At 45.6% G+C, this 57671-nt stretch carries 46 protein-coding genes, 2 tRNA genes and 1 pseudogene (1 of these 49 running past the window's edge); 14 read left to right on the top strand and 35 right to left on the bottom strand.

What is annotated here, in order from left to right; translation table 11 throughout:
* From BN162_RS12675 to BN162_RS12600, 16 genes are all read right to left on the bottom strand, one after another.
* Window positions 1-330 carry the start of a metallophosphoesterase family protein gene (locus BN162_RS12675; RefSeq protein WP_020225492.1) on the bottom strand. 1536 nt of this gene lie to the left of the window's left edge, so 330 of the gene's 1866 nt are visible here — the first part of the coding sequence; its start codon is at window positions 328-330; the stop codon falls past the left edge of the window.
* A gap of 2 nt (window positions 331-332) precedes the next feature.
* Window positions 333-1757, bottom strand: a complete 1425-nt coding sequence (locus BN162_RS12670) for a glycosyltransferase family 2 protein (protein WP_020225491.1) — start codon at window positions 1755-1757, stop codon at window positions 333-335.
* Window positions 1757-3001 (bottom strand): hypothetical protein, encoded by a 1245-nt coding sequence (locus BN162_RS12665; RefSeq protein ID WP_020225490.1) that lies wholly within the window; start codon window positions 2999-3001, stop codon window positions 1757-1759. The genes BN162_RS12670 and BN162_RS12665 overlap by 1 nt, the downstream gene beginning before the upstream one ends.
* A 10-nt stretch (window positions 3002-3011) precedes the next feature.
* Entirely contained in the window at window positions 3012-5192 is a 2181-nt protein-coding gene (locus tag BN162_RS12660; RefSeq protein ID WP_020225489.1) for a hypothetical protein, read from the bottom strand.
* Window positions 5193-5213: 21 nt separating this feature from the next.
* Entirely contained in the window at window positions 5214-6761 is a 1548-nt protein-coding gene (locus BN162_RS12655) for a CotH kinase family protein (RefSeq protein ID WP_020225488.1), read from the bottom strand.
* A gap of 12 nt (window positions 6762-6773) precedes the next feature.
* Entirely contained in the window at window positions 6774-7451 is a 678-nt protein-coding gene (locus BN162_RS12650; RefSeq protein WP_020225487.1) for a DUF4956 domain-containing protein, read from the bottom strand.
* Between the two features lie 15 nt (window positions 7452-7466).
* A complete protein-coding gene (locus tag BN162_RS12645) occupies window positions 7467-8177 on the bottom strand; it encodes a polyphosphate polymerase domain-containing protein (RefSeq protein WP_020225486.1) in 711 nt (236 codons plus the stop codon).
* Window positions 8174-9058: a hypothetical protein gene (locus BN162_RS18050; RefSeq protein ID WP_020225485.1), complete on the bottom strand. Its 885-nt coding sequence runs from the start codon at window positions 9056-9058 to the stop codon at window positions 8174-8176. The genes BN162_RS12645 and BN162_RS18050 overlap by 4 nt, the downstream gene beginning before the upstream one ends.
* A gap of 947 nt (window positions 9059-10005) precedes the next feature.
* Entirely contained in the window at window positions 10006-10794 is a 789-nt protein-coding gene (locus BN162_RS12635; RefSeq protein ID WP_020225483.1) for a response regulator, read from the bottom strand.
* The gene (locus BN162_RS12630) at window positions 10791-12080 is read right to left on the bottom strand and encodes a sensor histidine kinase (protein WP_020225482.1); all 1290 of its coding nucleotides are present in this window, start codon (window positions 12078-12080) and stop codon (window positions 10791-10793) included. Before BN162_RS12630 ends, BN162_RS12635 begins: the two co-directional genes overlap by 4 nt.
* 262 nt (window positions 12081-12342) lie before the next feature.
* Window positions 12343-15216 carry a leucine-rich repeat protein gene (locus BN162_RS18045; protein ID WP_020225481.1) on the bottom strand — a complete coding sequence of 958 codons (2874 nt, stop codon included), beginning with the start codon at window positions 15214-15216 and terminating at the stop codon, window positions 12343-12345.
* 381 nt (window positions 15217-15597) lie between these two features.
* A complete protein-coding gene (locus BN162_RS12620) occupies window positions 15598-16293 on the bottom strand; it encodes a metallophosphoesterase family protein (protein WP_020225480.1) in 696 nt (231 codons plus the stop codon).
* A gap of 138 nt (window positions 16294-16431) precedes the next feature.
* On the bottom strand, window positions 16432-18306 hold the full coding sequence (locus BN162_RS12615; protein ID WP_020225479.1) for an ABC transporter ATP-binding protein: 1875 nt from the start codon (window positions 18304-18306) through the stop codon (window positions 16432-16434).
* Window positions 18293-20509: an ABC transporter ATP-binding protein gene (locus BN162_RS12610; RefSeq protein WP_020225478.1), complete on the bottom strand. Its 2217-nt coding sequence runs from the start codon at window positions 20507-20509 to the stop codon at window positions 18293-18295. Before BN162_RS12610 ends, BN162_RS12615 begins: the two co-directional genes overlap by 14 nt.
* Before the next feature lie 14 nt (window positions 20510-20523).
* A complete protein-coding gene (locus tag BN162_RS12605) occupies window positions 20524-20982 on the bottom strand; it encodes a MarR family winged helix-turn-helix transcriptional regulator (protein ID WP_020225477.1) in 459 nt (152 codons plus the stop codon).
* Between the two features lie 320 nt (window positions 20983-21302).
* Entirely contained in the window at window positions 21303-23255 is a 1953-nt protein-coding gene (locus BN162_RS12600) for an FAD-dependent oxidoreductase (RefSeq protein WP_020225476.1), read from the bottom strand.
* A gap of 286 nt (window positions 23256-23541) precedes the next feature.
* Between BN162_RS12600 and BN162_RS12595 the strand changes: the two genes are divergently transcribed.
* Together BN162_RS12595 and BN162_RS12590 are read left to right on the top strand one after the other, a co-directional pair.
* Window positions 23542-23626, top strand: a tRNA-Leu gene (locus BN162_RS12595).
* Between the two features lie 300 nt (window positions 23627-23926).
* Window positions 23927-24901 (top strand): alpha/beta hydrolase, encoded by a 975-nt coding sequence (locus BN162_RS12590; RefSeq protein WP_020225475.1) that lies wholly within the window; start codon window positions 23927-23929, stop codon window positions 24899-24901.
* A gap of 151 nt (window positions 24902-25052) precedes the next feature.
* On the opposite strand, the gene BN162_RS12585 is transcribed toward BN162_RS12590, so the two are convergent.
* Window positions 25053-25289: a helix-turn-helix domain-containing protein gene (locus BN162_RS12585; RefSeq protein ID WP_020225474.1), complete on the bottom strand. Its 237-nt coding sequence runs from the start codon at window positions 25287-25289 to the stop codon at window positions 25053-25055.
* Between the two features lie 128 nt (window positions 25290-25417).
* On the opposite strand from BN162_RS12585, the gene BN162_RS12580 reads away from it, so the two are divergent.
* From BN162_RS12580 to BN162_RS12565, 4 genes are all read left to right on the top strand, one after another.
* Complete coding sequence (locus BN162_RS12580) at window positions 25418-25666, top strand: helix-turn-helix domain-containing protein (protein WP_020225473.1); 249 nt, start codon at window positions 25418-25420, stop codon at window positions 25664-25666.
* A gap of 255 nt (window positions 25667-25921) precedes the next feature.
* Window positions 25922-27148, top strand: a complete 1227-nt coding sequence (locus tag BN162_RS12575) for a helix-turn-helix domain-containing protein (RefSeq protein WP_020225472.1) — start codon at window positions 25922-25924, stop codon at window positions 27146-27148.
* A 465-nt stretch (window positions 27149-27613) separates the two neighbouring features.
* A complete protein-coding gene (locus BN162_RS12570) occupies window positions 27614-27916 on the top strand; it encodes a DUF6809 family protein (protein WP_020225471.1) in 303 nt (100 codons plus the stop codon).
* A gap of 72 nt (window positions 27917-27988) precedes the next feature.
* The gene (locus BN162_RS12565; protein WP_020225470.1) at window positions 27989-28276 is read left to right on the top strand and encodes a hypothetical protein; all 288 of its coding nucleotides are present in this window, start codon (window positions 27989-27991) and stop codon (window positions 28274-28276) included.
* A 439-nt stretch (window positions 28277-28715) separates the two neighbouring features.
* On the opposite strand, the gene BN162_RS12560 is transcribed toward BN162_RS12565, so the two are convergent.
* Together BN162_RS12560 and BN162_RS12555 are read right to left on the bottom strand one after the other, a co-directional pair.
* Window positions 28716-30137: a 6-phospho-beta-glucosidase gene (locus BN162_RS12560; protein WP_020225469.1), complete on the bottom strand. Its 1422-nt coding sequence runs from the start codon at window positions 30135-30137 to the stop codon at window positions 28716-28718.
* 329 nt (window positions 30138-30466) lie between these two features.
* The gene (locus BN162_RS12555; protein ID WP_020225468.1) at window positions 30467-31228 is read right to left on the bottom strand and encodes a hypothetical protein; all 762 of its coding nucleotides are present in this window, start codon (window positions 31226-31228) and stop codon (window positions 30467-30469) included.
* 773 nt (window positions 31229-32001) lie between these two features.
* On the opposite strand from BN162_RS12555, the gene BN162_RS12550 reads away from it, so the two are divergent.
* Window positions 32002-32739 carry a hypothetical protein gene (locus tag BN162_RS12550; RefSeq protein ID WP_020225467.1) on the top strand — a complete coding sequence of 246 codons (738 nt, stop codon included), beginning with the start codon at window positions 32002-32004 and terminating at the stop codon, window positions 32737-32739.
* Between the two features lie 5 nt (window positions 32740-32744).
* Here the strand turns inward: BN162_RS12550 and BN162_RS12545 are convergent, their stop codons facing one another.
* The 12 genes and pseudogenes from BN162_RS12545 to BN162_RS12490 form a co-directional block, all read right to left on the bottom strand.
* Complete coding sequence (locus BN162_RS12545; RefSeq protein ID WP_020225466.1) at window positions 32745-33203, bottom strand: hypothetical protein; 459 nt, start codon at window positions 33201-33203, stop codon at window positions 32745-32747.
* A gap of 829 nt (window positions 33204-34032) precedes the next feature.
* Window positions 34033-34722: pseudogene (locus BN162_RS19085) on the bottom strand (IS66 family transposase).
* A 76-nt stretch (window positions 34723-34798) separates the two neighbouring features.
* Window positions 34799-35593: a BglG family transcription antiterminator gene (locus BN162_RS12535; RefSeq protein WP_020225463.1), complete on the bottom strand. Its 795-nt coding sequence runs from the start codon at window positions 35591-35593 to the stop codon at window positions 34799-34801.
* A gap of 234 nt (window positions 35594-35827) precedes the next feature.
* Window positions 35828-36274 carry a zinc-ribbon domain-containing protein gene (locus BN162_RS12530; RefSeq protein WP_020225462.1) on the bottom strand — a complete coding sequence of 149 codons (447 nt, stop codon included), beginning with the start codon at window positions 36272-36274 and terminating at the stop codon, window positions 35828-35830.
* A gap of 26 nt (window positions 36275-36300) precedes the next feature.
* Entirely contained in the window at window positions 36301-37626 is a 1326-nt protein-coding gene (locus BN162_RS12525; protein WP_020225461.1) for a replication-associated recombination protein A, read from the bottom strand.
* A 79-nt stretch (window positions 37627-37705) separates the two neighbouring features.
* Window positions 37706-38734 (bottom strand): GGDEF domain-containing protein, encoded by a 1029-nt coding sequence (locus BN162_RS12520; protein ID WP_020225460.1) that lies wholly within the window; start codon window positions 38732-38734, stop codon window positions 37706-37708.
* Window positions 38735-39013: 279 nt separating this feature from the next.
* Window positions 39014-39655: a CBS and ACT domain-containing protein gene (locus BN162_RS12515; protein ID WP_020225459.1), complete on the bottom strand. Its 642-nt coding sequence runs from the start codon at window positions 39653-39655 to the stop codon at window positions 39014-39016.
* Window positions 39656-39659: 4 nt separating this feature from the next.
* Window positions 39660-40364 (bottom strand): ABC transporter ATP-binding protein, encoded by a 705-nt coding sequence (locus tag BN162_RS12510; RefSeq protein WP_020225458.1) that lies wholly within the window; start codon window positions 40362-40364, stop codon window positions 39660-39662.
* Between the two features lies 1 nt (window position 40365).
* Window positions 40366-41139, bottom strand: a complete 774-nt coding sequence (locus BN162_RS12505) for an ABC transporter ATP-binding protein (protein WP_020225457.1) — start codon at window positions 41137-41139, stop codon at window positions 40366-40368.
* Window positions 41136-42098: a branched-chain amino acid ABC transporter permease gene (locus tag BN162_RS12500; protein ID WP_020225456.1), complete on the bottom strand. Its 963-nt coding sequence runs from the start codon at window positions 42096-42098 to the stop codon at window positions 41136-41138. Before BN162_RS12500 ends, BN162_RS12505 begins: the two co-directional genes overlap by 4 nt.
* Before the next feature lie 4 nt (window positions 42099-42102).
* Window positions 42103-42981 (bottom strand): branched-chain amino acid ABC transporter permease, encoded by an 879-nt coding sequence (locus tag BN162_RS12495; protein ID WP_020225455.1) that lies wholly within the window; start codon window positions 42979-42981, stop codon window positions 42103-42105.
* 78 nt (window positions 42982-43059) lie between these two features.
* Window positions 43060-44283 (bottom strand): ABC transporter substrate-binding protein, encoded by a 1224-nt coding sequence (locus BN162_RS12490; RefSeq protein ID WP_020225454.1) that lies wholly within the window; start codon window positions 44281-44283, stop codon window positions 43060-43062.
* A gap of 204 nt (window positions 44284-44487) precedes the next feature.
* On the opposite strand from BN162_RS12490, the gene BN162_RS12485 reads away from it, so the two are divergent.
* On the top strand, window positions 44488-45222 hold the full coding sequence (locus tag BN162_RS12485) for a hypothetical protein (protein WP_020225453.1): 735 nt from the start codon (window positions 44488-44490) through the stop codon (window positions 45220-45222).
* Between the two features lie 326 nt (window positions 45223-45548).
* A complete protein-coding gene (locus BN162_RS12480; RefSeq protein WP_020225452.1) occupies window positions 45549-46370 on the top strand; it encodes an HAD-IIB family hydrolase in 822 nt (273 codons plus the stop codon).
* Between the two features lie 193 nt (window positions 46371-46563).
* On the opposite strand, the gene BN162_RS12475 is transcribed toward BN162_RS12480, so the two are convergent.
* On the bottom strand, window positions 46564-47757 hold the full coding sequence (locus BN162_RS12475; protein ID WP_020225451.1) for an N-acetylglucosamine-6-phosphate deacetylase: 1194 nt from the start codon (window positions 47755-47757) through the stop codon (window positions 46564-46566).
* A 644-nt stretch (window positions 47758-48401) separates the two neighbouring features.
* Here BN162_RS12475 and BN162_RS12470 point away from each other — a divergent pair.
* A tRNA-Leu gene (locus BN162_RS12470) sits at window positions 48402-48485 on the top strand.
* 342 nt (window positions 48486-48827) lie between these two features.
* Here BN162_RS12470 and BN162_RS12465 read toward each other — a convergent pair.
* The 3 genes from BN162_RS12465 to BN162_RS19075 are packed head-to-tail and all read right to left on the bottom strand — an operon-like array spanning window position 48828 to window position 50049.
* Complete coding sequence (locus BN162_RS12465; protein ID WP_020225450.1) at window positions 48828-49616, bottom strand: nitroreductase family protein; 789 nt, start codon at window positions 49614-49616, stop codon at window positions 48828-48830.
* The gene (locus BN162_RS19080) at window positions 49609-49899 is read right to left on the bottom strand and encodes a MarR family winged helix-turn-helix transcriptional regulator (protein ID WP_261797858.1); all 291 of its coding nucleotides are present in this window, start codon (window positions 49897-49899) and stop codon (window positions 49609-49611) included. The genes BN162_RS12465 and BN162_RS19080 overlap by 8 nt, the downstream gene beginning before the upstream one ends.
* 12 nt (window positions 49900-49911) lie before the next feature.
* A complete protein-coding gene (locus BN162_RS19075) occupies window positions 49912-50049 on the bottom strand; it encodes a helix-turn-helix domain-containing protein (RefSeq protein ID WP_020225448.1) in 138 nt (45 codons plus the stop codon).
* A gap of 292 nt (window positions 50050-50341) precedes the next feature.
* Here BN162_RS19075 and BN162_RS12455 point away from each other — a divergent pair, with 292 nt between their 5' ends.
* From BN162_RS12455 to BN162_RS12440, 4 genes are all read left to right on the top strand, one after another.
* Window positions 50342-52909, top strand: a complete 2568-nt coding sequence (locus tag BN162_RS12455; protein ID WP_020225447.1) for an EAL domain-containing protein — start codon at window positions 50342-50344, stop codon at window positions 52907-52909.
* A complete protein-coding gene (locus BN162_RS12450; protein ID WP_020225446.1) occupies window positions 52896-54482 on the top strand; it encodes a sensor domain-containing diguanylate cyclase in 1587 nt (528 codons plus the stop codon). Before BN162_RS12455 ends, BN162_RS12450 begins: the two co-directional genes overlap by 14 nt.
* 584 nt (window positions 54483-55066) lie before the next feature.
* Complete coding sequence (locus BN162_RS12445) at window positions 55067-56437, top strand: MATE family efflux transporter (protein WP_020225445.1); 1371 nt, start codon at window positions 55067-55069, stop codon at window positions 56435-56437.
* Window positions 56438-56699: 262 nt separating this feature from the next.
* Window positions 56700-57560: a DegV family protein gene (locus BN162_RS12440; RefSeq protein WP_020225444.1), complete on the top strand. Its 861-nt coding sequence runs from the start codon at window positions 56700-56702 to the stop codon at window positions 57558-57560.
* Window positions 57561-57671 lie beyond the last annotated feature (111 nt).

The raw sequence follows: 57671 nt of genomic DNA, 5'->3' as shown, positions 1-57671 counted from the left end.
GACCATTTTTTCCAATCTGCCGTATTCGGATCCGAACGTCCCTGTCCCTGATTTCCAATCTGAATCATCATAATCCGGCAGAGTCCACTGCCGCAGATCAGTCCCTGCCGGCGTTTCACCGGCATCCCAATACCGCCAGACTGTCCGGCCGCTTTCCACCAAGGTGACCGTCCTTTCCTCAGCCATGGTTTTCAGCGTTCCGTTTCGTTCTTTACTCGTATAGCTTTGCCTGTTGGCTACCGCAAAGAACAGAACAAACGCAATCAAAATCAGGCTGAGCAGCGTGCCCAGAATTAACTTACGGCGTTCCTGTTGATCTGTGTTCTTCATCCTCATGCCTCTCTTTCCCGAGTTTCCTTGCGATTATGGGTATAGCGCTGCAGATCACCCCAAACATTTTTCTTTCGGCGATAACCGATTAAAGCATTCATTCGTACAAGCATTAAAATAAACCGCAGTCCGACCAGCTCAAAACCACTTAACAGAATTGTGCGGAGAACATCAAGCCAAGTTAAACGAATATGCCGGGTATGAATCTGCGTGAAAAACGCGATGACGGTCAGAAGACAGCCAAATCCGGCATACACCGCAAAGAATAAAAACATAAACGGAACATTGATCAGATTGAAGAAATACGACAATACAATCGTAAACAGACCAAATACTTCAATATACGGCGACATCAGTTCATACAGCCAGAAGTACAGGAATGAAATGGTTCCCATCAATCCGTATTCTTTCTTCCCGATCGCATAGCGGTAATGCGTAAGACTTTCAAACAAACCGATATGCCAGCGGCGGCGCTGCTTCATCAGATCGAGCAGATTTCCCGGTCCCTGCGACCAACAGATGGCATCCGGCGCATAACGAATGCTGTAATCCAGATGGTTGGCGCGGCAGAAAACATGCAGCTTCACCACCAGCTCCATATCTTCCCCCATTGTTGAAGGATCATAGCCGCCGGCCAGAATCACCATCTTTTTCTGAAACAGGCCAAACGCGCCGGAAATAATCAAATTCCCATTGAAATGATCCATGAAAATCCGGGAGGCCAGAAAGGAACGGTCATATTCCAAAACCTGCATCGCGACAATCATTTGCTTCGGCAGCGAATACTTTGTGACCTCGCCGTCGACCATTTCAATGCCGTTGGAAATGCGGACCTGACCGCCGCAGGCCACAACCTTATCATTTTCCAGCACCGGTTTGGCAATTTCAAACAGGGAATCTTTCTGCAGCATAGAATCGGCGTCCATGCAGATGAAATAAGGAAAACGGGAAGCGTTAATCCCCATATTCAGCGTATCGCCCTTGCCGCCGTTCTCTTTCAGGATCAAGGTCAGCTGAATCTTGTTGGATTTTGTTTCATAGATCGCTTTTTCCGCTTTGCAGCGCAGCTGACGGCGAATCGGCCGTTCAATCTTCTGCATTTGAAAATAGTCAATCATGCGCTGCGCCGTTTCATCCTCAGAGCCATCGTCGATCACGATAATTTCAAATAAAGGATAGTCCTGTCTTAACAAGGTACAAACCGTATCCACAATCGTTGTTTCCTCATTATGCGCAGGCACTAAAATACTGATGGGAATAAAGAATTTGCGCTTCAAATTATTTTTCAGCTCATCATCACGGCGTTTCTGATACAAATCCACGGAGCCCACAATCACGGACAGAAACAGAAATGTACTGTAACCAAATAAATAGGCGACGAAAAAAACATCGACGCAGAACAGAAAAAGTTTAACAGCCTCTACCATCACTCAGCCCCCCATTTCTGCAGCGGCGGCAGTTCTTCCGCGGATGAATCTGAGAAAATGAACGAATCCGCAATCTCATCCTGCGCTTTCATTCCCAGCCGGTCAGGCTTATTCCCAACGGCGACTTCCAATTCTTCCGCATTGTCCCGCGCCCGTAAAATTCCGGAACTCACAGCCTTATAGCGAAGCATCTGGCGTCCATAAGAATCCTTCAGCTGATGAATAATTTCCAAAATAACCTGAGGTTCGGCCAGCTGAAGCAAGGAATCTGAAGCATTGTCCCGCACATACCAGTTATCACTTTGGACTCCGATCAGCAGAACTTTCAGCGTATCTTTCCCCGGGTAGCTCTCCAGAGAAGCGGCGGCGATAGCCGCATATTCCCAATCCTGTTTTTCCCAATCGCTGACGGTCTGGCGAAGAATTACCCCGGCCGGGGCGTAAGGGTACTTGCGAAAATACCGCATCACGGCAAACTTGACTTCCCGATCCGTTTCCGGCTGGGTCAGAAGCGGCATAAGCACTTCCCGGAAGTTGCCGGAAATCATGCGGATAAAATCAATGAAGGCCACTTGATAATGCGGTGTAAACTCCATCCAGTTCTCCCATAAAGCATGGGCAAGCTGTTGTCGATCTCCATGAAATTCCAACAGTCCGTCGCTCACCAGCTTGCGGCTGTGTTCAATTTCATGTCGGGCCATTAAACGATAAGCTTTGACGATATGATCAACACTGCCATGGGCATACAAAGCCATCAAGGCGTTCTCCCGGCAATAGATCGAAGACAAGGCGGTCAGCTGAATCATCGCCGTGGACAGCGGATCATTCGCACCCTCGCCGCATAATCCAAAACGCATGACAAGATAAGCAAAATACGAACGTTCCATTACGCTTTTTTTCATATAAACATCAATCAGTTTTATAAATGCCGGCTTCAGCGTCGGCAGCCATTCCTGCAGCTGTTTTGTGGTCAGCGGATTCTGATTGAGCGCTTCAAGGGTGCCTTCCAGCACGACCAGCTGGTGCGTATGCGTCAGCTTTTTCTTAATTTCATCATCCGCCTTGGCGGAAGAACGTTCAGGAAATAACAGAAAAGTCTTTAATCGGCGCGTCTGATCCTGGATCTGCTTCTCCGTCCGTTTCTGCATCCATTTGTTTTTTCCCAGATAAAACAGATTGTAGCCCAGCATGCACAGACACAGCGTCATATAGACATAAATCAAATAATCGATTCGAATGATCATCCGTACCGCCTCACTTTCCCGCCCAGATATCCTGCAGGGCGTAATACCCCTGCTTCAGACGCGGATGTGAAGTAGGATAACGGCCCCAGCCCTGCAGCGGCATCGCGGTCATGGGAATCGGCGTTGTGCCGTCAGCGGCCAATCCGACTCCGGCATAAATCTCATCAATTTTTAAACCTTCAATTCCATAATGTTCATAATAATCATCATGTATCATCATCTCTGAAGGATTCAGAAAGTTCAGCAGCGACCACGGCAGTCGGATTTCAATGTGATCCCCGTCAATCATAAAGTCGGCCAAGGAATCGAAATCCGGACTGTCCGGATTGGCATTGCCATAGCGAAGATGTCCGGTATCATACGTCTGAGCGATATCCGTTTTGGTATTGGCCAGCTCCTCATGCGGATCATCCGGAATCTGAAGCATGAGCCGAATATCGACAAATTCGGAAGTGTCCTTTGCCGGTTCATTCAAATAGGCGTCTTCAAAATAAACCCGATGCGAATACATCGCCCGCAGTGCTTCATAGCGTTTCTGCACGATCAGCCTGCTATTCTCGGTTCCGTCTAAAATCAACACGAAATCCGCCGACCGCTCAAACGACCGGGCAATCCCGTCACAGCGGGTACTGCCTGTTTTCGGCGTCGTATCGATTGGAATCCAGAGCTTGTCAACCTCAGGATTATAATTTTCTTTATTGATATAGAGATAGAAAAACTTTTCATCATACCGATAGCTGAGCGACAGCTGTCCAAACGGGGTTGCCGTCTGCTGCACTTGATCCGCTTCCGTCCATTCATTAACATCCCCATCGACATAGCAAACACTTTTTTCCTTGCCCGGATCAAAAGTCAGCAGACCGAAGAATTGTTCATTGGTCTGATAATCACTCCAGTAGGGAGTTTTATTCAGGTCGGTGTAGGCCATCGTGTTCCATGTCCGTTTAAACCATTCGTCCTGCCATGTAAAAACAATCGATCCCGCACACTCGGCCGCCATGATATCTTCATAACAGGTCTTTAGCGCGTCGGCCTGATCTGCTTCTGACATCCCGCCCTGAGCCCGGTTCGTATTGCGGTCGCTCTGCGCCCGGCCGCGGGACGTCGGCACTCCGAATTCCGCAATCACCACGGGCATCGTATGATATTGATTCAAGGTGGTCAGATAAGCTCTGTAAGAATTGAAGACCCCTTCGCTGTTTGTAAACTGCCGCTTGTTTTCAACTTCGATTCCCATGACATCCATAAAACCATAATAATCCGGGTAATAGGGATAAACATGGTATGATGCAAATTGTCCGGACAGAAATCGTTCTGTCGTCTGGATATGCTCAACATTCACCTGCTCAAATTTGCGGAAATAATATTCCACCAGCGAATCCCATTCCAGCGGATCGGTGGTCGGCCAGTTGGCAAAGGAGATCAGCCGCTGTGATTTATACGTCTGAGTTTCATATTCTATAATTTTATCCCCAACCTGCGCCAGCATCGCCTCAAACGGCGAAGCCTCTTCCGTGGTGGTCATGTACTTTCCATGATATTGTTTTTTGTGATCCTGCATATGATCAGTATAGGCTACGGTGGTATCTTCCCACTCCACACCCAGGATATAACCTAAAACCCAAGGCGATATATCGTGATTGTACGAACCGCTGCCCAAACCTTCGCCTAAGGAAAAGCGTTTATTCCCATGAATGATGTCTACCAGCGTCCGGCTGTCCTGAATCATCGTATTCATAAAGTCGGGGTCATAAGCATCCCGATGGGAAAACAGCGTATAATCATTCACCCATAGGCCATGAATCAAATATAGAGGTTGTTCACGATCTTTGTTGTATTCCCAAAACGCATTGTAGAAGTCATCCTGAAGCAAGGTATAAACACGGATGCAGTTTGCCCCCATGGCCTGAATTTGATCAAACCACTGCAGATAGGTTTCCTTATCAATCGCATAATCCGTCGCGAAATGGCCTGGAATACCGCTGCCGAGATTCACGCCGCGAATCTCAAACGGCTCCATCCCCTGCCCCTGATCCACCAGGATCGTTTTGCCGTCTACGGCCGTAAACGTTTCCACCGATGTTTTCTGCAGACTTTCCCACTGAAAGTTCATGCCGATGCGGGAAGCCAAAAACAGCCAGCCGGCAGCGAACATCACGACAGCCGTACAGACGATAATAAATTTTTTCATGAGTTCCCTCCTCCTTCCGGCTTAATGATTGTACTTTTTAACAGCGGATTCATGACAATATTGCTTCAGCACGTCAATATTTTCGTCAAGCCAGGCCAGACGCTCCAGATAAGCATCATGGAACTGCCGCACTGCTTCTTCATAGGAACGGGGATTTTTTTCTTCCGGTGACAGCTTGTTGCGTTTATCCAGATTTTCCGGATCAAAGCTGTATCCCCAGACGGCAAAATTCCGATCGACAGCCGGCCCCAGATAATCGACAACCGACTGAATGTAGTCGCTGACCTGCGTATCGCTCAAAATTCCCTGACGCAGCTCACGATACCGATGAATCACCTGATTGATGAATCCTTCATCCTTAATCAGCATGGTAAACCAGGGAGCCTGCACTGAAACAAATTGCCGGATTCGATAGTCATCATCAGAGCTGTCGGAAACATTGCCCAGACTGTTATTGAAATCCCAGACAACAGGCTTGAATTTTCCATTGACGTCTTTGTAAAAGAACGTCGACAGATTGCCGGTATCATGCTGCACAAAGACCTCCATCAAAATAAAGTAATCGACAAACTCATCGACATCGATGAAATTCGTAAATCCATAGCGCTGCGTATCATAATCAAAAGAATACAGGGCCTTTTCAAACCGGCTGAGATCCCGTTCTATATAATCCTTCAGCGGTGCTGTCAGCGATTCCTTGCGCGGATAGCGAATATCAAAGAGAGCGTCTTTCCGCAGTATCTGCGTGTATTTTGTAAAATTGTTCATCTGCGTCAGCGGGTCCGGCTGCGTGTCATTGTCCAGTTCGACAAGATAGCCGGTAACATTCCGGGTTTTATTCGGTTCTTCAATTTCTATCCGGCCCTTGCCGCAGCTGACCGTTTCCATCATCACATACACACCGCGATATTCTTGATTGACAATTACTTCGCAAAACCGCACGTCAGGAGCATAGTCCATCAGCTCGCCCGCCAAATTCATCGCTACATAATTCCGCATCAGGGTTTTATCAAGAAAAGGACCGTGCAGCGCCCAGTCATGATTGGCTTCCATCCCCATGATGGAAACCTTTTTATTCTCGCCATTATGATGAATCGTTTTAATCGCAAAGGATTGCTTGTCAAACCAGCGTGAAGTATTACCCCGCACACGGATCCGAATCTGGGTCTTTAAGGACGGCGTATCCTGCGGTGAATTCAGCTTGTCATCCTGATTGATGATTTTCATGTTGCCGATCAGAAATTCTTCTCCGGCGGAAGTCAGCGTCATCTGACGATGGGACTGATCATCTGTATAATAAGGAACACCTGGTATTTCTTCATCCGTTTCAATGACAACCAGCGGCAGATGGGCACTCAGCTTTTCAATATCCACGGCGTTCTCGTCATATTGATATTTTGAAGTTTCCGTTTCCTGAACACAGTCCAGTGCTGTTTCCGGATCGTAAGCCAGACTTGCTTCCCGGTGCTGATGAACCCGCGTCTGGATTTTTCCAAAAGTCAGCTGAGCTGCCGTACTGACTACAACCGCGGCTGCCAGAGTCAGCCACGCTGCTGTCCGTTTACGCATGATCTGCCTCCATTAGCTGCTGATATCATCGTCCTGAGCGACGATATTCACATACTGGACATGTTCAATCTGATATAATTCTTCATCAATCCCCGACATCTTCTGTAAATTTTTTTCATAAGTTTTCCGCGGGATTTCGTAGATCAGCTCAATCGTATCGCGGGTCGTATTTTTCACCCGCAAATCCAGCCGGCCTTCAAAATAATGCGTAATCACCGACATGATCCGTTCTTCTGTACTGCGGGCGCCGCGCACGATCAGCAGCATCCGGTTTTCATTTTTAATCCGGCCCAGAAGCAAAAGCACCAGAAAGACTCCGGCGGCGCCCAGACCGGCCGTCATGTAATCTCCAACACCGCACGAGAGACCGGTAACAATGGCCCAGAAGATGTAAACTGTATCCCGCGAATCTTTAATCGCTGTCCGAAAACGCACGATGGACAACGCGCCGACCATACCTAACGATAAGGCGACGTTATTGCCGATAGCGGTCATAACGATGGTTGTCAGCAGTGTTAAAACAACCAGACTGACATTAAACTTCCGGCTGTAAACCGTACCGGCATGCGCCAGATAATACGAAAGATAAATGACGAAGCCCAATACCATGGCAATGAAAATCTGAGCCAGAATCTGACCCGCGTTCAGCGCTTCAATTTGCTGCATTAAATTCGATAAATAAGAACTCATCCAAAATTCCCCCTTTTAATAAAATTCGGTATATCGCAGCCCGATTCGGCGCGCCATACAATATTTGCTGACTGACAATTCACTTTGGTTGCAGCTGCGGATAATATCCCGGACATACGTAAGCAGAAAATGATTATATTTTACTTCAAGAATCGTTTTCCACGGATCCAGCGCCGGCGCCAGCGCCAACTGCGGATCAAAAATATCATAGCGGAATTCATTCGCCTGAATATCACTGTCCAACGTAATTCGGATGCTGTTTTCCGGCAGCACATAGGCTTTGCGCCGATATTCAACCACCGTCTTCGGACGGTAATGCTCACGATTCAGAATCGCATAGCATTCAGCCGCAAAATCTTCACGATAATGCAAGAGCGGCTTATAATTTCCCTGAATCAACTGTTCTGCATCCTCGCGGCTCACCGGCAAGGAGCGCTTCAGCTGGTTGGCTCCCTGTTTTTGCTTCATTTCCAAAAAGGCCGTTTCATCCTCAGGATGATAGATCCGCAGACGCAGCTTCCGCCGTTGTTCAACGCCGTCTATCTTGGCGTAGAAATCCCGATCATTCAACGTATCAAAATACAAGGACCGCACCCGATACCCCCCTTGCAGAAGATCAGTATTATGCTGATCCTGATGAAGAAGAGCGTCCAGCTGACCCTCGAAACGCGTCCGCTGGCTCAAAGATATCAAAAATTTTCGCTCCTGTCTGAGCACTTCATTCATTCGCTGTCCTCCTTCATCATTTCCATCAGCGGCATCGACCAATGATAATCATGAACAATCCGCATTTCCGGAAAGGCTTGATCCACTTTTTCCCAAGCCGCTTCTGCAGCTGCAAGGCCTTTATTTCGGTATGTCTTATCTTCGGTCAGGCCATGTTTTCCGACTTCCTGAAATTCCAGAATACAGTGCAGAGCTTTATCATACTTCGCGGCCAGTTGAGCTTCAGTTTCGATTTTTTCAGCTTCCGCTCCGCAGTCATAATCCATAACGGCAACCTCATCGCAGCCATCCCGAATTAAAGTTTCCAGCTGCTGCGTCAAGCCCTGATCGTCATAATGACGGGGAATACACGCAATGAAGATCAAATCATGCTCCTGCGCAAAACGATAGGCCGCGATCATTCCGGAAACATAAAGCTTCATATTTTCTTCCGGATCTTTTTTCCAGCGTGAACGAGTATACGGCTCGACGTCAACCATCACGCCATCAAAGCGTTCTGCCGGCATTCTCTTTTTGTTATATTGAACCAGTTCTTCCAAATATTGAATCAACGATTGGCCCTCGGACTCATAACCCCAGTCCGTTTCCCCGACCAACGCATAGACTTTCACATTTTGCCCGTGCAGCTGCTTTACGAATTGGGCTGTCTTTTTATGTTCTATCGGAAGACCCAGTTCCTGATACCAGTCCGTGATTTGAAATTGATCAATGATCTCGCCGGCAATTTCAGGCTGCTCAATCCGTTCTTCCTTCCATTCAAACATGCCTTTGCGATGTAAAGGTGATTCAATATTCTTGGGTTTCGGTTTCAATAACTGAACCGCCGCCATGCTTATTCCCAGAATGGCAAACACCGCCAATCCCCATTTTCGCTTCCTCATAGCCTCCCCCTTCCTTCTGTCTTGAAAAGCTTACTTTTTGCGTTAATTAAAAATTTCAGTTTTATCTTAAGAGCGGCGGAATTCATCCGTCTTTTTTGTTCTGATTCGGCAAGAAATATGATCCATCCAGGCTGTCACAAAAAGTAAGCTTTAATTGACAGTTTGTTCAAGCAAGGACATGCCCCCTGTTCTGACTTGCTTCTCAAATCATTTTAGACAGAGACTCAATCTATCCTCTGCGATTGCATCAGAAATCAACCTTTATTAGTTTAATCCTTATTCCGTCCGTTCGCGATTGATTTTTTTGAAAGAATATCTCAGAAACAGTAATTTTTAAAGATCAGCCTCATCCTTCAAGCGCAATTTGGCACATCGTTGTTTTCATCTAACATACAGCTAACCTTGTTAGGCAAAGATTTTTTTATATAGCCAAAGCTCACGTTGATTATAACTTGATTAAAATATAACGAAGTCCCGGATCTTTTTCAAGAAATTGGCGTTAAAATGCAAATTCAGGCTTTCTAATTCATGAAACGAAGCTGATTGAACTGAAAATTTCAGCTCCTTCCGATTCATAAAGAGAATGGAACCCACGGGTGTCCTAGATTCTTGAGCATCACTTTCAGTGAGTGATTGTGACGCTTGATGATTCTGATCCATCCGATTCTTTTATAACCGCCGATGTGTTTTTACGGGACAAAAAAACAAACACACAGTCCCTGTTTCATCAAACCTGAAATGTTCGGAAAGGCAGATTGAGGTCAGTACAGCCTTTAGATTAAGTCGTTCCATCCCCATGTTTTGTTTGTCTGGGAACTCTTTTCGTCTGCCCGTGATTAAAATCGGCATTGATCTCACCACCTTTGTTTTTTATCTTAGCACAATGCCCGTTACAAACCCGTTACAAAAGACAGCTTCCAATGAAAAAGAACTCCCCTTGGAAGTTCTCAATCATTTTTGTATAAAACAGGCCCCAAGCTGAACTCAGCCCATTCATAACAGCATAAATAATCATGACGGTAGCTGTTAACAAACTGGGGATCACCCTCTAGAAAATGATAGCTGTCGCAGTCCAGCTTATTTGGAATAATCGCAAGGCTGTTCCAGGAGCGAAGCAGAATGTCTTCAATTCCAGCCGCCTGCAGCGCTTCCCGCAAGCCTTTCACCACAATCCGGAAATACCCTTTCTTGCGTGAGTCAATGGAAGCATCTCCCCACAATACCGCACAGGCTTCCGCCGCTGTCACGCTGATCCCGCGCCGGTCGATCAAATAAGCAAGCAGTTCTTTTGATTTGGATCGTTTGAATAAAACCAGATTTTCATCCACAAAGATATCAAAACCGCCGAATGTCTGCACCCTTATCTTACGGCGCGGTAAGACATCGCCGTAAATAAACGTCAGTTCCCGGCGCAGATCCTCCGCCATAACAGGTTTCATCAAATATCCGGTAGCATGCATCTGAATAGCGCCCAAAGCATATTGTTCATGACTGGTTACAAATATGATATGGGCTTCCGGACAGATATCTTTTATCATTTTTGCCAAAACAAGTCCGTTCATGCTGCCCAGCTCAATATCCAGAAAGGCTGCGTCAACCGAGGTGCTGCGGATATAGGCTAAAGCTTTGCTGGGAGCAGTAAAACAATGCAGCGTTCCCTGAGGTACAGCTTCTTTCAGGGCTTCTTCCAGAGCTTTTAATACGAAAGGTTCATCATCCACCGCAATCAAATTCATTCACTCTGCACCTCCTTGGGAATGACAACCGTGACAATAGTCCCCATGCCTTCCTTACTTTGCAAGGTTAATGTTCCTTGGCAGAGAATTGCCAAACGACTCCGTACATTTTCAATACCGATGTGCGACTGCGAATCCCCAGTAATGCTGTCGTTTGATATTCCAGGGCCGTCATCGGCAACACGAACAATGAAAGCTTGATCTGTTTCCTCTGTGCGGATGATAATCTGTCCGCCTTCCTCTCGTTTTAAAACACCGTGACGCACTGCATTTTCCACAATGGGCTGCAGCGTTAGGGAGGGGATGGAAAAATCTCGAGCGGTAATCTCATAAATGATGCGTAGACGATCCTGAAACCGCTGCTGTTCAAGCGCCAGATAATTTTCCGCATGATAAAGCTCTTGTTCAAAAGGAATCGGCGCCTTACTTTTTAACGCATCCATATTCCCTCTCAGGAAACAGGCAAAATCATGAATGGCTTCTTTCGCTTGTTTGGGATCTGCATCGCAGAGTTGACTAATCGTAGTTAGGGCATTGTACAGAAAATGCGGCTGAATTTGAGAAAGCATGATTTCAATTCGGGATTCCATTAATTCTTTTTCCTGCTGCTTCATCAGCAGATCCTGCCCAGACTGAATGTTGACAAAAATAAGCAGCAGCGCCAACGTAACGCCGACGTTGAGAACCGCAATTCCCCGAAAAAACATCTGCAGAACGCCGGCTACCAACGGTATAAAAATATACAGCAGGAAGAAAAATAATTCCCGGCGGGTTAGTTTTTTTCGGCACAAAATGACCAGATAAGTAAAAGAAAGATAACAGAATAACGGCACCCCTTGGGAAATCGCAAACAACGCGCCTCGTTGATATCCATTTTCGGTGATGCGGAAAAAAGCGCCTGTCCATGGACTGAGTACCGCAAAAAATATCTGGACTGCGCACAACAATGCAGCAACAGTTAAAAAACTTCTTCTTGCTTTGGCTGTCAGCTTTAAATATTCAACAAGATATTGGGCAAAAAAATACAGTAAAAAGGCAGAACTGACATAAAACAACAGAGAAAGCAAAGAAAGAATTATGCTCAGATTCTGTGTTGCAACATCTCGAATACACCAATCACCCAAATCTCCTATGATCATCGTGCCGTTGGCAATACTGATCCCTAAAAAGTAACGATTTAGCTTGTATTGATAACGCTGGTCATTCATTAGGTATATAATCGGAATCAAAGATAAGAATAAACAGAAAAGATCCAGCGCAATGTTGGCAATGATCAGATTATCCATAACCCATTCCCCCGATTCTCATAACCAAGCCGACAATATTATAACAAAACAGCTTAAAAATTGAATAGTAAGTCATGAAGATAAACACAGAGCTTCTGACCGCTCAGCAAAATTCTGTTTAAAATTGAAGCTTAATTTATACGTCGGAAATAGCTTTTTTGAGCTTGGGGTCGATCCTTCCCAATAAACGAAAAATCAGCGCAGCCGTTGTAGGGTTACGCTGATTAGAATTAAAATGGAAATCTTTGAAGCTGCGTTCAGATCAGCCTTGCGATTTGTCAATCTGACGCTTCAGGAACACGGCTCCGCCGATCAGAACCACAGCCGCAAACACCAGAATTCCAATCGCAAACGGGACGATGCTTCCGGTTTTTTTCGTTTCCGGTGCCGGATCTGCGGCTTTTTCCTTCACCTGTGCTTTCAGACTGTACTGATCGCCTTCTGCCGAATAGGTGCACGTTGTTTCTCCCACCTGCAGAGCTTTTACCGTGAAGCTGTCTTCGTTCTGTGTTACTTCCAGAATGGAGTGATCATATTCCCAGGTTCCGCCCGATGGGACAGGTTTTAACGTAGTTTGTTCACCAACCGTTAATGACAGCGAACCCGGCAGACCACTGATCTTCACCGGCACTTCCGAAAGTCCAATATAATCCGGCCAGGTTTTCAAAGTGATCGAAACTGTTCCTGACTTGACCTTCTTCGTTTCCTTCACCAACGTTTTATCCTGGCAGATCCACAGTTCCACTTCGGTTCCGTCTTTTTTATCCGTTGTGATTTCGACGGTCAGATCACCTTTGTACTTTCCGGCTTTAAGCTGCAGACGATGACCTGTGAGCCAGCCGGCAGCTTTTTGTTGTTCACGGATCGCGTCGCAGGCATCGCAGGTTCCTTCTTTATGCGGTAAATCAGCGGTTGTCGCCAGACTGGCATTGGTGGAAAAATCACCGCGGATCTCAAGCTGAGCTTCCTTGGATTTCAGCGTTTTGAATGTGTATTCCGGACCCGTTGCCGGGATGGCCTGCCATTCCAGCTGTCTTCCGCAGATGGTGCAGACTTTCTTTTTACTTCCAGCCTTGGTCGCCGTCGCCTTTTCAATAATAATCCAGTCACTCGGCGTATGCTCCGCGATTTCGGCCTTCGCCCCGTCGCCGTCCACACATTCGCGGTAATGCCACGTCGGATCGGACTGCATCGGCCCATAATCATGTTCATGTACCGGCTGAGGGGTTGGCGTTGGCGTCGGGGTTGGAGTTGGAGATGGAGATGGGGTTGGTTTCGGAGTTACCTTGATTGTCTTTTCCGCCCGCTGAACCCAGGTTCCCCAAGTGACATCACATTGATAGGTTCCGCCATGGCTGACCTGAGCCTGATCAATTTTTAGTGTTGAATTGGTTTGCGAGGCCATCGCGGTCCCGTTAAAACTCCATTGATACGTCACATTGATGCTGACTGGAAGCTTAACTGTCAGCTCCAGCGTTTCACCAGCCTGAATATCCTTGCCTTCAATGACCGGAGCTGCCGAACCGTTTGGCAGACCGGACAAATCTGAATATGCTTTGCCGTTTTCAAACATCAACAGAACCGACGGAACATTTTCAAAGGAATCTGCACTCCAATTCGGTTTGTTCTGCGGCAGGGCCAGAACTTTGAGTCCCGTGCAGTCTTTCAAGGCTTTCGCGCCCAGTTCTGTCAGCTTAAGCAAATTGACTTCGCTGATCGACGTGCAGCCCACAAAAGCTCCCTCACCGATCGTTTGGACCTTGGACAAATCAATCTGACTCAATGATGAGCATTGAGCGAAGGACCGCTTGCCGATGGCGCTTAAACCTGGATTCAAGTTTGTCTGTGCTTTCAGCTTCAGTGAGCTGCAGCCTTCAAAAGCGGAATCACCCAAAGAGGTCACCTGCGATAAATCGACTTCGCCAAGCTTGCTGCATTGATCGAAAGCGCTGGCTCCAATGGAGGTAACATGCGATAAATCTACAGTAGTCAGACTGCTGCAGCCATAGAAGGTCGAAGCATTAATTGTTGTATAATTTTCATTCAATCCGGTTCCGGCTTTTAATGTCAGCTTTTCGCAGTTCTTAAACGCACTGGCACCGATCTCCGTAACCTGAGACAGGTTGATTTCTGATAGATTTTTACAGCCTTCAAAAGCGAATTCACTGATCTGCTTCAGCGCTTCGTTGAATTGCGTATTGGCCGCCAACGTCAGCTGTGTACAGCCGGAAAAAGCTTTCTTTCCCAGCGCTTGTACCTGGGAAAGATCCACAGCCCCTAAAGCGGCGCAGTCCGCAAAAGCACTCTCGCCGATGGACGTAACCTTGGACAAATTCAAGGATTTTAATTGGGTGCATCCGGCAAAAGCCTGATCTTCAATCTTCATTAACGTATTGGGCAGAACAACGTTCTCCAGCTTCGTCATGCCCTGAAACGCCTGCGCTGAAATCTGGGTCAAAGATGTCTTTTCCAAATTCAGCGTCTTCAAATTCGTTAAGTTCGCACGAATATACTTGATATCGTCGTCATTCATGGCGCCTTCGATGAACAACGCCGCAATCTTTTCCGGTTTTACCTGTCCCTTTTTGATTCTTGTTTCCAGCTCGCCGGCCTTCATCGTCAGCCGCACATAGTTCTCCGGCAGCGTCGTTGGCTGAAAACCCGTCACCGTCACGATAATTTCCGGCAGACTGGCCGTTTTGCCAGGAAGATATCCCGCGCTTAATTCGGCAATGAACGTATAATCCTGAACCTTGGAAGGATCATACGCATCCCCTTTGTTTTTCCACGTTACCTTAATTTCCGCTGCCGTGTTCCCTTGTGAATCGATACCGGTCAGAGTCTTCGGCAGATTCAGCTTATTCTCCGGCGTGCCGACAGCCACACTTTGTTTTGCGATGGCAGACGGCAAAGGATCAAAGGAATCAATCGTCACCTCGCCGTGAGTTTGAGATGTTCGTTTCTTTGAAAGATCGAGATTCGTATTCCAATTCAGGGGCTCCGGATCCGCAAAATGAATTGAAGCCTGATCCTTCTGTTCTGTTGACGGCGTTTGAGCGGCAACAGGCTGCAGCGCGAAGAACATGCCCAGCGACAATCCTGCGATCAAAATCGAATGCCCTCTTTTCTTCTTCATGATATCCCTCCTTTGCATTCAAGTTATTCGGAAACCCTCTGTTATGTGATCCATCCGGTACTGACCAACAGGACTCTCCCATTCGAAAATACCGAAAAAATGCTGAATGATTCCTTTCAGCAGAGATCCTCAAGTTCTATGATTCTATTTTATGATTTCTGCTTTCGAGGATCATTTCGTTCATCAGTCTTTGCAGAATAGGTTCAGAGTTCTTTCCTAATTTTATTATACACGGTATTTTTTCGGTTGGATGCTGCGCCGGCGCAAAGTCATGGAAATGTAAGACTCTCATTCGTTTTTTGAAATTTTTAATTCTGCATCTTTCACTTTGTATTCATAGAAAACCCGCAGAACTCAATTTGCGGGCTGACAAGAATGAAATCACAGGCTGAATTCTTTAATGTTTTCGAACATGATTTCTAATTGATCCATTTCTTTTTCGGTATGATAATGTCCGGCATACCATTTTCTATAAGTGAGTTGGTTTTCAATCTGATTGAGCCACTGTTCCGTTGATTTATCGACCTGACTTTGATCGACACCTTCTAAAAACACTTCTGTAGGCTCATATTTTAACGGTACAGTATGACTCAGGACGACATCGACATTCCAATTTTGTTGTTCTAATTGCCGCTGGACATCCTGCTTTATCGCATCGGTTGGCTGTTCGTCCGGCCACCAGCCGAATCCATACATTAACCGAGTCCACTTATCCACACTGTAGGCCCCGCCGATGACTATCGTTCGTTTTCCATCCAGATCAAAGAGCTCGCCATCTTTGGCAAAACAGAGATGAGGATACTCCGCTTCCACGTAAACCTGACCGCCGTGCCATTCTTGAAGTTGATAGCCTGCGATGGTCTGAGGCCGTTTCTCATGGTTGCCATGGATGCAGAAAAGCGTGATCGGAAGGGAACTGAGAAACCGCTTCTTTTCCTGATCCCGCAGTCCTCCGCTGAAGTTAATTCCAGCGTCGCCGAGAATGATCAAAATGTCCTGAAGTTTTGTCTTCTGACTTTTACAAAACTGCTCGACCCGCTCAAACCGGCCATGCGTATCGCCTGTAATATAAATCATCTTTTCCCTCCTTGCCGGGCTGGCTTTACCCTTATCCAGCTTCATGATATTCATTTGAATTATCGATGTCAAGCGTTTGTTCCGCTATAAGAAAAGACCTGGCCGTCAGACCAAGTCTATAATGAAACTGAGTGATGATTATTCACAATCTTCAAACTGTGAATTATACAGGGAAGCGTAGAATCCATTGTCCGCCATCAGAGAATCATGTGTTCCGGCTTCGACGATGTCGCCTTCTTTCATAACCAGAATCAGATCGGCATCCCGAATCGTTGACAGACGGTGAGCAATGATGAAGCTTGTCCGGCCTTTCATCAAGGTTTCCATCCCTTTCTGAATCAGAACTTCGGTCCGGGTGTCTACAGAGGAAGTCGCTTCGTCAAGAATCAGAATCTTCGGATCCGCCAGGAAGGCCCGCGCGATTGTCAACAGCTGCTTCTGACCCTGAGAAATATTGCCGGAATCGCCGTCGATCATCGTCTGATAGCCGTGATCCAGCGTCCGGATGAAGTGATCGACATGTGCTGCCTTCGCCGCCGCGATGACTTCCTGATCCGTCGCATCCAGCCGTCCGTAACGAAGGTTCTCCATCACCGTTCCGTTAAACAGCCAGGCATCCTGAAGCACCATGCCAAACAACGAACGCAGATCAGACCGCCGGTAATTGCGGATATCCTGACCATCCACATAGATCGTACCGCTGTTCAGTTCATAGAAGCGCATCAGCAGCTTAACAATCGTCGTCTTGCCGGCGCCTGTCGGACCGACGATCGCCACGCGCTTGCCGGCATTGATGAACATTGAGAAATCATTGATGATGATCTTATCCGGATTGTAGCCGAAATGGACGTTTTCAAAAGTAACCTGTCCCTGAATCAGGGATTTTCCATGCCGGTCGCGAACCGGAACCGGATTTTCGGTTTCTGCTATTTCTTCTTCTTCATTTAAGAATTCAAAGACACGTTCCGCCGCCGCGGCTGTGGACTGCAGCACATTTACTGCCTGCGACAGCTGATTGATCGGCTGGTTAAAGTTGCGGACATACTGGATGAACGCCTGAATATCACCGATTTCAATAGCGCCCTTAATCGTCAGCCAGCCGCCTAAGATACAAACACCGACATACCCGATATTGCCGATCAAGGTGGTCAGCGGCTGCATCATGCCGCTTAGAAACTGAGATTTCCAGGCTGAATCATACAGCTTCTGGTTGTGCTCACTGAATTCTTGAATTGAACGGGCCTCGCCATTGAAGGCTTTCATGACGATATGCCCGGAATACATTTCTTCAATATGTCCGTTTACCGCGCCCAAAGCCGCCTGCTGACGAGCGAAGAAACGCTGCGAACGCTTGACGATCTGCAGAACCAGAATTGCCGAAAGCGGCAGGACACAGAAGGCCATTAAGGTCATTTCCCAGCTGATCGACAACATGATGATCGTAAAGCCGATGAGCTGAACCATAGCGGTAATGATATTAGCCAATGATTGATTCAACGTTTGCGATACCGTATCGACGTCGTTGGTCGCCCTAGACAGAAGATCACCATGGGAATGCCCGTCGAAGTATTTAAACGGCAGCCGGTCAATCTTTTCCGCCAGCGCTTTGCGCAGATCATAGGAAGCCTTCTGCGCGACGCCGGCCATCAGCCAGTGCTGGAAATAATTAAACAAGGCGGATAAGCCGTACAGACACAGTAAGAAAATCAGAATTTCAGCGATCCGGCCGAAGTTGATTCCCCCTGTACCAACCGCTTTGGCATGCAGTCCAACGGCCAGCTCCGTCGTCGCTTTGCCGAGTATCTTCGGTCCGACAACGGTCATCACCGTGGCCACCGCTGCAAACAAAATGCCAAAGAACATCGACAGCGAATAAGGCTTGATATAGCGCAGAAGCTGTTTCATTGTCCCATTGAAATCTTTGGCTTTTTCGCCTGTGCCGCGCATTCCATGACCCCCGCCCATCGGACCGCGGCGCATCGTCGGTTTCGGATTATGTTTAGTGTTCGTCATGACCCAATTCCTCCTTTGACAGCTGCGAATACGCAATTTCCTGATAGACTTCGCAGGTTTTCATCAGCTCATCATGCGTGCCGATGCCGGCGATATGGCCTTTATCCATGACCACGATCTGATCCGCATGCATGATCGATGAAATCCGCTGAGCGACCAACAGCACAGTACTGCCGGTCTTCTCACACAATTCATTCAAAGCCTTTCGCAGCGCGACATCGGTCTTGAAGTCCAGCGCCGAGAACGAATCGTCAAAGATATAGATTTCCGGATTGCGGACTAACGCACGGGCAATTGACAGCCGCTGCTTCTGACCGCCGGACACATTGGTGCCGCCCTGAGCGATCGGGGAATCATAACCTTCCGGCTTGGAATCAATAAATTCACTGGCCTGCGCAATTTCCGCAGCGCCCTTCAGCTGCGGCCAGTCGGCATTTTCATCGGCATAGCGCAGATTGGATTCAATCGTCCCGGAAAACAGCATGCCCTTCTGCGGAACATAACCAATTTTATGCCGAAGTTCCTGCTGACTGACTTCCCGGATATCTACCCCGTCAACCTCAATCGAGCCGGCTGTGACATCAAAGAAACGCGGGACCAGATTCACAATCGTCGATTTGCCGGAACCGGTCGAGCCGATAAAAGCTGTCGTCTGTCCCGGACGAGCTAAGAAGGAAATGTTTTCTACGACATTTTCTTCAGCGCCCGGATAGCGGAAGGCAACATCTTTAAACTCCACATAGCCATGCTGAGCAGGATCGAAAGCCTTCGGCTGTTTCGGATCTTTGATAGAAAGATCACAGTTGAGCACTTCCATGACCCGCTTGATCGAAACCGCTGCCCGCGGCAGCATGACAGAAACCATCGTAATCATCAAAAACGCCATGATAATCTGCATGCTGTATTGGATGAACGCCATCATGTTGCCAACCTGCAGCGTTCCCATATCAATCTGATGACCGCCAACCCAGACGATCAGAATGCCGACGCAATTCATCACCAGCATCATCATCGGCATCAATAAAGCTAAGGTCCGCTGGACAAAGAGATTGGTTTTGGTGACCTCGTTATTGACCTTGTCGAAGCGCTTTTCTTCATGTGCCTGGGTATTGAAAGCCCGGATAACCGGCAGACCGTCCAGGAACTCACGCAGAACCGCGTTCATCTTATCGAGCAGCTTCTGGATGATTGAGAACTTCGGCAGAACAACCGCAAAGGCAATGCCCATGATCGCCATGATAATCACAACCACTAACGCAATAATCCAGGTCATCGATGCATTCGTATTGAGCACCTTGATAATCGCTCCGATGCCGATGATCGGCGCGTAGACGACGATCCGCATAAACATCACCAGAACCTGCTGAATCTGCTGGACATCGTTGGTTGTCCGGGTGATCAGCGTGCCGGTGGAGAACTGATTGAACTCCGCCGAGGAAAAGTTCTCAACCTTGCTGAAAACCGCTAAGCGCAGGTTGCGGGAAACGCCGGCGGCGATCCGCGATGCCAAAAACGTGACGACAATCGCGCAGACCGTGCCGAACAAAGCAACCCCCAGCATACGCAGACCGCTGCTGAAAATATAGTTGAGCTGAATGGAATCAGTATTGATGCCGATCGCCCGATATTCCATTTTGACAAATTGAGCCGACGCTACCGTTGAAGCATTCTCAGCCGCATCCTGAATGCCGGCGTTGATCTGCGTCATAACCGCGTCGAATTGTTCCTGCGGCATCTGCGAAAGCAGGGAAAACAGATCTACGTCCTCCGGCAGATTCAATTCCTGAAAGGCCTCGGTTTCTTTAAAGCTCGGAATTGTCAGAACAATCATTTCCGCTGGCGACAGTGCCGCGCTCAGCTGGCTGCGCTGCTCCTCCTCCAGCGAATTCAGGAAATAAACCGGCTCCTGTTCGGCCGTCGGGGCTTTCTTGATCTGCTGAGCACTGGCCTGACCTGCCTCGACTAAAGTATAGCTGGACTGAAACAGCTGCCGGTCTTCTTCATTCATAAACAGAAACAGCTTTTCCGCTTCGCTCTCCCGGATGACTTCCGGAACCGCGCTGCTGATCCCGCTGCTTTGAATTCCGACATCGACGATATCGGCCATGTAATCCGGCAAAGCCAGTTCACATTGAGCCTGGGCAAACAACAGCACAATGACCGCCGCGATGGATAACGCGAACGGCTTAAGATATTTGACCATAGGTTACTCCTTTCTCACATTTCCTTAGAACCGCAGTTCGCAGGGTTTTGACAATAATCGACCGTCCGCTCCAGAATTCGGACCAAAGCCAGACTGTCGGCTTCGCCCAGATAGCGGAAATACGCCCCGATCTGTTCGCAGAACTCCTGTTCCCGCTGCTGCATCAGCTGACGTCCCTTTTCCGTAATCTGAATGTAGACGCTGCGCCGGTCGCTGTCAAGAATGACCCGTTCCACCCAGCCTTGCTGCTCAAAGGAGCGGATGCCCTGGGAAACGGCGGCTGGACTGACATGAAAATAATCCTTGATCTGACTCATCTTGATCATCCCTTCAGGATTGAGATGGATAATGCCATGCAGAATCATCATGTCGCGGGGGTTCATCGTCAGTTTCTTCCGGCCGCGGGGTTCGCTGCGCTGACGAAAGACATAAGCCAGCCGCAGAATCTTCTGAGCGATTTCCTGTTCATTCACGTCGATCACCTCTTTTGTTTTAATAGTTAACCACCTTAATATTTAACTATGTGAACAGATTATACTCCACTCTCTATAAAATGCAAGCGTGTTTTTCATGTTTCCTACAAATTGGGGAAATTGACTATTTTGTGTAAAAAATGTCATATTGTCTTTTTTTGTTTTTCAAGTTGCACCATGAAGCTGCATCCAGCCAAATACTGCAGAATTACGTTTCCGTAGACATGGAAAAAATACAAAAGAAGGCCGTTATGCTTTTTTGGCCTTCCCCTTCATTTTTTGCTTTATTTCTGCTTTTGAATCTGATGATAATTCCCGTTTTAATCGTTATTTGCAGCTTCAGCTCCGGCTACCCGACCCTGAACGACATTGGCCATAATCGCATCGCCGCTCATGCGGTTATTCCCGCTGAGTCCGCCGACAATTTCTCCCGCGGCAAACAAACCGGAAATCGGTTCATCCTGTTGGTTAAGAACCTGAGCTTTGGCATTGATCTTCAAGCCGCCCATCGTATGATGCACACTTGGAATGACCGGCGTTGCATAGAATGGGGCGGTAAGCAGCTTGTCCTCTTCGTTCAGGATCGTCCGGCCGAATTCCGGATCCTGCTTCTGATCAATAGCTGCATTAAACTGCTCAATCGTCTGGGTGAGAACTGCCGGATCGATCTGCAGCTGCTGCGCTAGCGCTTCAATTGTATCGGCTTTAAAGACATATCCCTGCGCAACGGCTTCTTCCAAATCCCGGCCGCCGCTGGTTTTGCCTTCGGTGATATTGCTGTTATGAGCATCCGCCAACAGGAAAGCCTTGTGATGGCTCTGACTGAGAATGGCTATGGATACGTCTGTTTCACTGCCGTATTCGTTAGTAAAGCGCTGTCCTTGTTCGTTGATCAGCAGGTTGGAGAACGCGGCGGCGATGCAGTCCGTTCCGCCTAAGTCATAATGTGTGATCTTGTTGACCTGAATTTTCTCCATGTCGATCAGCTGGGCCCCGGCAGCTTTGGCCATAACAAGACCATCGCCGGTATCCGTTGCTACATTCGTGGAATGCACCTGTTCGCCCAAATACGGATAAATCGTATTGTATTCTTCCCGCAGTTCAACGCCGGATGCAAATCCTCCGCTGGCTAAAACAACGCCGTTGTTGGCCGTAATCGTATAAGGCGTACCATCGCTTCCCAGCGCTTTAATTCCAACAACTCGGCCTTCATCCAGGATGAGTTCCGTTGCGGCGACATTGGTATAGATTGAGGTATCCGATCCGACGGCCTGAGCCTGCTGGGACAGAATGTCAATCATCTGTGTTGCCGGACGGCCGTATTCGCTGTCCGCAACCAGACGGCGGCAGCGTTCGATATCCGGTTCAATGACGGCATTATCGCCATTCTTACCGATGACTACCTTATCGCTCCAATGATAACCATGTTCCTCAAGCCAGGCATAGCCTTCGTCAGCATTCGCGCACGTCCACTCAATCAAATCCGGATCGCCGGTCATTCCGCCGTCCACATAGACACAGAGCATGTAATATTCTTCGCTGTCAAACATCGCTTCGCTGCCGCTGTTCAGATATTGCTGGTACTGTTCTTTTACCTGGTCCTGCCAGTTTTTCATCTGTTCGCAATTGGGTTCCATTGCCAGCAACCTAACTACTTGATCCCGCATCGTATCATTCATTTTTGAACGCTTTGCCAGTTCCGGATCGCCGGTGCTGTAAAAAGCGCCGGAGGTAATCGTCGTGCCTCCCAGATTGCCGGCCTTCTCGACAACAATGACCGAAGCCTTGTTTTCCGCGGCGCTTAAGGCAGCGGATAACCCGGCTCCGCCTCCGCCGACGACAACAACATCCGCATTTAACTGAATTTCATCCCGTGCCTCTGCCGTTGCCTTCGGCTTTGTCTGCAAGGCTTCCACATCGCCTCCCGCTTGTTTTAAACAGGCGGCAGCGGCTTCCAGAATTGCCTTGGAAGTATTGGTGGCGCCGGAAATGGTATCAATATTTAAGGATTGCTGGATAACAATGGCTTCCGGAATAGCCGTCAGCGCCGCATCCGCAATCCCCTCCGTTTCCGCATGTTCTTTGACTGTGACTGCTGTGATTGTCTGGGCATCCACCGTTACCTCGACGGTAACATCCCCATTGTTGCCCTTGGCTGAAGCGCTGTACGTTCCCGCCGTAAACGCTTTTTCTGACGAAGCTGCAGGTGATGAACAGGCCGTTAAACACAAAGCCATCATCAGGGTTAAGATTTTCTTTACTCCGTTCTTCATTGCTTTTTCCTCGCTTTCTAGTTTCATTAAAGACCCGACAGCCACTGTCGGGTCAAGTGCAAATATTCACAACAGCGAATATTTATTTCTGTTTTTGATCTTTTCTTCCATTTGGCTGCCAGGGTGTCCGCATGAATCTCTTATAGAGAAAAGAAGCTCCGATGATTGCGGATCGTTTGTGCTTTTGCAGGGAAATCAGGATTAAAATTAAAAAAAACACTTGCATAACAAATCGTTTTAGTGTAATATATAAAAGCAGTCGGCAAATCGGCTGTTTAATATACATGCGGTAGTGGCGAAATCGGCAGACGCGCACGTTTCAGGGGCGTGTGGGTAAAACCATGTGGGTTCAAGTCCCACCTACCGCACCATATTGATTCTTCAGCTGAACGCAGTGAGCGGGCAGCTTTTTTGTTTTTATCCGTCTTTACTCTCCTCCATCGGATAAGCCAACAGAGATCCGTCCGGACAGAGGAATCATTTGGATATCAATGTGTCGTTTTTTGATTTCTTCTGTCTTTCTTAAGGGATGTTATGCCTTTCCTTAATTTAAATACTGTTGTGTTCACTGTGAATACTCGCAATTTATTTTGACATACAAATTATTTTCTGCTATACTGTTTCCTCGTTCAGGTTCCTTGTGAACCAACCTGAAAAGAGGATGCATCATCATGAAGAAAAAAACAAAAATTTTAATATTCGTTCTCGTTCTGGCAGCCGCTGTTCTGACAGCCGGCAGCTTCGGAGCCGGCAATTATTTAGTGGACTATGCTCTCTATCGGACAGATCAGGCGCCGGAATCTGCCCATGACGGCAAAGCTCCGGTTGGGGAAACGTATGGAAACGAAGAAGCCAACAAAGCTCAGGAACAGGCCTTGACTGATGCTTGGCTGGAAACTGTCAGTATTGAAAAAACGGAGATTGTCAGTGAAGACGGACTGACTCTGCGTGCCCTGCAGTATACCGCGGATCCGTCCGCTCATCGTTATGCCCTGGTTATTCATGGCTACACATCCAACAAAGAAGCGATGCAGACTGAAGCCCGGCACTTTTCCGAACTGGGCTATACTGTGATCACGCCGGACAATCGTGCGCATGGTGAAAGCGGCGGTTCATATATCGGCATGGGCTGGCTCGACCGCAAGGATCTGCTGCTTTGGATCCAACAGATCGTGAATCAGGATTCTCAGGCTGAAATCATCTTATATGGAGTTTCCATGGGCGGTGCAACCGTCATGATGACGGCTGGTGAACAACTACCAGATAACGTCAAAGCTGTGATTGAAGACTGCGGCTACACCTCTGTCTACGATATGTTTAAAAATCAGTTAGACTATCGCTTCGGCCTTCCCGAATTTCCGTTTTTAGCCACTGCCGATGTCATGACCGGTATTCGCGCGGGTTATCATTTCAAGGAGGCCTCCGCTCTTGAGCAGCTGAAAAAAGCATCCGTTCCAATGATGTTTATCCACGGAAGCAACGATACCTATGTGCCGACAGACATGGTTTACCAGGTTTTTGAAGCTTGTCCAACTGAAAAAGAATTATTAGTCATTGAAGGTGCTGCCCATGCAGCCAGCGCGGATGTCGATCCTGAATTGTACTGGAATTCTGTTACCGCCTTTCTCAACCGTTTCCTTAATTAAATTGTCAGAATGACTTGCTTGCAGATCATTCAATGGTGAATAAAGAAAAGAAAGAAACCATATCTTCGCTGTATAGCTAAAGGCATGGTTTTTTTAATCTGGAAATTCCATCTCAATATTTCTTTTTATAGCTTTTTATATTCTATGGATCTTAATCATCATCGACATCATCAAAAATTTTCGAATCAAAAAATTCAATCATAGACATGTTCATGCCTTTGCATATTTTAAATAAGATTTTAATCTTTATATCATCATGAATCCCCTGCATAAACTGCCTAATCGTAGGGTCTGGAACACCTGCATTTTGAGCAAGAGCGTGCAGCGATATATTAAACTCCTCACAAATTTCTTTTATTCTATATCTAACGGCATCATTTATTTTCATATCACATTTCCCTACTTACCCTTTAAAGGCATTATATAATCCTCGGAAAATATAAATAGACTAGCATTTCTAAAAATTGACTTACTTCATTCGAACGAATATACTAGAATAAAAGTGAGGAGCTTATTATGCAAGCAATGAATGATAAACAAATAGATTCCCATCTTGAGGAGGAAGAATTAAAAATAAAATTGGAAAATTTGTTTAATCAAAGAAAAATGTCTTATGCAAAATTAGAGATCAAAACGGATTACTCTCAAGAAAAGCTAAGAAGCATCATAAAGGGCGAAGTCGATCCAGGAATTAATGAATTAAATACTATACTTAAAGCTCTAGGTTCTAGCTTGATTGAAATTTACAGAAAGAGGCCTCTTTAATTTTTTATTAGTTAGGCATGTAGACTGTATGACCGTACATCATAACAGGATTTAACGGAGTCCCTGTTAAGAAAATTGCGGTTAAAACAATCAAAAATGTTTTTCTCATCTGTACCTCCTTTTTAACAAGCGCTTGTATGATTTGATTATATTAACGTATTCTCTAATTAACAATGACTTATAGTTGCACAAAATAGGTGCCAGAGAATAGTTTTAAGCTAAGGATGTAAGAACAAATTTCAAAAGAGGTAATATATGAATAATAAAGAACTTATCGGCTTGATCATTAGAAACAAAAGGAATGACCTTGATTTAAAGTCTTTGTATGTAGCCAAAAAAGCCAATATATCTGCACCCTATTTTAGTCATATAGAAAATGGACATGTTCATGCCGATCCCTTAGTTTTATCTGCAATATACGATATATTGCAGATCGAGTTTAATAATGACGAAAAATGGCTGAACAAGAAAATCAAAGAAATCAAAATGTTGCACCAATCTATTTATGATTACGACATAGAACATAGGAATAAACTATATGAGAAGATGATCCACGATGAGGAAAAATTGGTTAGTTCTATCTTAATCCTCGATTATTTAATTGCGAAATTAGCCTATAATTCCACAAGTTATAAAAGCGACGAATGCAAAAAAATTATAAATTTTTTAGATTGTGTCCAAGATAGAATGACGGCAGAACAGCAAAACTTCTATATTTATTATGTTGCGGTTTATTATAAAAATGAAAATCAACTCACTAAATCCAAAATTATGTTATATGATTTGTTACAAAAAGGATCGCAAGAAACAATAATTCCAATGATATATTATCAGCTAGGACAAATTGAAACACGATTAAATAACTTAAGCCAGAGTTATTTCTGCAATAAGCAAGCCTTAACTCTATTTGAAAATACCGGAAATATTCGCAGGATATTTCAAGTATTATCCGCTATGGCCTCGATCCAGACGTATGAGAAAAATTATAAAGAAGCGGATAAAAAGTTTCAAGAAGTTATCAAAATGACAAAGATATTAGCTGTTTCTAGTCTTGAAAAAAACATCATATATTGCAACGCTAGTTGGAATGCGATTTGTTCCAAAGATTATAGAAAAGCATTAAAATATTTAGAGCATGTTACAGAACTGAACAATAACCCATCAGAATATTATTTTAACAAAGCATGGAGTTTATATCATCTTAAAAGAAATCAAGAATTAGATGAATTCTTAAAAGATGTATCTAAACAACAGGTTAATGATAAGTATATATGGGATTGCCTGACCTTTGTCAAACTATCAAATTCTAAAGGGAACAACAAAGTTATTGAAGATCACCTGCTTCAGATGGAAAACTATATTAGTGTAGAAGGGGATTACGAAGCAAAGGCCTTTCTTTATACGCAGCTAATTAGTTTTTATAAAAGAACTCGCCAGTATAAAAAAGCCTTACACTTTGCAGAAAATTATATTAACAGCTAATCAGTATTCTTTCTGTTGAATCGGGCAATGATTTTTCAACAATGTATTAATCTTCATTCGATCATTTTTGAATTTAGTTATAGCAGTCTATGGATAAGCAAGATTACTGTCCAATGAGAAATTTTGACTGGGGGGGAATCAAAAAAAACAATCATAACCCCGATGATGTCCTAAATCATAACTCCCCGGGCATTCATTTACTTTCTTATTTAATCATGAAGTTAAGAAATCTCTGATAAAATTTAAGTCATCCGTCCCGCTTTCCATCATGTTCTCCCTTGGACTCTAAGCAATTTCTTTACACAAACAGACTTTTTAAAAATCGCGTTTTTCTGTTATGAATATAACCTGTTTAAACTAGCTTGCAATACCGAGCGAGCCTTTATCTCGGACTTTAAAATTATAAATAACATGATCATTCTATGTGAATAACAAAAAAGCTTATATATTAGGAGGGATAATGCAATGGAAATAAAAGAATTATTTGCACAGATCACAGAAAGCAATAAAAAAACTGGAAACGAAAATGGAAAGTGTATGAAAAATATATTTGATCTTCTTTATTATGGAGACCTACGCCCATCCGAGGCTATGCCCAAGTCAACAGAATATAATGAAGCCGTAACGGAAACGTCTAAACTCAGTGAAGAAATTGTTGATTATTTACAAAAAGTAATGCAAGATCAAGAAGCTTTAGATTTATTCCGCAACTATGAAGCGGCAGAATCCAATGTTACAGACTTAGAAAAAAATATGTATTCGAGCTAGGTTTTATGTTAGCCTATAAAATTCATCATCAGATGGCACTAGATGAATTCGGAACTCAGGAAGAAATATAATATGGAAAAAGAACTCATAAGAGAACTTTATCTTGGAAATTTTAGGCCCTTTCATACAGCCCAATCCCAGACAAAACAAATCTGTAGAATAAAAGAAGAACTGGAAGAAATAATGAACGAAATTAAGCACACTAAGGACAATGTGGAAATAGAAAATTTATTGTTCAAACTAGATGAATGCATAAATAAACTGGTCGATGAAAATGGGCTTTTCTATTTTAAAGCAGGAATTAAATTTGCAACTGATTTTTATACAGAGATTAACGATGATGCATTATATAATATTTAATCGTTGAACAAGTCGTTAGGAAGTGAAGAATGCCTCTTCTCCTTAGCTGAGTGCCTTCCATACTTGCCTACAGTCCCAAATATCGTTTTTAAGACTTGGCACATCCAACACCAATAACTTGACTATTGATCTTGAGATAGGATTTTGGTTTTCCCTTTGACTCGCAGGTGTTCCCTCAACATATTTCAATTAGAGTTGCACAAACTGTTTATAAGAACTATCGATAAATAATAATAATTTAATAAGAAATTTCAACGCATTTCAAAAGCGAAGAATAAATGCATTAATAAAAACTAATATACAAAAGATGAATAATACAAAAAGTCGTTTCACTGAAATTGTTAATAACGAAATAAAACATAAAGAAAAGAAAAAACCATGTCTTCGCTGTGAAGCTGAATGCTCCCCTTTGAAGGCATGGTTTTTTTTATCTGAAAATTCAGTCTAAGTCTTCGCCGTTGGAGGCGATGACCTTCTTATACCAGGCAAAAGATTTCTTTTTGAACCGCTGTAAGGTTCCCTGACCAAAATCATCACGGTCAACATAAATAAATCCATAACGTTTCGACATCTCACCCGTTCCGGCAGATACCAGATCAATCGGACCCCAGGTCGTATAGCCCAATAAGTCAATCCCATCCTGCTCGACCGCTTCCTTCATCGCCTGAATATGCGCGCGCAGATATTCAATCCGATAGTCATCCTGAATCTCACCGTTTTCATCCGGAACATCCACAGCTCCCAATCCGTTTTCCACAATGAACAGCGGTTTCTGATAGCGGTCATATAGCTCGTTCATGGTGATCCGCAAACCCAGCGGATCGATCTGCCAGCCCCATTGCGAGACTTCCAGATAGGGGTTTTTAACTCCTTTCATCATATTGCCTTCCCCTTGGAGCTGCGGATCACTGCTGGCAACACGGGAAGAATAGTAGCTGAAGGAAATGAAATCGACCGTATTTTCTTTCAGCAGTTTCTTCTCTTCCTCACTCATCGGCAATTCAAAATGATGCCGTTCAAATTCTTTTAAAGCGTAAGCAGGATAGGCTCCGCGGCTCTGAACATCAATGAAGAAATAGTTTTTATGATTTTCCTGCTGTGCGGCGAACACATCTTCCGGCTTACAGGAATAGGGATAATAACTGCCTGTCGCCAACATGCAGCCCAGCTTGTTTTCCGGATCAATTTCATGTCCGATCTTCACAGCCCAGGCACTCGCGACCAGTTCATGATGCGCCGCGGTATAGAGCGTTTTAAAGCGATCCTCATCGAATTCAAAACAGATGCCGGCACCCATAAACGAACCGTGAAGCAGCACGTTAATCTCGTTAAATGTCAGCCAGTAATGAACCAACCCTTTATACCGCGTAAATAACGTGGTGACCAAGCGCTTGTAAAAGGTCACCAGCTTGGGATTCCGCCATCCGCCGTAAGCCTTAATCAAATGCATTGGACAATCAAAGTGGGTAATTGTGACTAACGGTTCAATGCCATAACGGTGACATTCGCGGAAAACTTCCTCATAGAAACGCAGGCCTTCTTCATTGGGCTGTTCTTCATCTCCCTGCGGATAAATCCGGCTCCAGGCGATGCTCATGCGGTAGGTCTTAAATCCCATCTCGCCAAACAGGCGGATATCTTCTTTGTAATGATGATAAAAGTCAATGGCTTGTTTAGCCGGATAATAATAGCCTTCTTCAAAATCCAGCATGCGGCGGTTGCCGGAAACGACAGCCCAGCGTTCACTGCCATGGGGAATGACATCAACGTTGGCCAGTCCGCGCCCACCTTCATTATAAGCCCCTTCGCATTGGTTCGCCGCCGTTGCACCGCCCCATAAAAAATCCTTTCTTAGTGGCATGTTTTTCCTCCTTCATCCTGCCTGCCGCAGGATCATTTCTGCTTTCATTATAAGAAGATCAGAATCTTTTTTCCATGTTCTTTTTTATAGTTTTTTTATAAAAAAACACCATCCAATTGGAGAACTTGAATCGTTCATTAGCCATTCATGGCATCTCCTATGGTAAAATGATGAAGCTTAGTAAGCTCAATTTTATCAGGATTTTTTTATTTTCCTCACCCTACAGCTTGTTATAGGTATCAATAACATTAATGATTGACAGGTACCCTGCACAATTTTAAAGAGTCAAGATATGATTAAATGATTATTTTACAAGAATAAACTTTTTATTAAGGCTTCTTCCAAATGCTTTCATAAAAATCACTATTCTCATCCTCGAATAATCCTTTAACAAAATCTGTATACCTATATTCTTCTAATTTGTCAGTTGTGGCAGCTGATAAAGAAAAATAACAGTGTGGTAATTCACCGAACATTTCTTTTATTTCCAAAAACAAAGAATTATATAGTTCTTCCGTATTTATAGTTGGAGCCAAAGTTTTTTTATCAATTAAAAGAGAAATAAAAACAGCGAAATTATTTTCACTTAAAACTGAATTCATAATGGACTTTTCATTATTATCAACAATTTCTGATTCAAGAGTTGCGGAATGACTAAAAATAATATGAAACTTATATTGAGTCTCATCACCAATAGTCGATGAGAAAATAGGGTCTAGTTTATTATGAAAAAAAGAAGAATAAGTTAATGAATTAAGTATGCCATATAAGTTGTATCGATCGCTATTCGTCATTTCTTCATCCATGAACTGATCCAATCTTGATTTAGGAATCACAATTGCAGCATAAGCTTGATTCTCAGGATAGAGAATGAGATCATAATCCCAGTCCTCAAAATAGAGATCCTTGCGTAAATTTAGTAAATAGCTCTTATATTCATCCATTTCATGTTTAGGTTTAGCTCTGTTAAGTCCTTCTCCATATTGACGAGGTAAACTAAATTCTTCTTTAATTCTATATATACCTAAGAGAACGATGATCAAAGCAAGCGGGAAATAGATAAGTACTTTTAAATGAGAGCCTTTTTTCACAACATCCACTCCTTATTACTGTTTATATAATAAACTGTTTTTATAAGTTAATCAAATGTAGGTACAAGCTTTAATGTTTAGTGAATAGAAAAGCTACAGTCAAAATTATTTTTATTCCAATAAATTTGACTGCAGCCTATTTTTTAATCAATATAAATCAGATTTGGAAATAATGCCAATTATTCAAATCAACTTGAACATATCCGCTGGTTTTATTGTACGATGCTTTAACCCACTGATAACCATCCGATTGAAAGCCAGGGATTAATTCTTCTACCTTCATTTTTGCCCCCGCGGGAACAAAAGTTGGTGTACCTGATGGAATAGAAGTTCTGATATTAGCACCTTTAGCCGAAGCAACTAAGTATAATGGCTTTGGATGATATTTCCTCCGATGTTTGGATCCATAACAGATGTATCTGTTAAAACTACTGTATAATATCCTTTTGTGTCAAGCTGAAAAAAACCATTTATGCCAATTAAATTAGTGTCTTTATTTATTTCATATGATTATTTTGATAAGAGTCAAGATCACTTTTAGACTCATTATTGTCTAGATCTAGAAAAGTAGATGATATCAATTATTCAAAACGATTTAGATTAATTTTCAGAAAAGTAATTATTATTAGCTTAAGATAATTTAATCTCATCCTCAGTGGTATTAAAAAACAAAGCATGTATAAAACAAGCTTGCAAAATAATAATCTATTGCAAATTATAAATATACTGTATAATTTGCATAGAAACATATAAATATTACTATTGGAGGAAATATGAAATTAATCATTGCTTTCATTTTAATTTTATGCACGAGTTGTTCTAATAACACGAAGGTTGATTCTGATCAACAAAGTGAAAAACCAGATAGCACACCCAATTCAGGACTGATTGATAAGCAAAATGAAGAGAATGACAATTCAACTAAGGTAGATGAAATTCAATTTAACTATAAGGTAGAAATTGATCCAATAGAATTTAGACAAACACATTCAGAGATTATCATTGAAGAAGTACAAAAGAATGTGTTTAAGGGGCAATATGATTATATCGATTCTTACTATGTAAACTTGAATACATATAGCGAAATTAGATTGGTTGAAGATGGAGACAAAAATTACTATAGTGAAATTTTAAACTTTAAAGACGCCTCTCTTACTATTGGAAATTGTGTATACAGCTTTAAAGACGGACTTAATCACCACAGTGATTGTGAAAAATTTTGGAGTTTCGAGAATGATGAAATTGCTTATATCTCAACACGTAGTAGATTCGATGAATTCTTGCGAAGTTATAATCAAGAATATTTTGAGAATTCATTAAAATATTTTAGAAGCGATAATTCTTCTAAAGCAAATACTTATCATGAGATATTCACTCAAGAGGTGATTGAGAATTGCCTTAATGCTTTAGTTGAATATGTTGACCAAAATTATGATCTAGATCCAAGTATCCAAAACGATAGTCTTTCAGAAGAGTTAATCCAAGAAAGTATAGCTAAGTTTTCAAAGTAATAGAATTAATATTCTTTGATATTATTGCTCTTACATAAATTATCATATAAACAAGGATCGCCAGACTTCAGTGTGCTATATTCATCTATAATAGTATGATCAACGTATTCTAATAGGCATTTTTCTATATCGTTGATATAGAAAAAGTTACGCTGCATAAAAAATTCTACATAATCATCATTTGTCACTTTCATTTTTAGCTTATTTAAACTAAAGTTATCGTGAGCATTATTTAAATAAATTGCAAAAATATTATGACAATTCAAATTTACCATAGGTTTATTGCTATATTTGACGTTCAGTTTTGGATATGATGTGCATCCATAATTATATAGATATACAAATATACCATCAGTACAAACTTTAATATGAATATTTTGGTTTGTATTTTCTAACTTTAGTGGTAGAAAAAAGAAACAGAGCAATAACAAAGCAAATAAAATTCTTTTTTTTAACTTGGTCATAGAGCTTTTTCCTTATACAGTCTTTATTAATTTATTTTAGCATCTAGCAATAAGAAATACTATATTTAGTTAGATATATTATTTCATAGATAATCACTTTAATTATTAATGATTATTATCAAAGATTCTATTAAAAATTATATTCAGAAGTCTATAATTATACCTTTAAGTCTAAAAATATTTTTTAATTTATTAAATGCGGACTTGCTTTCAATCATGAATTGTATGAAGTTAGAGCCTAGCTTATTTTTTGAAATTTTTAATTAGAATAACTTTATTTAATGAAAAGGTACCTGAATAAATACAATCTAAAAAATTAGCTCTACGAGAATCAAAAAAATCACATTAAACAGTAGAATATCATCGAGAAGAAAGGTATTCTACTATGAAGCTAAAGCGAACTAGTAGAGGACATCTCTAAATTTACATCGTATCAAAAAGATAAACTTACTAGATTTGTCATTGATTCCCTGAATATTAACGAATAGGACTTAAACAAGAAATCAAAAACGTGTCTCTGTTCCTGCAAAGAGAGCAGAATGATCAAAAGAGGATTTAAGAATAGAAAGCAGCGGGTCCAGTGTAAGGATTGCCGACATATCTTTACCTATGATTCCCATATTTCTAAAATCGAAAGAAGCTTGTTTAAGATACAATAGACGAATATTCTATGAACAGGTTTGTTTCGTCTCGACAACTAACAGAAATAGAAAAGAGATATCCACCACCAATAGTATACTCGAATCCTTCACAAGAATAATAACCCTAAAATCAACAATTTATTCGGGTGGTTACTATTCACCGAGGAGCGAGGAAAAAGAAAACCGGATCAGCTTAAAACTGCCGGTTGATTCTGAGGCCATCCTGAATCTAGGATATTCTCAAGGGCCTCTAAGGTATTCAGCTTTTGCTTCTTTGCCGTTTGAAGCACGCTAAGCATCGCCATTTTATGCTTCCCGGTTTCCAATGTTGCACATTGACCCGAGACCTTTTTGTAGAGTTTACAGACTCTTGCTTGTCTTTCTGCTTCGTTATTATCAAAAGGGACACTAAAATCTCGAAGAAATAAAAGATGTTCCTTCTTGTATTCCTTCATCCGTTTCAAGGTTTTTATCGCTTCTGGAATATGGATCGACTTCATAAAGGGGTGTTTCTCATTGTATTCCCTGATGACTCGTTCCGCGATCTCCAAGTACTTTTGTTCAATCGTTTTGTATTCTGCTTCCTCCATTTGTTAGATTCCCTGTTCCTGGAGTTCATGCTTCCTATGCAGGGCTGTTTGAAGCAGTGTGATCATCTCCTGACATTCTTGGACATCATCAAAATCAACCTCGCCTTTCAAGGATCTTAAGATATGTTCGTTGCACTCAGCGTGAATGCAGTTCTTAAGATCATAATAGGCTTTATAATGATCATGAACTAAGACATTCTCAAACAGTTCAAGGATCTTAAGCGGCCCGTTCTCTACGTCTTTCCTCTTTTTTGTCATGAGGAAATACGCATAGCCTTTTGTACTCAATACATGGATCTAGGCAGGATTCCCGTTTATTTTATATCCTGTTTCATCCACATGGACTACCCATGATCTTAAAATCTCACCGAGGATCCAGCTTCCGCAAAGCCTCCTCTTTATGAATAAAAGTTTGAATTTCTTGAGGTAAGCCCAGCGCCTTTGCGCAATGTCCCTTCTGAACCCGCTTATTGGCTGCGATCAGATAATAACGCAGTTTTTTCCGGTCAAGCTGCTGCATATCCGCACCTGCTTCCTGAAGCGTACGGGCGATCAGCCTCAGCAGGTGAATATAGTTTTCATGGCTAAAGCATTCCGTCCAGGGCTCCCCTTGGCGCAGAACACCGATTTTAAACCAGTTGTAAACCGCCGCCAGACATCTACGCTGCTGCAGCTCCTGAGCTTGAAGGCGAATTCCATGATGGGGAATATTCTCAATCTGGATATTGTAGCTGCTGATGAATTCACGGGCTAGTTTTAACGGCGCGCGGATAATGCTGCGGGAATATCCCAATCGCTCCGCAATCGTATCAATCTGAATAAAACCTTCAGTTCCCAGAAGCATCTCGCAGATTTCAAATTGCAGCAGCATTTTGTCATGGAAATCACCGCGAAAATTATACTGTTCATAAAATCCGCACAAGCTCCGATACGTATCATTAAACAATGCGGCATCGACAATCGAAAAGGTAATCTGATCGCGGTCCGCCTGAATTTTCAAGCCATAGTTTGACTGCAGGACTTCAATCTTTTCCAGATCCTGCGCAAATTCGTACTGACTGAGTGAAAAGTGATGAATAAACTCAGCGGGCCTTACTCGTTTATTGGAAATCAGATATCCGATTTCCTGATAAATCCGCAATGAATATAAATTTGTCATCCTGCTCCCCCTTACAGCTTGAAATCGCATCTCCACTGTTCCAAGAATTCCACTGGGGGGATACTGACTTGCACCGCTTTCTTTTATCATACCAAAATTATTACAAAATGGACAATCAGGGACTGATCTAACTTTTGATTTAAATTGGAAAAAGCGATTTTCAGAAAAAAAGCCGCACTTCCAAAAGACGAAAGACGGCATTAACTTCATTCAAACTTGAATTGGAATATACGATTAATAAAACTGCCGGAACTGACTTTCCCGCTGTGTAGCTTGTCTTAACGCCTTGACGATTTCCTCAAAGGAGCGGTCATCGACATGAAAATCAAAGCGCAGACGAACTCGCTCGCGCAGCGTTTCGTCGTCCAGTCCGCCGCCTGCCTGAAGCTGAACGCCGATGTACTCGATCACTTCATTCATCTGCTTTTCGCTTGGCATCCACTGAGCCTGCTTCAGACAAAAATCCTTTTCCGTATCTTCGATTTCAAAACCCGCCTTGCAGCGCGAACAGGCAATTCCCCAATGCTTGCCCCAGCGCACAACCGGGACAAAAAACAGTGAAACCTGCTGTGCTTGTTCCATCAGGTAAAAATGACTTAATTTGCCGCAGTGCGGACAAATCCGTACTCCCAGATAAGCTTTTTTACGATGCCCAGAACCGGCGCCGATCATGATGAACATAGCGTTCCTCCTCGTTTGCTGTTTTTTTATTTCTTACGGTGCTGCTTCTGCCACGCTTCGATCTGTTCCATGCGCTCCACAATCCGGCTTTCCCGTCCCTGCCGGGTCGGCACGTAGTATTTCCGATTCGCCAGCGCATCCGGAAGGCATTGCAAGGTTGTCAGTTTTTCTTCTGTATCGTGGGCATATTGATATCCTTCGCCATAATGCAGCTCCTTCATCAACGACGTCGGGGCGTTGCGGATCGCCAGCGGCACCGGCTCCGCCAAATGTTCCAGCGCGTCCTTTTTGGCCGCTTCATACGCCATATACAAAGCATTGGACTTGGGGGAAAGCGCCATATACACCACCGCCTGCGTCAGATTGACGCTGCACTCCGGCATGCCGTTAAAATGACAGGCCTGATAAGCCGCGACTGCAACCTCCATCGCCCGGCTGTCCGCCATTCCAATATCCTCGCTGGCAAACCGCACAACCCGGCGCGCTACATACAGCGGATCCTCGCCCGCTTCCAGCATCCGTGCCAGCCAGTAGATGGAAGCCTGAACATCGCTGTTGCGCATCGACTTATGCAGCGCGGAGATCAAATTGTAATGTTCCTCGCCCTTTTTGTCATATAACAAGGATTTGCGGTTGATGCACTGTTCCAGATGTTCCTTTGTTACATGAATTTCCTCACCGTTCTTCTCGCCGTTGAGCACGACCATTTCCAGCGTATTCAGCGCCGTTCGGGCATCGCCGTTGGCAAAGTTGGCGATCATCCACAACAGATCATCGTTGAGATCGACCTGATAATTGCCAAAACCCCGCGGATCCTTTAATGCCCGGCTCAGCAGTTCCATTAAGTCTTCGGTAGATAAAGCCTGCAGTACAAAGACCTTACAGCGTGAAAGCAGCGCCGCGTTGATCTCAAAGGATGGATTTTCCGTCGTCGCGCCGATCAGAATAATGCTGCCCTTTTCCACAAACGGCAGAAACGCATCCTGCTGAGCCTTGTTAAAGCGATGGATTTCATCAACGAACAGAATTGTCTTCTCGCCCATCTGGCGGTTCAGTTCCGCTTTATTCATGACCTCTTTGATTTCTTTGATCCCGCTGGTCACCGCGCTGAAATCCACGAAATGCGACTGCGTGCGTTCGGCGATGATGCGGGCCAAGGTTGTCTTGCCGACCCCCGGCGGGCCCCAGAAGATCATCGAGGACACCTGATCCTGTTCGATCAGCTGCCGCAGAATTTTCCCTTCGCCCAACAGATGTTTTTGTCCGGCCACTTCTTCCAGCATCTTCGGCCGCAGCCGGCTGGCCAGGGGACTGTTCAGATCGCGATCGTCAAACAAGGATTTCTGTTCCATGATCATCGCCTCCTGTGCTTATTATACAACATTTTTATCCATTTCATCGCTTCAGTTTGAATTTTATTCAACTTCACCTTTATTCCGCAACAATCTGATCTTTCCCCTGCCGTTTGCCACGATACATTCGTTCATCTGCCAGTTTGACCAGATTCTCAATGTTCTTATCCAACAAACCGCAGGTTAAACCAAATGTCATCGTAATGCGGATCGGATAGCCGTCATAGGAAAACGGATAGCCGCGGATTTTCTGAGCGATGACCTGAAGCTTTTGCTGAGCCTGCGTCAAATTGTCATCCGCGAACACAAGCAAAAATTCTTCTCCGCCCCAGCGGCAGACCCGCGTTTCTTCACTTTCCTGCATGAGCCGGGTGGCCGTAGCCAGCACATAATCCCCGCAGATATGCCCATACGTATCGTTGACCTGTTTAAAATCATCCAAGTCCCCTAAAGCAACACAGATCGCGCTTCCCTTGAGCGGGGCTAACTGATCGTTCAGCCCGTAACGGCTGAGCGCACCGGTTAAACCGTCTATGGAAGCGGCTTCCTGCAGTTCTTCATTGCGACGCTGCAGCCGCCCCTGAATCAAGGATGAGGAAACGTTGAAGATCGCTGAAGAAATCAAAATGATCAGAAAACTAGCCAAGGAATTGAACAGATAGATACTGTTGATCACCACGGCAGGAAGCTCCACGCTGGCCTCAATCCAGCTGCCGCCTAATTTCAAACTGAAAAACAAAACGATCTCCAATATCGAAAACAGATAAGGAACCGCACTGCGGCGGTATGGCCGGATATACACCAGAGAAGCCATGGCGATCAAATACATCGGCATTCCTGCTTCCCAGCCCAGCATTACTGTGCTTACTGTTACAAACACTCCGACTTCCAGATGAATCAATGTGACCGCCAGCCGATAGCGGCTATAACAGACCAGCAGCGACATGATCATATAAAAGACGGTGCTGAAAACATTATAATATACTAACGGCGTGACCTGCAGCCAGCCGCTCAGGGCAATATAAAGCATATGCACAAGCATGCCGAGAACGATAATCTGCTGATAGACGCGGCCGACGGTACTTGGATTATCTATATTTCCATTCACGGCTTATGCCCCCTTCCTGCCTCTCAGACTGAGCTTGAGCTGATAGGCCTTCAGCTGCAGCGATCCGCATTCTGCCCAACGGCAACGTTGTTTCATCCGATCTATCCCCATGACAGCCGTTTGCCGCCTTTCTTTTATCTTTCCTTTATTATAACAGAAATCTTTCCTCCCGCATCAAAGCAAAGCCAATCCTGGATTTCAATTTTACTCGGATTCAGACATTTTTTGATGAATAAAAGAAAAGGCAGCCTGTATCTTGACTGCCTCACCGTCAAATTTTCAGTTTGCGCGCGTAATCAAAGACGCCACGGGATAACCGTGATCCTCCAATAACTTCCGCATCCTCTTCGGATCAACGCCGCGGGCCCGGATGACGACATCGGTCTGTTCTGCTTTTCGATAAACCGCCAGATTGGTAATCTGAGCTTTCTCACCGAAGAACAGCCCCGTTAGATCCGCCAGAATTCCCGGCTTATCTTCAACGGGAATCACATACCGGCTGCCTTCCTCATAATAGCCTAACAGATCGATAAAAGCTTCAAAGATATCATTCTGCGTGATAATTCCGACAACTTTGGAACCTTCCGTGACAACCAGACATCCGATATCATGCTGACGCATCAGCACCGCCGCTTCTTCCAGCAAGGCATCGGGATGAATCGTTACGACGTCCTTGATCATGACCGATTCCACGGTGCTCTTGGCCAGCAGATAATTAAGCTCGTACACCGAAAGACTGGTAGCCTTGCTCGGTGTGTTCTCGGCAATCGTGCCTTCGGTTACCAGTCCGACCAGATTTTGTCCGGCAACCACCGGAATTCGATGGAAATCCCGTTCCGCCATCAAATCCAGTGCCGCACTGATTGAGGTATCCTTACTGATGCAGTAAGGATTCGCGGTCATGCGATCTTTCACCAACATACTCTTATCCTCCTAAATAGGCTTTCTTAATGTCTTCACTGGCTGCCAATTCCGCCCCGGTGCCGCTCAGCACAACGCTGCCGGTTTCCAGCACATAGGCCCGATCAGCAATTCCCAGCGCCATCTTCGCGTTTTGTTCAACCAGCAGCACCGTCGTTCCCTGGGCATTGATATCCTGAATAATTGAAAAGATTTCCTTGACCAGAAGCGGGGACAGGCCCATGCTCGGCTCATCCAGAAGCAGCAGCTTCGGTTTGGCCATCAAAGCCCGGCCCATCGCCAGCATCTGCTGCTCGCCGCCCGACAACGTTCCGGCCAGCTGTTTCTTACGTTCCGCCAGCCGCGGAAAGCGCTGATACACACTTTCCAGATCCCTTTCAATTCCGGCTTTATCCTTGCGCAGATACGCCCCCATCTGCAGGTTTTCGGCAACGCTCATATCGGGAAAAATTCTTCTTCCTTCCGGTACCTGCGTAATCCCGGCTTTTACGATATCCCGGGCGTTTTTCTTCGTCATCGGCTGACCCAGAAATTCAATCTCGCCGCCGCTTTTTTTCAGCAGACCGCTGATCGCATGCAGCAGCGTTGTTTTCCCAGCCCCATTGGCGCCGATCAGCGCGACGATTTCCTTTTCCCGCACTTCCAGGGATACGCCTTTTAAGGCTTGAATAACACCATAATGGACACTTAAATCGGTTATTTTCAGCATCTTAATCCTCCCCCAGATACGCTTCGATGACACGGCGGTTATTCTTGATCGCTTCCGGTGTTCCCTGCGCGATGCACTTCCCATAATCCAGAACGTAAATCCGCTCGCAGATTTTCATGACCAGCGACATGTCATGTTCAATCAAAACCACAGTTAAATTGAATTGTTCCTTAATCTGATGGATCAGCTCGGTCAGTTCGGTAGTTTCCTGCGGATTCATGCCCGCTGCCGGTTCATCGAGGAATAAAATCTTCGGTTTGGCGGCCAAAGCGCGGGCAATTTCCAGTTTGCGCTGCTGTCCATACGGCAGATTTTTGGCCAGCACCTGCTTTTTCTCAGCCAGGCCGACCACTTCCAACAGTTCCATGGCTTCATTCAGAATGCGCTGTTCTTCGCGGTAATACGAAGGAAGCCGCAGAACCGCCGCCAGTGCGGAATACCGGACCGATTTGTTCATCGCCAGTTTGACATTATCCAGCACCGTCATATTCTTAAACAACCGAATATTCTGGAATGTCCGTGCCAGCCCCAAGCCAGTGATCACATACGGCTTCAATCCGCCGATGCTTTTCATCTGACCGTCTACGTTCAGTTCGATTTTGCCCTCGCTGGGCTCGTACACGCCAGTCAACAGATTAAACAGCGTCGTTTTTCCCGCACCGTTCGGTCCGATCAGTCCGATCAGTTCGCGTTCCTCAATTTCCAGATTGACATTGGAGACCGCGGCCAGACCGCCGAAGTTTTTTGTCAGACTGCTTACCTTTAATACGGTCATTCCCGCACCTCCTTTCGCCGGCTGAACCGGTTAAACAGAGCGGAAAAGGTGAATTCCTTCGTTCCCAACAAGCCGCTTGGACGGAAAATCATAATTCCGACCAGCATTAAGCCATACAGGATCATCCGAATATCGGAGAACTGCTGCAAAACTGTGTTCAGCACGCCGATCACCCCAGCAGCGATAAAGGAGCCGGTAAAGCTGCCCATGCCGCCAAAGACGACCAGGACAAGGATATCAATAGATTTATTAAACGTAAACATTTCCGGCTTAATGACATAGAACGCGCCAGCATACAGCGCTCCGGCTACGCTGGCAATCATCGCCCCTAAGACAAACGCCATGATTTTATACTTAGTCGTATTGATGCCCATCGCTTCGGCGGCGATTTCATCTTCGCGCACGGAGATGCAAGCCCGCCCCTGAGCTGACCGGCAGAAATTGATGATGATCACCGTGCAGATCACAACCGCCGCAAAAATGATTCGCCAATCGACCAACTTCGGCAGAATCATGCCGGCCGCGCCGTTGGTGATTTTCATATTCAGAATCACAATTCGGATAATCTCGCCGAAACCGAGCGTTGCGATGGCCAAATAATCCCCGCGCAGCCGCAGGGTTGGAATCGCCACGACGAGCGCGACCAGTCCGCTGATTGCGATTCCGATCAGCATGCCGGTCAAAATCCCGCCTAAGCTTGCGGAGATTTGTTTAACGGCAACCCCGGCACAATACGCGCCGATGATCATAAATCCGGCATGCCCCAGCGAAAACTGACCGGTTACACCGATGATTAAATTCAGACTGATCGCCAAAATGATGTTGATGCCGATGGTCATCAGCACGGTCAGATAGACATTGTTGACCACGCCGGCACTGATTAACAGGGAGATCAAACCGTAGCTGCCCGCAATCAGAAGCAGCCAGCAGGCATTCTTTTTATTTAACAGATTCTTCATGCGCCTACACCTTTTCCTTTACATTTTTCCCCAGCAAGCCTGCCGGCTTAACCACCAGAATGATGATCAGAATGATGTAAACAACAGCGTCCTTATACAGCGAACTGCCATAGCCGCTGACCAGCGTTTCGACGATGCCGATGAAGAAGCCCCCGAACATCGCGCCGGGAATGATTCCAATCCCGCCGAAAACCGCAGCGATAAACGCCTTCACGCCCGGCAACATGCCCATCAGCGGATTGATCGAATTATAATACAGGCCAACTAAAACTCCGGCCGCGCCGGCTAATGCCGAACCGATCGCAAACGTATAGGAAATCGTCATATCGACGTTGACGCCCATTAAGCGCGCCGCATCGGCATCGACCGAAACCGCCCGCATCGCTCGGCCGACCTTGGTCTTGCGGACAATATATTGAAGCAAAAGCATCAAGACAATCGTAATCACAAAAATCGCAATCTGCTGGGTTGTGATCATGACGCCGCCAAGCATGATTTTCTGATTTGCCAGCACCTGCGGAAAGGTTTTCACGCCGGTTCCCATGACTTTCTGGGTACTGGCTTCTAAGAAATAGCTGACGCCGATCGCCGTGATCAGCGCGGTGATCCGGGTTGCATTGCGCAGCGGCTTATACGCAATCCGCTCAATCACAACCCCGATCAAAGCACACAGGGCCATCGCTGTGATTAGCGCGGAAAAAAAGCCCATGCCTAACTGAGCAGTACAGATAAATCCGATATACGCCCCCAGCATATAAATATCCCCATGGGCAAAGTTGATCAGTTTGATGATGCCGTACACCATCGTGTATCCCAGCGCGATCAGGGCATAGATGCTCCCCAGCGACAATCCGTTGATCAGCTGCTGCAAAAACTGGGTCATATTGTTTCCTCCTCTTCTCAATGGGAAAAAATAGGAGAACGGCTTCCCCTATTTTTCTTTTGTTTTGCTTTGCGTGCGTTAGTCCAGCTTCGGAGTGACCGCAACCGCATCCGTCTGGACACCATCAACCAGATTGACGACCAGAACCGGTTTGATCGGCGTATGCGTCGCATCAAAGGTAAATGAACCGGTAACACCGTTGAAGCTGATCTTGGCCAAAGCCGCCTGTACCGCCGCGCCCTCTGACGAACCGGCTTCTTCAATCGCCTGAATCAAAACGTTAGTTGCATCGTAAGCCAAAGCCGCAAACATATTCGGTTCTTCATTGTATTCCGCTTTGTAAGCATCAATGAAGGCCTGCAGCTGTGCCGAAGCGCCAACCGTTGTGTACGCTGTTGTGAAGTAAACATCATTCAGATTCTCAGCGCCGCCCAGTTCAACCAGGGTAACGGAATCAAAGCCGTCAGAACCGACAACCGCCTGATCAATCCCCATATCCCGCGCCTGCTTGATGATCAGGCCAGCCTCATTATAATAGCCAGGGATATACAGGACATCAAAATCCAAGCCTTTGATTTTGGTTAAGACAGAGGAGAAATCCGTATCCTTGCTGACATAATTTTCTTTTGCAACAATCGTGCCGCCCAGTTTGGTGAACTGCTTCTCAAAGGCTTCCGTCAGCCCCTTGGCGTAATCGGTTGTGGAGTCGCCATAGATGACAGCTTTGGTCTTGCCCAACGTATCATAGGCATACTGCGCCATCGCCGCGCCTTGGTAGGAATCCTCAAAGCAAACGCGATAGACATAATCGTATGGAGCACTGTCAATTTTATCCGGATCGGTCAGCGTGACGTTGTTCTGTGTCGCGGATGGCGATAAGACAGGGATTTTCGCATCGTTTAAAATCTGATACGAAGCCGCGCTTGCACCAGAAGTGGCCGGACCGACTACGCCGGCTACTCCATCCGAAGCCAGCTGAGCTGCCAAAGTGACGGCTTCAGTAGGATCCGACTTGTTATCATATTTGACATAACCATATTTTTCACTGCCGGCAGCGGCATTCGCCTGTTTAATCGCCAATAAGGAACCGTTCAATTCAGCTTTGCCGTAATCGGCGACTTCGCCCGTCAGTTCATAATGCAGACCGATCTTCACAGCCCCCGCTGCCTCTGATCCTGTGCTGCCCCCAGCATCCGGGGTTGTTGCTGAACCGTTTCCTGAACCGGAATTCCCGCATCCAGCCATGGAAACTGCCATCATCAGAGCAGCAGCACCCATGAATACTTTCTTCATTGTTTTCATCATTTCATCTCCCGTTTCTTTCTAGAACCTGCAATACAAAAGGTAATAGTGGCTTTATTATAGCGCTGCCGTTTCATGATTACAACACATTTTTTCATTTTTACAAAATGTTTTCATGAAAATATTTTCAGATTTGTTAAATTTCTGAATCTTTTTCCATCTCTGTGTGCTTTTGTTTATAATGATGATAAGAGGTGAGCAAAGATGAAAAACGACATTTCTTTGATATTGAATGAATTCCATCGCCGCAGACAGTTTTTCACCCTTCAGGCTGAACTTGAAACAAGGCAGACCGACATCCTGGCTCTGGATTATGAAATGGATCATGCTTCCAGCCCATTTCAATCTAAGAAAAAGCAGTCGCTGATTCAAAAACGAGAGGTTCTGCAGGCGCAGCTGACCTCCCTGAAAGAGGAAATCTCGCGTTCCGTTTTCCCTTCTCTGCGATCTCTAGCCGATCAGTGGGATCGCCTAATGCATAAAGATCCTCTTTCCTCAGGTCAGAATATCGCTGAGATTCTGCATTTTGCCCTGGCTACTGAACGCTATTATGAAGCTTTAGAAGGATTGGATCAAGCACTTAACGAATGTTTTGTGGAACTGATCCGCGTTCCCAATCAAGCCGCCATTACCAACAAGGCTGTAAATCTGACTCCGATTCTTTCACTGCTCCCTGAGTTTTTGCAGCATGATCAGCAATACCGCCGCGCCGTTCATCAATTGAATCAGAAAGCCTTGCTTCCCGCTCCGCTTCGTTTGTACCGCGTGGATTTTACCGGAATCCCAGAAATCGACAAGCGCAGTGAACTGCGTTTTATCGGAAAGCAATGCCAGAAATTAAAAAACAATCTCAGCGATATCCTTGGACAGCTTGAAGATCAGGCAATTTGTTTGATTTCCGAAATAAATCAGGAATCCCGCGATGACGAAAAAGCATAGATTTTTCGCTTCCTCCTGCTTTTGAAAAGTCTTTTACCCTGGCTTTTCACCGAAGCAACTGAAATCTGTCAAAGGACTTGCTTCCTCAAGAAAATATAAGAGTCAACTACCCACCACTTAAGGGTAGTGAGTTTCCGCCTATTGCAAAAGTTAGGATTTTATTTATGAAAACCCTCTGCTCCGCCATTTTCATCGCGGTTGATTTTCGATAATCCATTTCATTCCCATGCTAAAATTTCAAAAAATTCCTCATTAAAATGCATTTCAACCGCTCCATAATTCCGCGAATCTGATACACTATATTATTAATAGGGGATGAGAATTTTATGAAACCAATTCAGCTTGTAATCTGTGATATCGACAATACGTTAGTTCCCAAGCATCACAATGTCACCCCGCGGGCCCAAACCTGCATCAATCAGCTTAAGAAAAAAGGCATTGGATTTGGCCTGGCCTCCGGCCGCTCCATTGACCAGCTCCATATCTTAGAAGAAATGTGGAATATTCAATGCGAAATCCTCATTGGCCTGAACGGTTCGGAAATCTACGATGGAATTGCCGGCACTACAGAAAGTCTGTATTCCATGGAACCAGAATGGATCCGTCAGTGTCTGGAAATCATGGCGCCTTTTCCCTGCAATCCCACGCTGGGCAGAAACGGTGTCGCTTATGTCCGAAGTCTGGATCAGAATGTTTCTTCATCCGCAGCCTTTGTGAAAAACAAAGTTCTTCCGCATGTGGTCAAAGATGATTCTGAATTCTGGCAGCAGCCCGCCGCTAAGATCGGCTTTCGGGTTCGGGCGGAAGATATGGAAGCCATTGAAAAGCGAGTTGCGGAATATCCGATGTCAGGGTTTGTCGGATTTAAAACGGAGAACACCATGTTTGAGTTCTGCAATGCTAAAGCTTCCAAAGGTGCACTGCTTCTGAAATTCTGTCAGGATCATCACATCGATACTGAATCGGTCTGGGCTTTCGGCGATATGACCAACGATATCAGCATGCTTCAAGTGGCTGGCGTCGGCGTCTGTATGCTGAATGGTTCAGAAGACACCAAAGCTGCCGCGGATCTCATTACTGAAAAATCAGTGGAAGATGAGGGATGGGCTGATTTTGTGGAAAAGCATATTTTAGCCAAACTCGATTAAATTAAAAATTTTGCCGTTGATGAAACGGCTTTTTTTTATCCCTTTCGGTCAACGGCCCGACATGGAATTATTCTTAGGCTTGCCTGTTTTTTTTCATTCCCGCAAGAAAAAAGACGAGCAGGGTATGTGAGAACTTCCCCTTTCACTCGTCTTGTATTCATCGCTTCGCTTTTTGATCGTCTTAGTTCATCAATCAGTCGATCTTATACTCCTGCAAAAAGCTCTCATTGAACGGACTCTTTTCTACGGCCCGGTCAAAGACTTTGCGGCCTTCAACATACGTGGCTACAACGTTATAATCCTCATCGATGACGACCAGATCCAGATCCTTGTCCACGGCCAGTTCACCTTTGTTTTTGAGGTTATATTTGCGGGCTGGATTCGCGCTGCTCATCCGCACGACTTCTTCCAGCGGCATATGCAGTTTCTTCACCAAATTGCCAATGCCATACAAAACCGGCATGCTGGAACCGGTCAGCCGGCCTGTCTGACTCAGCACAAATCCTTCCGGGGTCACTTCCAGCACTGCACGGTCGCTGTTTTCATTCTTTTTGCCGCCCTTGTAATGGCCGACCGGCGCGCCTAAGAAAGCTCCGTTATCCGAAACCAACATAATCCGGTCATGGTCTTTCATCTTCATGATCAGCTGAATCATCGGCAGACAGACATGCAGACCGTCGCAGATCAATTCGCAGTCCACCTCATCCCGCAGAATGCAGGCTCCCATTGTGCCGATATCCCGATGATGCAGTCCGGTCATGACATTGCCCAGATGAGTCGCCACCGTAATGCCATGATCGATGCCGCGATTCGCTTCCGCATAGTTCGCGTTGGTATGATAAGCGGCTACCGTAACACCTTGAGAAACAAAATAATCGATGGCCTCCAACGCACCCGGCACTTCCGGCGCGATATCCACCAGCACCAATTTTCCATGCGCCTCTTCGATCATCTTTTTCGCGTGGTCAAGATCCACAGGCGGATAACCGGTATTAATCCCTTTTTCTCCGACTCGAGCACCCCAAGGGCCTTCTGAATGAATGCCTGCGATTCGTGCCCCATCCAACGTTTCCTCTGCCAGTTTGGCTAAAATCGGAAACTGAGATACGATCGTCGTCGTTGGCAGAATCGCCGTTACGCCATGCGCCGCCTGAGCTTTCAGCAGCTGTTTCAGTTCTTCTTCATTCGCATCATCAAAGCGATAACCGGCCGCTCCATGATTATGGGTATCAATAATTCCCGGAATAATCCGCTGATTTCCATAATCAACGTCAGCTTTCAATCCCGCTTCCTTGCCGGCAACGGCTTTAATTCTGCCGTTTTCCTCAATCAGATAAGCAGGCCGGATTCCATCTGGAAGACAAACACGTTCAGAGTAAATAATCATTCCAATTTCTCCTTCTCTAATCAAATCATGGCCGCTGATCAAACGCTCTAACCAGCTCTGTCGTCAAGACCCTAATCCTTATCCAAAATCAAGAATTACCCAAGGTTTCTGACCGCCTTATCTGACCTCCTTTCTTTCTCCTTCAATAAACAGCCGCATGAAACATCTCTGAAATCCGAAGTCTTGTCCAGCAATTCCTTTCTGATAACCAACAATCTTAACGCAAGATTTTACGTCCTCCGCTAGCACAGCAATAAGTCAGACTCATTCAACTGACCAAGGAATTCACTGCAAGACTTCTCTATCTTCTGTTATAAACGAGCCGGCTGTACTTGTCCAGATATAAACATAAAATGATTTCATTTTCAAACGAAAATCCTGTCAAAATCTCCTGGATACAACAATTCCGAGAGTCTTATTTATTATAGATAAAGAGCAATCATAAAATTGAAACACACGGCGAAAGCCACGGAAGAAAGAAACCGGAAAGGCCTGCGGAGATTTTAAAATCAGCCGCCTTTTAATCCAACTGGAAGCTCACTCTAGCTTATCATTCACCGATAGTTATCCTGATCCTCCGCTTGCCCAAAATTGCCAACGTATTCTTGTCAAAATTCAGAAGTCTTGTTATAATATCTGAGTATGCGCGTGTGGCGAAATTGGTAGACGCACCAGACTTAGGATCTGGCGGTTCATCCATGGGGGTTCGAGTCCCTTCACGCGCACCATTTCAGTTCAAAGCTTCTCTGCTATAAAACAGCAGAGATTTTTTTATTATTTATTGACTAGATTAATCATTTGTATTGGCAATCCGCTGATTCTATGCTTACGTTTGTTCAATATTGTTTTAATAGTTTAAGATTATCCGAGTCTGGGCATTTCCATAGTGTTCCCTGAACAACCCCTAAACAACATTGACTTTAAGCGATCAGCCGATGCTGCATTGAAAGAAAAAGGTTTAAATTATACTGCTTGACAGGCACATGTCTTTATCCGTATCTTTATTTAATATATAAATTATTGCTTATCTTTTCATTCTTTTTTATATGATAACAGATGTAAATGAGCTGTTATTTCCGAATCAGGCCCTCAGCGCTGAATCCCGGCCGCTCACACAGCAGTTTGGAATGAATCAGACAATCACATAAATCCTGATAGACTTGTTCATCATACCATTCGATAAACCATTCGTTAAAGTACCAATCCAGGGCATGCTTATACTGACCGCCGATATATTCCGGATAAACCAGATCCATCTCTGCAATCATTTCCTGAACTTCCGCCTCCGAGGCAGGTTCATAACGGTCATAATGCAGCACATGCTTCATCGCCAGGCGTCCGCGGGTCTGTTGAGGATCCTTGTCGGTATAGCCCAGCACGACCTGAATCACAGGAAAGCAATATTCCTGCGGCATATTCAGCAGCTTCATGATTTCCTGCGGCTTATGCCGATGCGAAAAATTGGTCATCAGCGAATCCATGCCCAGTGATTTGGCCGCGATGACCGCTGTCTGGGCGGCCGCACAGACATCTGCAATCATGATAAAGAAATTATACAGCCGATGCCAGGGCTGATATTCCTCATAGCCTAACGCTTCGGCACATTTTATAATCCGCGTCTGATCAATCGCATAGACAAGACAGGTCAGGGCCTGGCCGCCGGACTCCCCTTCCGTAAGCTGGCTTAGAATTTCGGGATCCGTTACGGCAATGACAGAATAATCGGTCAGATTGTCACTATTGGCCGCACGCAGGCTGTGCTCAACAATCGTTTCAATATCCTCACGGGAAACCGGCTTTTCGTTAAACTGCCAATGGATCGAGCGCAGGGACTGCAGTGTTTTGAGCGTTTCATTCATGTTGGCTTTCCTCCTCATAGTTTTGCAGAATCCGTTTTAACATCGCTTCAAATTGCTGAATCTCTAATTGGGTAAACCCGGCATAAAAGATTGCGTTGTTTTTTTCCGATACTTCATCATACGCATCCTGCAGCCGCCTCGCTTTGGGCGTCAGCTGAATTAGAATCCGGCGGCGGTTGTGCTGATCGGGAATCCGGACAACTAGACCCTGCGCCTCCATCCGATCCAGCATTCCCGTCAGCGTCGTATTGGCCAACGAAGTCAGCCGGGCAATATCGGTAATCGATAACTCGCCTTATTCCCACAGTACATACAAAATTCTGCCCTGCGGCCCGTTAAAGGCGTCGATGCCTTTTTCCTTTAATATTTTTTCAAAGGTACGGCCGCTGAGCTGACGAATCTGCGATATCAGAAATCCTCCGTATGTTTTCATGATTCATCTCCTTACCTCAAAGGATATTCCTATATAGTAATGTTGTCAAGAAAGACATGATCTCTGTTCTATATAAAGATCGGCGTTAAAACACAGCTGTTTTTTCAGGGATCACGGACTTATGGTCAGTCCTTCGGTATCATCCAGGAAAATCGGGACAAGAAGCTGTCATTCAGCCGGCTTGGGATTTGTTTTTTAGCCCTGAGTGTGCTAGTATTTAGTTTAGAAATGAACATTTTAATTTGAAATTTTCAATCCCGAAATATCCTGAAGAAGAAAGAAGGCATGGGCGATGCGAACTGTCAGCTTTTTATACAAAGACGAAGTCTCTTTGAAAGCGCTGATTGAAGAACAAGCGCTGGACTGCACTGTGCCTTATCTGATCCGGATTTATACAGCGATTGCCAGCCGCAAAGAAGCCGCCCAGCTGGCCCGGACGCTGCAGGCTCAGTTTCCGCAGGCTCAGATCATCGGCTGCAGCGCCAGTGGAGTCATTTTCCAGGATCAGCAATATTCAGATCAAACTTTAGTCTTAATCGACGACTATGAAAAGGCGCATTTTCAGACGGCGTTTTTCACGTGGAAAAATAAATCAGCGGCTGAAATCGGACGTGAACTCGCGGCGTTCGCCAACCGCGCCGAAGCCCAACTCATGCATGTGCTTTGTTCTGATCATTATTACGATATTCATGCCTGTATTGAAGCGTTTAACCATTCCAATTCCACAACCAAGCTGGTCGGCGGAATTGCCGGCGACATCCTGCCGCTGAATGTCACTTCTTATGTTTTTAACGGCAGCGGCGTACTGGATCAGGCAATTGTCGCGGCGGCTATCGGCGGCAGCGCGCTGACGGTTTACAATGAGGTCAATATTTCGCATGAACCGGTCAGTGAAAAATATAGGCTGACCGGCTGCGATGGTTCTTATTGGGACAGCGTCGACGGAATTCCTGCTGAGGCCTGGCTGCGCGAACAGCTTGGCATTGAACAGGCCGCCGGTTACAGCAGCTGGCAGGAAATTGCCGAGAATGATGAAATCGTTCGCTTCCCGATGATCTTGGAAAATCATCACGGAGCCAGCCGGATGCTGAAATATGATGCGTCGGCGGGACGGATCAGCCAGTATTTCAGTCAGATTCCGGTCAACACCGAATTTCGGATCGGCTATACCAGTCCCACCGCCTGCATTCAGCGCTGTTATGAGATCTGCTCCACGATCAGCGATATCCCAATTGAAAACCTGTTTGTTTACGATTGTCTGTTCCGCCGTCTTTATCTGCACAATTGCGCGGAATGGGAACTTAGTCCCTTCCGTGGTTACGGAGTCTGCGGCGCCTTCATCCTCGGTGAAATTTCCAATCTTAACGGCGTCAACGAATTTCTCAACGGGGCCTGCTGCCTAGTCGGCACCGCGGAAAATCAGGTTTATCTCCGGCCTGACAGCCGTGTCTTTGACGACCTGGGCGAAATTGCGGATGACACCCAGGATCTGCTGAATTATGTTCTGAAAAAACAGCGTGAGGCTGTGACGCGGAAAAACGAATATCTGATGGGAGAACTGCTGAAAAAGCAGCAGGGCTTTCAGGAAAAGCTGATGGTGGACGTTCATACCGGACTGGGTAATTACATTAAATATAAGGAAGAAAACAAGCTTCGCTCGTATGACAAGCTGGTCATGATTCAAATTGAAAACGCGGAAGCGATTCGCTCACAGCTCGGGCAGGATCAATATTTAGCCTTGCTGGGACAAGCTGCCGATCAGATTCAGACCTTTCTACGCACCCTCGTACAGGATCAGGGACTGACCAGCTATCTGCTCAATGAAGAAACGCTGTTTGCCGCGGCCGGTCCGGCCATGAGTGAAGATCAGTTTCTGAGCCTTGTTCACGCGCTCTTTGATAAGTTTCAATTCATCAAAATTCACGATATCCAAAAAACGGTTCTCTGCCGTTTTGTCGTCGTGCTCCATCAGCAGGACATGGTGGAGCGGGCCTTGAATACCCTTCATGCCAACCGGCATCGTCAGACTTCCTTTCTGATCTGCGATCACGAAGCCGACGAACCGCTCAGCAGCATTGAAGAATTCAAAATCATCGACGTTCTGACCCGAGCTCTGGAAAATGACGGCGTTGTCCCCTACTTTCAGGGAATTCGGGATAATCAAACCCAGTCGATCAGCCATTATGAAGCCTTGATGCGGATCATCGACGTGGACGGCACGGTCTATGCACCGGCGTTCTTTATGGATACAGCGAAAAAATATCATCTGTATTCCTATCTCAGCGAACGGATGTATGAACGGGTATTCTCCCTGTTTGCCGGGCGTGGTGAAAGTGTTTCACTGAACTTCTCCGCTTACGATATCAATTCTCAGAAAATGCAGCAGCTGATTTTCGAGCAGCTGGAAAAAGCCGCTCACCCGGAACACTTCATTCTGGAAATTCTGGAGGATGAACCTTTCCGCGATGTGGAAACACTCCGCCGCTTCATCCATAAAATCCGTCAATACGGCGTTCAGATCGCGATTGATGACTTCGGCTCCGGGTATTCCAATTTCCTGCAGCTGATGGAACTCAATCCGGATTATCTTAAAATAGACGGTGAGATCATCCGTCATCTGCATCAAAGCGAAACTCACCGCAAACTGCTGCGGGCGATCACCGTTCTGGGCCGTGAATTCAACATGAAGATCGTCGCTGAGTTTGTGGAAAACAAAGCCATCCAGAGTCACATTCTGGATTACGGCATTCAATATTCTCAGGGCTTCTATTTCTATAAACCTGCCGGCTTTGATCAGCTGGCTCTGTCCGGTATTGACGCTGCGGCGCAGCAAGGAGGATCCCGCGATGTTTCATTGTAAATTACAAGTTCTGATCATCAGTTCAAGTCCCGCATGGGAACGCGCGATGTCTCTGGCGCTGACGCCTCAGCGCTTTGAATTGGAATTAAAAACCACTCCTGAGCTCGCGGATCAGCCGCTGGCAAAGATCGACATGCTGGTTCTGGATGAACCGCCGCTGGAAGATCTGGCCGCGCTGCGTAAGCGCTGCGGCAGCCAAACCCTGCTGATCGTCTGCACCGGGGCTTCAGCGGATGCCCCCATCTGGACAACGCTGTGCCGGCTCTGTGATGATATATGGCGCACACCGATGCCTCAGCCTTTAATCACACAGACCTTTCAGCGCTGGCTGGATTCGCTGAAAACCCAAAAAGAGCTGTGGCTGACAAACAATTATCTGGAATCAACAATCAACAGTATTCCGGATCTTGTCTGGTTTAAGGATATCCGCGGCGTCCATCTCAACGTCAACGACGCCTTCTGCCACGCTGTCGGCAAGACAAAAGAGGATGTCATCGGCCGAGGTCATTATTACATCTGGGATCTGAAGCAGGAAGAATATGAGAAAGGCGAGTATGTCTGTCTGGAAACGGAAGAAATGGTGCTGAAGGCCCGCAAAACCTGTCTGTTTGATGAAAAAGTCAAAAGCAAACATGGACTGCGCCAGTTCAAGACCTACAAAACGCCGATTTTGGATGAGGACGGAGAACCGATGGGAACCGTCGGTATCGCGCATGACGTCACAGATCTGGAAAATATGGGAACTGAGATGGCGATTCTTCTGCGCAGCATGCCCTTTTCCATTTTGGTTGTCAACAGTGATAATGTGATCATCAATGTCAATGAACGCTTTGAGGATTACTTCTCTGTTCATCCGGATGAAATCCTCGGTCAAAACTACAGTCAATGGCAGGCCCGGGTTTTTCCCGACCTGCACGGCGCAGAAACTTCAGAATTTCGGGAAGCGACAATCCAGGATGAAAAAGGCGAGCGGCTGCTGGAAATCCGCAAAGAGCCGATCTATGATATATTCATGAACCTGGCCGGACAGCTGTATATTTTCCGCGATATCACAACTCAGCGTCAGATGGAGCAGCAGATTCTCTTTAATTCCAATACCGATTTTCTCACCGGATTGTTCAACCGCCGGCATTTCTATGAGATTTTGGCTAAGGAACGAGGTGATCAGCGGGTCAGTCTGATTTATGTGGATCTGGATTATTTTAAGCTGCTCAATGATACCCAGGGACATCAGGCCGGCGACGAAGCGCTGATCCTGACCTCAGACTTATTGAAGCAATGTTTCCCGGACGCTGTATTGACACGGCTGGGAGGGGATGAGTTTCTGATTTTATATCTGGGGAATTGGGAATTGAACGATTTGAAGCACCGAGCTGAGATTTTCCTCAGGGAAATGAGCGAACAATGCCGCTCGCATTCAGAATTGCCGCATCTGACCGCCAGCATCGGTATTGCCCAAACCGATGATCCGCAGCTTTCCGTGGATCAATTAATGCAGCGCAGCGATCAGGCGCTGTATCAGGCAAAACAACAGGGCCGCGATCAAATCTGCATCTATGGGACTGAAAAATGACGACAATTCAGATTGTAAAAGCGCTGATTCTCAAACGTTTCCGCTCAGACGGATAAGCTGAAGGATAGATGTTCATTCCGGCTCCGGCCTGGTCCATCTTCTAAAAAGGAAAAACGATCCTTTGTCAGAAACACTGACGGAAGGATCGTTTTTCTTGATTGGATCTTCAATGAATCTTCTGCGCGCTGATCTCATCCAGATACAAAACAGCGTGCGGATGCATGGGCAGATTACTGGTCAAACAGGCGGTGACCGCCGAACCGTTGATCGTCTTGCCAATCGGGCGGTCTTGGTTTTTCTCAGTACCATGCCAAGTATCTATCTTGAAAAGATTATATCATGCAGAAAGAGAAATCCTTCACGCTCATCATGAAAATTTCCTGTCATTTCCCCATTTTCCTAAATCAGTTTCGATTTCTCTTTTCAATTTGGAAAAATCAGGGGTGCAGAATTCTGTGAACGCGGGCCTGTTTGTCGGAATTTCCCAGGAAATAAAGCAGAAGACAGGCCGCCGTTTTTCTTTGCTTGAAATTCCCGGACAGGGGCGTATAATACTTTCGAGACTTAAGGGGGAACTTTTTACTGTGAAAAAATCTTATGCCGTGGATATGGTCAACGGTCCGCTGTTCAGCCGCATCCTCATCTACGCCTTTCCGCTGATTTTATCAGGGGTGCTACAGCTTCTGTTTAATGCCGCAGATATCGTCGTTGTTGGAAAGTTTACCGGCAGCCATGCCTTGGCAGCCGTTGGCTCAACCAGTGCTCTGATCAATCTATTAGTCAATCTGTTTATCGGAATTTCAATCGGCACCAACGTCATGGTCGCCCGGTATTGCGGAGCCCGCGACTGGCAGAACTGTGAAGACACAGTTCATACATCCATTGCCATTTCAATCATCGGCGGAATTTTGATGATTTTTGTCGGGGTCCTGTTTGCCAAGCCGTTGTTGGAACTGATGGGCACTCCGGCCGACGTCATCACGCATTCCGTTCTGTATATGCGGATTTATTTCCTCGGCATGCCGGCGTTTATGATCTACAACTTCGGCGCAGCGATTCTGCGGGCGATTGGCGATACCAAACGGCCGCTGTATTTTTTGACCGCGGCCGGCGTGGTCAATGTGATTTTCAACTTGTTCTTTGTCATTGTCTTCAACATGGGCGTAGCTGGGGTCGCCGTCGCCACCGTCATTTCTCAGGTGATTTCAGCCGTGCTGATCTTGATGTGTCTGTTAAAAATGGATGGGATGTGTCAGCTGCACAAAAACAAGATCCGGCTGCATGCCGGCAAAGTGAAGGAAATGCTGCGGATTGGAATTCCGGCCGGACTGCAGGGAATTGTTTTCAGCATATCGAACGTCCTGATCCAGTCCTCCATCAATTCCTTCGGTTCCGTCGTCATGGCCGGCAACACGGCCGCCAGCAACATCGAAGGCTTTGTCTATACGGCGATGAACGCGATCTATCAAACCTCGCTCAGCTTCACCAGACAAAACCTGGGCGCCGGCAATACCGCGCGGATCAAGAAAATCCTGTTTTACTGCCTGGGCATTGTCACAGTGATCGGTTTAGTTTTAGGTCAGGGTGCCTACCTGCTCGGCCGGCCGCTGCTTTCGATCTATTCTTCGGATCCGGCGGTTGTGGATTTTGGTTTAGTCCGGCTTTCGATTGTCAGCGCTTCCTATTTTTTCTGCGGTCTGATGGACGTCTGCTGCGGAAGCATCCGCGGTCTGGGCTATTCCATCATGCCGATGCTGGTCTCTCTGACCGGGGCCTGTGCCTTCCGCGTCTTGTGGATCTTCACCTTTTTCCAGATCGAGCATACTTTGTTCAGTTTGTATATTTCCTATCCTATCTCCTGGATTCTGACCTTTGCGGTTCATCTTCTCTGTTTTATTTATGCTTACCGCAAGCTGATGAAAACCAAGCTGAATCTTCAGCCTGCAGAAGCCTGAGCGTAAAAACCACAGGAAATTTCGCATCGCGGTTCAGACGCATCGAAAATTTTCATAAGTTGTTCACATTCTTAGACTACACAAATTAAAAAATGTGTGGTCTTTTCTTTTATCAATGAAATTCTTTTTGTTTTTTTCCAAAAGAAGACTTTACTTGACACGATGTTCACGGTACATTATAGATGTCTGGTTTCCCTTAATTAGATGTTCTAACTTTGTAAACCAGAAGAATCAGAGTTGATAATAAGTGGGGGGCTTTTTGATGAAAACAATCATTACAACTGAGAGCTGTTCTGACATCCCGGTTTCCATGCTGGAAAAGTTTAATGTTCCGATGGTACCTTTCAGCGTCAATTTTCCCGATCGGACTGTGCTTGACGGTGAGCTTCCGATTCAGGAAATTTATGATTTCTACGATTCTACGCGGCAGATCCCAAAGACCTGCGCGATCAGTCCTTATCAATACAGTCAGTTTTTTAACCGGCTGCTAGAAGATCCGGAAGTGGAAATCGTCCATATCGGATATTCCTCAGCATGTTCCTGTTCGTTTCAAAACGCGACGATCAGTTTGCAGGACTGCGATGAAAAACGCATCCATCTGATCGACTGTCTGAACGTTTCCGGCGGTTTCGGCTTACTGACGCTGAAAGCCGTGGAGCTGCATACCCGCAATCCGCAATGGAGCGCCGCAGAGCTGGCGGATGAAATCCGCAAGTGGGTGCCGCGGATTAAAACCTTGTTCATCCCGGAAAAGCTGGATTTTCTGGCGGCCGGCGGCCGTGTCAGCAATGCGGCGGCATTAGGAGCTTCTTTGTTAAGGATCAAGCCGCGGATTGACATTCTCAAGGGCGAGCTGATCAATACGAAAAAATATTACGGCACGATGAAAAAAGCGGCTTCTCAGCTGGTTGAGGATTTCCTCAGCGAAGAACCGCTGGACCGCACTTTAGCGCTGATCATCTATGCCAAAGGAGCAGATCCGGATCTGCTGGAAAAACTGCGGCAGCGTGTGCTGAACGATGGTTTCCAGGAGGTCCTAGTGTTTGAATTGGGCGCGGTCATGACCGTGCATGGCGGCAAAGGGGCGATGGGCATCACCGGCTTCCGCAGAGAAGCGGCCTGATTTCTTTCTTGTTGAGATCTTCTTTAGGTTTCTGTACGCTAAAAAGAATTCTAAAAAAGATCAGCGGATTTTTGTTTATTCTGTGACTGGACGTTCTGTCCAGTTTTTTTT

This window comes from Holdemania massiliensis AP2, from assembly GCF_000327285.1.
Taxonomy (GTDB): Bacteria; Bacillota_I; Bacilli_A; order Erysipelotrichales; family Erysipelotrichaceae; genus Holdemania; species Holdemania massiliensis.
The sequence above is the reverse complement of the archived record's forward strand: the minus strand, read 5'-3'. Positions and strand labels throughout refer to the sequence as shown.

Bases quoted from the DNA above. Each gene is read 5' to 3' on its own strand.
- BN162_RS12655 (WP_020225488.1), bottom strand. From the start codon at position 6,761: ATGCGTAAACGGACAGCAGCGTGGCTGACTCTGGCAGCCGCGGTTGTA.
- BN162_RS12480 (WP_020225452.1), top strand. From the start codon at position 45,549: ATGAAACCAATTCAGCTTGTAATCTGTGATATCGACAATACGTTAGTT.
- BN162_RS12475 (WP_020225451.1), bottom strand. From the start codon at position 47,757: ATGATTATTTACTCTGAACGTGTTTGTCTTCCAGATGGAATCCGGCCT.
- BN162_RS12670 (WP_020225491.1), bottom strand. From the start codon at position 1,757: ATGGTAGAGGCTGTTAAACTTTTTCTGTTCTGCGTCGATGTTTTTTTC.
- BN162_RS12565 (WP_020225470.1), top strand. From the start codon at position 27,989: ATGGAAAAAGAACTCATAAGAGAACTTTATCTTGGAAATTTTAGGCCC.
- BN162_RS12530 (WP_020225462.1), bottom strand. From the start codon at position 36,274: ATGTTCATCATGATCGGCGCCGGTTCTGGGCATCGTAAAAAAGCTTAT.
- BN162_RS12630 (WP_020225482.1), bottom strand. From the start codon at position 12,080: ATGGATAATCTGATCATTGCCAACATTGCGCTGGATCTTTTCTGTTTA.
- BN162_RS12545 (WP_020225466.1), bottom strand. From the start codon at position 33,203: ATGACCAAGTTAAAAAAAAGAATTTTATTTGCTTTGTTATTGCTCTGT.
- BN162_RS12600 (WP_020225476.1), bottom strand. From the start codon at position 23,255: ATGAAGAACGGAGTAAAGAAAATCTTAACCCTGATGATGGCTTTGTGT.
- BN162_RS12455 (WP_020225447.1), top strand. From the start codon at position 50,342: ATGCGAACTGTCAGCTTTTTATACAAAGACGAAGTCTCTTTGAAAGCG.
- BN162_RS12610 (WP_020225478.1), bottom strand. From the start codon at position 20,509: ATGGTCAAATATCTTAAGCCGTTCGCGTTATCCATCGCGGCGGTCATT.
- BN162_RS12570 (WP_020225471.1), top strand. From the start codon at position 27,614: ATGGAAATAAAAGAATTATTTGCACAGATCACAGAAAGCAATAAAAAA.
- BN162_RS18050 (WP_020225485.1), bottom strand. From the start codon at position 9,058: ATGAGGAAGCGAAAATGGGGATTGGCGGTGTTTGCCATTCTGGGAATA.
- BN162_RS12585 (WP_020225474.1), bottom strand. From the start codon at position 25,289: ATGAAAATAAATGATGCCGTTAGATATAGAATAAAAGAAATTTGTGAG.
- BN162_RS12450 (WP_020225446.1), top strand. From the start codon at position 52,896: ATGTTTCATTGTAAATTACAAGTTCTGATCATCAGTTCAAGTCCCGCA.
- BN162_RS12550 (WP_020225467.1), top strand. From the start codon at position 32,002: ATGAAATTAATCATTGCTTTCATTTTAATTTTATGCACGAGTTGTTCT.
- BN162_RS12620 (WP_020225480.1), bottom strand. From the start codon at position 16,293: ATGATTTATATTACAGGCGATACGCATGGCCGGTTTGAGCGGGTCGAG.
- BN162_RS12505 (WP_020225457.1), bottom strand. From the start codon at position 41,139: ATGACCGTATTAAAGGTAAGCAGTCTGACAAAAAACTTCGGCGGTCTG.
- BN162_RS12650 (WP_020225487.1), bottom strand. From the start codon at position 7,451: ATGAGTTCTTATTTATCGAATTTAATGCAGCAAATTGAAGCGCTGAAC.
- BN162_RS12560 (WP_020225469.1), bottom strand. From the start codon at position 30,137: ATGCCACTAAGAAAGGATTTTTTATGGGGCGGTGCAACGGCGGCGAAC.
- BN162_RS19075 (WP_020225448.1), bottom strand. From the start codon at position 50,049: ATGAAAACATACGGAGGATTTCTGATATCGCAGATTCGTCAGCTCAGC.
- BN162_RS12485 (WP_020225453.1), top strand. From the start codon at position 44,488: ATGAAAAACGACATTTCTTTGATATTGAATGAATTCCATCGCCGCAGA.
- BN162_RS12465 (WP_020225450.1), bottom strand. From the start codon at position 49,616: ATGAATGAAACGCTCAAAACACTGCAGTCCCTGCGCTCGATCCATTGG.
- BN162_RS12495 (WP_020225455.1), bottom strand. From the start codon at position 42,981: ATGACCCAGTTTTTGCAGCAGCTGATCAACGGATTGTCGCTGGGGAGC.
- BN162_RS12515 (WP_020225459.1), bottom strand. From the start codon at position 39,655: ATGTTGGTGAAAGATCGCATGACCGCGAATCCTTACTGCATCAGTAAG.
- BN162_RS12575 (WP_020225472.1), top strand. From the start codon at position 25,922: ATGAATAATAAAGAACTTATCGGCTTGATCATTAGAAACAAAAGGAAT.
- BN162_RS12500 (WP_020225456.1), bottom strand. From the start codon at position 42,098: ATGAAGAATCTGTTAAATAAAAAGAATGCCTGCTGGCTGCTTCTGATT.
- BN162_RS12525 (WP_020225461.1), bottom strand. From the start codon at position 37,626: ATGGAACAGAAATCCTTGTTTGACGATCGCGATCTGAACAGTCCCCTG.
- BN162_RS12635 (WP_020225483.1), bottom strand. From the start codon at position 10,794: ATGAATTTGATTGCGGTGGATGATGAACCTTTCGTATTAAAAGCTCTG.
- BN162_RS12440 (WP_020225444.1), top strand. From the start codon at position 56,700: ATGAAAACAATCATTACAACTGAGAGCTGTTCTGACATCCCGGTTTCC.
- BN162_RS12665 (WP_020225490.1), bottom strand. From the start codon at position 3,001: ATGATCATTCGAATCGATTATTTGATTTATGTCTATATGACGCTGTGT.
- BN162_RS12590 (WP_020225475.1), top strand. From the start codon at position 23,927: ATGAAGAAAAAAACAAAAATTTTAATATTCGTTCTCGTTCTGGCAGCC.
- BN162_RS12535 (WP_020225463.1), bottom strand. From the start codon at position 35,593: ATGACAAATTTATATTCATTGCGGATTTATCAGGAAATCGGATATCTG.
- BN162_RS12615 (WP_020225479.1), bottom strand. From the start codon at position 18,306: ATGACGAACACTAAACATAATCCGAAACCGACGATGCGCCGCGGTCCG.
- BN162_RS12510 (WP_020225458.1), bottom strand. From the start codon at position 40,364: ATGCTGAAAATAACCGATTTAAGTGTCCATTATGGTGTTATTCAAGCC.
- BN162_RS12660 (WP_020225489.1), bottom strand. From the start codon at position 5,192: ATGAAAAAATTTATTATCGTCTGTACGGCTGTCGTGATGTTCGCTGCC.
- BN162_RS12645 (WP_020225486.1), bottom strand. From the start codon at position 8,177: ATGAATGAAGTGCTCAGACAGGAGCGAAAATTTTTGATATCTTTGAGC.
- BN162_RS12490 (WP_020225454.1), bottom strand. From the start codon at position 44,283: ATGAAAACAATGAAGAAAGTATTCATGGGTGCTGCTGCTCTGATGATG.
- BN162_RS12580 (WP_020225473.1), top strand. From the start codon at position 25,418: ATGCAAGCAATGAATGATAAACAAATAGATTCCCATCTTGAGGAGGAA.
- BN162_RS18045 (WP_020225481.1), bottom strand. From the start codon at position 15,216: ATGAAGAAGAAAAGAGGGCATTCGATTTTGATCGCAGGATTGTCGCTG.